A 42884-nucleotide genomic window follows, 5' to 3' on the forward strand; every position below is an offset into this window, starting at 1 on the left:
CATTTGATTTAGAACCTTTTATATGGGCGGATTTAGGGGAAGAGACATATAGGCGGTCTAATATTTCGAACTTTGAAACTATAATTGTGGACATTCGTAATAGAAAGAAGGGAGTGATGGACGTGAAAAAAACATTGTTAAGTGTTGTGATGTTGGTATTGTTGATAGTTTTTCCGATTCCGGCATTTGCAGAAGATTTTACAATCAAAGATTTTAAAATTGATGCACAACTCGAAACGGATGGAAATGTGCAGGTGAAGGAACGGTTAACGTATGAATTCGACGGTTCTTTCAATGGAATCACCCGTGACCTTTATCCGAAAGAAGGTAGCAAAATCAGTGATCTTCATGCTGAAGAGAATGGGAAATCTCTGAAAATCGAAGGGAATGATGGCAGCTATAAAATACACAGGAAAGCAAAAGATGAGACTGTCGCTATTGAATTAACCTACACGATTGTAGAAGGTGTAGAAAAATACTCTGACATGGCACAATTTTACTGGCCGTTTTTTGACGACCGAAACGAAACTGACTTTGGAAATGTAATGATTACTATTCGCCCGCCTGAAGTGACGAATGATGTAATTGCGATGGGCTATGATGCTGCACGTGGATTAGAAAAGACGGATGAAGAGGGAACGGTTGTATTTAACCTTGGAGAAATATCAGCTGGGACGAATGCAGATGTCCGCATTGGTGTTGACGAGGCGCTATTCCCCGGGTCTCTACAAACAAGTGACCAAAAAATACGTCCCGAATTGGAAAAAGAGCAAGCATCATTAGCAGCTGCTCAAGCGCGTTATGACAAGATGCATAAGTTGTCAGGGCAGGTGGCACCATTCATATTTGGAAGTGCAGTACTGCTGTTGCTTCTTATAGGCGTATATGTCATGCGAACAGAAAACAAATGCCGCGAGAAAGCAGCTTTGGATTATCCAGAAGCCTACTTTGTTCCAGAAGAGATTATGAGCTTGCCTTCAACACTTAGATACACGGTATTGCATGTGGAAAGTACACAAATTCAAACAACCGCATTATTAGATCTGCTTAGAAAAGGATACATTGAAAGAGATGGAGAAGATGCATTTCGTGTAATCAGTCGTGATACGGAGTATGAGCACGAACGATTGCTCATTGAATGGTTATTCGATGGTTTTGGTAATGGAGAAACATTTTCCTATAGTGATTTGGATGTATTGGAAGGAGACAAAATATCAGTTCAACAGGAAGTCAATAAATACAATACATTGCAAAGTGCCTGGGAGAAGTCTATTAAAGAGGAAATAGATGAAAATCATTTGAAGGGCGGCGGTAAAGGAGTCCGTGTCTTATCCGTAATAGCAGGATTTTTACTGATCGCACCTATGATTGCATTTGGAATCTATGATCAACCGATGTGGTTATTGTTTTTGATATTCCCAAGTCTCATTCTTGTACTATTTGGATTTTTGTACGCTCCGCAAACAGTCAAAGGGCATGGAATCCAATATCAGTGGGAGGCTTTTAGAAAGCGATTGCCTGAGGTGACAGAAGCAGATTTGAATGATCAACTCGATGACGAGCAAAAGCGTGCAGTGATTTTTGGAATAGGTACGAAAACACTTAATGAAAATAAATTGTTTGAATCACATTCAGTATACGATCGAGGGTTTGTTCCGCCAATTATGTACTACTTCCCAATCGGTACGCTTGCATATACGCAATTGAACCGGGCGGATAGTGCAGTTGCTGCATCGAGCTCGTCTTCGTCATCAGTCTCTGGTGGCGGGGGAGGAGTTGGAGGCGGAGGTGGCGGTGCTGGAGCCTTTTAATCCTTGATGACAAAAGTTAGTCACAACCAGTGCAATCCTTAATACAATTAGCTAGGTAACCTACCAGAACCGTGATAAGATGAGGAAATATATTATTTTGGTTCGATACTGGCTGTAGGAGCGTATAATATGAAAAAAACATCCCTAACTTTATGGTTGTTGCTAACCAATTTGCTCATTGCCTTTTTAGGCATAGGTCTCGTGATTCCCGTCATGCCGACGTTAATGAATGAATTACATCTATCCGGAAAAGTAGTCGGCTACTTAGTCGCTTTCTTTGCGGTTGCACAGCTTATTGCCTCTCCGTTATCGGGGCGTTGGGTAGATTCAATTGGGCGGAAGAAAATGATTGTCATTGGATTGCTCATGTTTAGTGCATCAGAACTGCTATTTGCTGTCGGTCAAACGCTATCTGTTTTGTTTGCATCCCGAATTGTCGGTGGAGTTAGTGCAGCTTTCATCATGCCAGCGGTCACAGCATTCATCGCGGATATCACCACAAACGATACTCGGGCGAAAGCGCTTGGGTATATGTCCGCAGCAATTTCCACTGGATTTATCCTTGGACCAGGAGTGGGTGGGTTCCTTGCGACACTTGGTACCCGAGTTCCGTTTTTCTTCGCAGCAGGTCTAGCGCTATTTGCAGCTATCTTCTCGCTGATTATGTTACGCGAACCTGAGCGTCAATATGAGGAAACGATGAATACGAAAAAACCAGGATTTACACGGGTTTTTGCACCCATATACTTCATCGTTTTCCTCCTGATTTTTGTCTTGTCATTCGGACTGGCATCGTTCGAATCCATATTTAGCTTGTTTGTCGATCACAAATTTGGATTCACACCTGCAGACATTGCCATCGTTATTACAGGAAGTGGAATTGTCGGGGCAATCGCACAAGTCGTACTGTTCGATCGACTCGCAAAACGGATGGGCGAAAAGAAGCTGATTTACCTGTGTTTAGTTTTATCCGCTGTTTTAGTTGCAATGATGACAGTAGTGAATTCTTACTTTGCGGTTTTAGCAGTTACGATTGTCGTGTTTGTCGGATTTGACTTAATCCGTCCAGCGGCGACTTCCTACTTATCTAAAATTGCAGGGAACGAGCAAGGATTTGTCGGGGGCATGAACTCCATGTTTACGAGCATTGGAAATATGATTGGCCCAATCGTTGGGGGCATGTTGTTTGATATTGACCTCGACTATCCGTTTTACTTCGCGACGATTGTACTCATCGGAGGAGCTATACTCGCATTTGTTTGGATGCGTAGACCCGACGTAACAAAAGACCCTATACACCAGCCGTTGTAATCGGCTGATGTACAGGGTCTTTTTCTATAAGAAGAACACAATCAATTGGGATGCTATCGCAACTAGGATTAGCGCAAATGGATAAGCAGCTGCGTACGCTATCGCTGGATCTTCTGAGTCGATTAGTTGGTTCAAGGCACCAAGTGCAGGTGTACTTGTCATGCCACCTGAAAGCCCGCCAAGTGAGTGGACGACACTTAGTTTTAACAGTTTGCGCGCAGCGAAATAGCCGGCGAAAATAGGAATCAGTGTTATCAGAACCCCACCAAAGATGAGCTTCACGCCTTCAGTCTGGATTACTTCTACAATACCGGCACCTGCTGTCGTTCCGGCTCCGGCTAGGAATAGCACCAGACCGAGTTCACGGATTACATGATTGGAAGGACCATAATAGCGAACGTGGATAGGTCCAAGCTTACCGAAATGCCCGATGATCAGAGCGACAAAAAGTGGACCTCCTGCGGTTCCTAGCTTAATGGTACCAAGACCTGGTATTGGTATGGGAACCATACCAAGCAATACGCCAAGCAACAACGTCACACTGATTGAAAAGATATCCAAATTCGTGATGGCGAGTTTTTTGCGGTTGAAAAGTTCCTCGACTTCATCAAGTCGTAGCTCCGTACTGACAATCGTTAAGACATCCCCGCGGATCAGCGGCAAATTTGGATTTTGCGTAAGTTCAATTCCCTCACGTGTAATGCGGGTGACAGTCGTCCCGTGATCTTTTCGTAATCTAAGGTCTTTCAGTGTTTTCCCCATTACTTCATCTGAATAGACGGTCACTTTTCGGAGGTGGACATTATCGGGATTCTCTAAATCTGTGTCGACAGGCTTCCCAACATATGCGATCAGCCCATCGAGCTTCGTCTCATTGCCTACGACAACTAGATTATCACCGTTCAGCAATATCGTATCACCTAGAGCAATCATCGTATGACCATCACGGATGACCCGGCTGACGACGGCGTCATAGGGAGCGAAATTCAACTCGCTTAAACTACTTTTGTGAAGCATCGGGTTCGTCACTTCAAGTGTTGTGAGTACGGGAGAACCTACTGTCCGGATCGGGTTCGCGGTCTCTTCCAAGTCTTTTTGTAAGTCCACTTTGCCGATACGGGGCAACAACTGGACAAACAAGACAACGGCTAGAACACCGAATGGATAGGCAATACCATAACCAACCGACGCTAGTGGATCATGAGTTGCCTGCAAGGCAGCGGCTAAACCAGGTGTACTTGTAAGGGCACCAGTCATTAGTCCAACACTGAGTGCCGGGTCCAGGTTGAGCCCTTTTGCAACCAAAATCGTCGTTACAACAGCAAAAAGGATGATTAGTAACGACAAAATTCCGAAAATCAGGCCACTTGATCGCAGCATGCGGAAAAACTTCGGACCTGCCTGCAATCCGATACCGACTATGAAAAGACTCAATCCGAGGTTTTGGATCACTGGCGAAATGGCAAAGCCGAAATGTCCAAATACCATTGCAACTAGCAAAACTCCTGCTGCACCTAAGTTAAGACCCTTAATGGACAATGAGCCGAACCAGGAGCCCAGAAATAAGATAACGAATAATAAAATCAGTGGTTCGTCGAGTAACGAGCGCAGTAATTCCATCCAATTCACCTCTATGAAACAATCTACCCCAAGTATACTGTAATGAACCAGCTGAGTGCAGTGACAAGTCCTGAAATTCCCATTGCTCTGAAAGATAGTGAATCTGTGGATTGGGATGAAAAGGTTAGTCATCTTATACAATAGGGAAAGAACGAAATGAGGAAGTACACTAGCTACGTATGGAAAGGAGTTTTCACGTGGGAATATTATTAATCATTTTCATCGCTCTCGGTGCTGCGGGGGTGCTCCTTCAAGGGTTGATGTATACGAAGCAATTCAACTTGAATTTAGGAATTCGTGTCATGAATACTGTACTCGGACTACTCATTGCATACATAACATTCACATCGTTTCCAGAAGGGGAAACTATAAGAAAGTTAATCGCGGCAGCACTGGGAATTAGCGCTGTAGGTGGTTTGGCAATTAGTTTTGTAAAACGAGAGGCACTCGGAGGTAGAGTACTTCTCACCCTCTCCGTATCAGTCGGACTCGGCTTTTTGTATGCTGGAATATGAATCGGAACAGATAGGCTGCTTCTAAAATAAGCAGTCTATTTTTTCTTGTTGACTCTTACGTTACGTCAGCCTTTACACTGAAAGTATGAAAGGAGGATGGGTATGAAAGTGAAAGAAGTAGCAGCATTATCAGGCGTGAGTGTCCGAACGCTGCATCACTATGATGAACTAGGATTACTGAAACCCGCAGAAACGACTGAAGCGGGATATCGGGTTTACTCTGACGAAAATCTTGCTGAGCTCCAACAGATTCTGTTTTACAGAGCACTTGGTTTTTCGTTGAAACAAATCAAAGAAATACTGTCTAATCCATCATTTAATCGACTTGAAGCATTGGTTAGTCAGCAACAGATGCTTCATCAGAAGCGTGAGCAACTCGATGACATGATCCGGACGATTGAACAAACCATAAAAGAAGGAAAGGGTGAAGTGACGATGACACGCGAAGAACGATTTAAAGGATTCGACTTCAGTGAAAATCCTTATGAACAGGAAGCGAGAGACCGCTGGGGAGATGAAGCTGTGGACGAAACGAACAAGAAGTTGCAACAGTTCGGTGGGAAACAGCAGGAAAAAATGAATGCAATCTACCGGCGTCTTGCTGAAGTGCGACATCTCCAACCTGATTCTGAGGAAGCCCAAAAAGCAATCGGTGACTGGTATCAGTTTTTGAACACGATTGGTACGTATTCAATAGAAGCATTCTCAGGACTTGGGGAGATGTATGTTGCCGACGAACGGTTCACAACGAACATCGATAAGTTTGGGATAGGGCTCGCGAGCTTCATGCGCGATGCGATGAAAGAATATGCACAACATAATAACTAGTACTGAACAGGCATCCTTCAAAGGGTGCCTGTTTTAGTTTGACCTCGTTTAGTCATTGTTCTATGATTAATCAAAACAGTTTGACACTAGATGGAAAGGTTGTGAGCCAATGAACGTTCCTGTTAAATTACAAATCGGTGATGAGATTCGTATTGTCGCACCAAGTCGTAGTGGTTCGATATTATCAGAAGATGGTGTGAAAAGCGCAACAGAACGTTTGGAAGCACTTGGATTCAAAGTCACGTTCGGTACGTATGCATTTGAGTCGGATCTTCAACACTCCGCATCGATTGAACATCGAATCGAGGATGTCCATGAAGCGTTCAGAGATCCTGCGGTCAAAGGCATTCTGACGGTCATTGGCGGATTTAATAGTAATGAGTTGCTACCGTTTCTGGATTACGAATTGATTGGGAACAACCCTAAAGTATTTTGTGGATATAGTGACATTACCGCGATTGCGTCAGCGATCACGGCCAAAACAGGGATGATCACGTATTCAGGACCTCATTTCTCAAGCTTTTCGATGGATATTGGCCGAGAATGGCAGACGGAGTTCTTCAAAAAGTGTCTCATGCAAGAGGAACATTTTGCGCTCACACCCTCTGAACAATGGAGTGATGATTCATGGTACATGGATCAGGAAAATCGAACCTTTGAACCAACAGAATGGAAGGTTTATAACGAAGGAACGGCCGAGGGCCAAATCTTTGGTGCAAATTTATGTACGTTGAACCTACTGCAAGGAACGGAGTATATGCCTGATTTGGGCGATTCTATTTTATTCCTAGAAGACGATGAAATGACGATACCCGAAACGTTTGCACGGGATTTGGCTTCGCTGCTACAAGTAGCAGGTGAAATACGTGGACTGGTGATAGGTCGGTTTCAGCGCAGCTCCAAGGTCACTGATGAACAAATCCAATATATTCTAGACAAACACCCGATGCTTCAAAACATACCTGTTCTCTATGACGTCGATTTCGGTCATACCCAACCGATGTTCACGTTCCCAATTGGTGGAGAAGCAGTTGTGAATAGTGGTGATTGTTCAATCGAATTGACAAAGTTCTAACGTGACAAACAATCTCTCAAACTGGCACTGCTTCATGCAGTGTCTTTTTGCAATACGTTCTCTAAAGTGAAAGTTTCTTGTATTAAGCACTTTTATAAGATATGTATGCTAGTTTGTTTGATCAAATAATTCGTTCGTTAGGTCTCCGTTAATGCCAATTGCCGCGGCACTTCCACTGCCTGCTGCTACAATAAGCTGTGCAGGGACGATATTTGCCGCATCACCCGCGGCGTATACGTTCCATACATTTGTGCGTCCATATTCGTCCGTTTGGATTCCTCCGTATCCGTTCAATTTGCAGCCGAGGATTTCGGCAAAATGGTTAGGGTGCGACCACAGGGGAGTAACGAAACCATATGATCGGTCAATCAGCGTGCCGTCTTCTAGACGTACGCGTTCAAGTTGACCGTTTGCGCCTTCAAGCCCGGAAAGAATATCTTCCGCAACTTTTATACCACGTGTTTCCAGACGCTCCCTTTCATGTAGTTCGAGTCGTCCTTCTCCGTTAGTGAACACAATGAGATCCCGACTCCATGTGAAAACCTCTTTTGCAAGCTTATAGACATTTTTGTCCGCAATGACGGCGAGAGGCTGATCGCGAACTTCCCAGCCGTCACAGTATGGACAGCTAAACAAGCTTGTCCCATAAAATCGTTCAATGCCAGGTACATTTGGCTGCTCATCTTTTAATCCTGTCGCCAGCAAGATTTTAGTGCTTTTATACACGTTGCTAGATTCTGTGGTTACTTCGTAATTTGTTTCTGAAATACGTTCAATAGAGAGTGCCTTTTCAGGTTTGACTTGAATGGAAGGGTAAGCTCCCAATTCTTCCAATGCAAGCTGCCGAAATTTTGCCGGTTGGATTCCATCACGTGTTAAAAACCCGTGCGATTCCCGTACGACATGATTACGGGGTTCATTACTATCAATTAAAATGACATTTCTACGTGCTCTCCCGAGAACGAGTGCGGCGTTTAATCCTGCCGGTCCCCCACCGATGATAATGCAATCATAGTTCATCTTTTTTGCTCATCCTTTCTTCATACATTCACTTTACCCATGTCTACTGTGATTAAGCTTAAAGAACGAATTAATGTTAGGTGTTTTCCGAACAATCCTGGATGTTTCTTGCACTTATCAATTTACGAGAATACTAACAGAACACTTAAGGGAGTATAGAAACTGACTGTCCGCAAGTGCTATGTTTATTTTTTGTGTAAAGTTCTATACTTTTGGGCAAAGATAGGACGAAAAATGGGTTCATAATATAATCGAAATAGGTGAGAAAATTATAAGTGATTTTGAACTTCTACCTAAAGGTTCCGGTAAAAGGTTTGGATTATTTGAAACTGAAAGTAATAATATCTATGAAGCTGAATATATTGCTTACAATAGTAAAAGTGAAGTAGTGTATACACTTAAACCTGGCGAGCAATCCCACTAAGTAAATAGCAACTATCTTCAACTTTAGGGGGAGTTGAATTAATAAGGACTTGGCTGCAAAAGTGCAAGATGGTTTAACTGGAGTATTACAATAACAGATTTATTACTAAGGATATAGTTTGATAAAAATAACCTCATTGGATTCTTATCCGTAAGAGGTTATTTTTAGTTATGCTTTTTATTGAGTTTTGGTTTCAGCTAATAACTTTAAATTTCAATTGTGTATAAGAAATAATGCCGGACAATAAGAAGAAACTAATAAGCGTTCCTTCTCGAATATTGATTGGTAAATTGTATAGTAGTGATAATGATATTGATAGAATAATGGAGAATAGATCGACACAATATCTGTATTGAGAAAAAGAGTGTTTAGTTAAGTCAGCCATTCGTAAACATAAAATTTCAATAGGGAAAGGAATGATGTTTAATGATAAAATAATGCCAGTTGCGCCACCGGCTAGTATCGTACCGAAAATAAAAAGTCCGATTCTTATTAAATAATTTTCTACGTGGAACGTACCGAAAATAGTATAGAGGAAAAAATTAATAACCATTCCAAAGGACAAGATGGAAATGAACATCAAAGCGAATTTTCTAAGATCCTTTTTTTTACATAGGCAGATATAACCGATTAGAAAAATTAGATTTGCTATGAATGTCATTGATCCAACTTTGATGGAGGTCCATTCAGAGATTGATAAATTCATCGCATTAAAACTACTTACTCCAACATCAGCTTTTAATGTAAGACTTATGCCAATAGCACTTATTATATAGAGTAGAATCGATTGAATTACTTTTTTCATGATTATTCCTGTAATAAGTCCATAATTTGCATTAAATTTGATATCGTATATGTGCTCTTAGGTGAACCTGATTTAGGCATGCTTCTCTTAGGGTTAAACCATACACAGTCAATTCCGGCATTGATTGCTCCTTTAATATCCGATGTTACTCGATCACCTATCATTAAAAATTCTTCTTTACGGCTTGAATTCAGGGCATCAAAAATATAGTGAAAGAAATCGGGATTCGGTTTTTCATAGCCAATTTCTTCGGAGATAAAAAGTTGCTCAAAATATCCTTGTAGCTTAGCATCTTCTAATCTTTTTCTTTGGGTCGTACCTACACCGTTTGTTCCAATATATAAGTTATAATCTCGCTTACTTAAAGCATTTAATAATTCATGTGCATGGGTAACGGTCTTGTGTCCTTGGTTTAAATGCTCACGGTATATAGCTTCAACATTTGCTCCGTTCTCATCTATTCGAAATTCCTTCAAAAAAAGTAAAAAACGCGTTGTTAACACTTCTTCACGGGAAATCAAGCCGTCCTCTAATTGATGCCATAATCCATCATTTATACGCTTATAACATGCAATGGTATGTTTGTTATAGGGCAACTTGTATAGCGAAATAATTTGTTTTAAAGCCTTTTCTTCTGAGTCTTGAAAATCAAGTATCGTATCATCTAGGTCAAAAATAATATGTTTGTATTTGTTCATTCTTATCCACCTCTTGATAGTAATATATCGATAGTAAGAATATAATAATAGGAGATATCTCATATTGAGGTGATAAAATGGAGAAAATTAATTTGAAGGATTACGCCGAAAACTTCGAAGATACATATAATGATATTCAAGAAACTTTTCCGAAAGAAGTTTTACCTCAAGCTATTATTTGTAAGTTTTCATCTAATGAATATATAGTGCGCTTTGATGAAGATATTCAGTACTTATTTTTTTTATTGGATGGGCGAGCAAAGATATATATAGTACACGAAAATGGAAAACGTGCACTGATTCAGTTTCTTAAGAAAAATGATTTTATTGGTGACTTATCCTTGATTGAGGTGGAAAAAAACTTAAAAGATGTTGTTGCTATAAATGAGTGCACTTGCTTAGCTATTCCATTGGCTTCATCGAGAGAGCACCTGTTAAATGACAAACTTTTTCTATATAATTTATCAAGATATTTAGGTGACAAATTACTAAAGAGAACGGATCATTACACAGCTATGCAGGATTATGAATTCAAAAATCGATTGGCGAGATATATTCTTCAAATAGAAAACGATGGATTCTTTCAAGAGAAGCATACTGAAACAGCAGAATACGTAGGGGTAAGCTACCGACATTTATTATATACACTTAACCAATTCCATGAAGAAGGTCTATTGGAAAAAAGGGGAAGAAAATATTTTATCATTAATAAAGAAAAGTTAGAGAGATTGAGTTCGAAAAGGGATTAATATCCCATGAAGTTTGCCAATAAAGGGGCAATCCGTGGTGCTCTGTTTTCGTCGGAGCTAGACTAATCGATGGGCTCAGAGGTACTTAGGTGGAACAATTTTCTTCGCTAGCCTGAAATTATATCGACATAGAGACCGATTTTCATTCTCTGTGGAGAACCTCTGATTTTTGTGCTTCATGGATGACTAATGGGTGTTTTACAATAAAAGCGGTATTCCAAAAAGTGGAACTTGTGGAGTAAGCACATTTTGAGGATCGTGTCTATCCAAAACCTTGCTTTCTAAAAGCTATTTTAGTTATGGGACTAAGAAAGATATTCCAGAATCTGTAACTTTTTCAGGGAGCTATATTTCCTGGATTATCGAGTTGAATCGGGGTATTTATACAATCACAAAGTTCGAGGGAATATGAAAAACAGTTCCAAGAAACTGGAACTGTCTTTTTTTGTTTGGATATCATTATTAATACCGATGTTTCAAATTCTATAGTTATGAACAAATTCCCTGCACTCTGTTCAATAAGATATCCAGTTCATGACTGCATTCGACAACGCTTGGATGTGTGAATCCTAAGTGTTCTGCTTTTTTATACATTACTTTTCTTTTTACTTTAATTCTCAACAACAGTAAGTTCATTTTGCCCGCCTTAAACATTTCTACGCCCCCGTAATATAGATTACGCTTCAAATCAAGTAGCAATATTCTTGTAAGTATAGAAGCAACTTGTTCATCATATATAACGCAGAATGAAAAGTATGTCGTATTGTGGGTGGATTCTAAAATGCTTCTAAAATGTGACGGTATTGTGTACGGTGTTTAAATATTCGGTCAACTAAAATACTACTAACTGACATTTATTTCACTCCATCGCTATTTCACGCTTGCATCTTCATGAAATATCGAAGTTCAATAATGTAAACTCGTCTTTATAAGAGTATTAAAAACACAAAATTATCATGACCATTGAAAACAATGGAATCATAATTGAAAAGAAAACCGGTGACAGCTGGAAAATATTCGTTAACTCTAGCGAGGGATCAATAGGTCGGTGAAAACAGAAGTCTCAAACAAATGAAAAGAAATAATGGAGTTATTAATTTATCAGAAATCGGAGATGTATAGACAGTCTAAAGGTTTATCCTATCCTGTTTTTCGCATATGACCTCTGCTGCGTTCAAAGATTTGTGAGAATGAGTACTTAAACAGATGGGAGCGGTTGTAGATGCTGAGATTTTTGATAGAACATAATAAACCAAAGAAGGACACCGATGCTTTGTTGTAGAGGTGTCCTTCTTTGGGCGGTAGAAATTAAAATATAAGATTCTTTTCTGTTGCCGCATTGTATAATGAAATCAAAACTATTCAAATCTACAATACGATAATTAAAGGGGTTATTATGCAAATCATGACGGAACTACTTAAAAAACCATGGTTTCTGGGGAGTCTAGTTGTTATTTTTGTGGCTGTCGTTTTATGGAACATCCCGATAGAGAAAAGGAAATATGGACTCTCTCAAGGTAGTTTAGTAACAGATTATACTGGGCTTCTTCCTCAACACGTTGAACGAGTCGTTAAGGCTGAAAACCGTGATGATATGCAAAGGATTGTCAAAGAAGCAAACCGGAATGGACAGAAGATCTCGGTTGCCGGATTACAGCATTCGCAAGGTGGCCATACCTATTACAAAGATGGTGTCGTTCTGGATATGCGCACTTTTAACAAGGTATTAGAAATTGATGAACGGAAAAAGACCATTCGTGTAGAAGCAGGAGCCTCGTGGGAAGATGTCCAAGAGGCCATACAGCCTCATGGGTTAGCCTTGAAAGTAACTCAATCCCAATCTATTTTTACAATAGGCGGTTCCCTTTCAGTTAATGCGCACGGGCGGGATATCCGTTTTGGTTCGATGGCGGAAACCGTAAAAGAAATGACGTTATTAACCCCTTCAGGAGAGATCAAGAACATAACTCGGGATGACCCAGATGAATGGATGAAGTACGTATTTGGCGGGTATGGATTGTTCGGTGTGATTTTAGACGTGACATTGGAATTAACGGAAAATGACGTATACACCATTCATACAGGAAATCTTAAAACAGATCAGTATGAGTCCTATATTAACGAGTTATTGAACCATCGAAATACAGCGATGCACTATGCCAGAGTAAGTGTAGCGCCTAGTACCTTCTTAGACGATATGGTTGTCGTCAATTACGATTACACAGAAAAACAGGATCATAAAACGGTGCTCAAAAAAGAACAAGGTGTTCAACTAAGTAAGCTAGCACTTGATGTAGGGCGCCAAGGCGGGGATTTGGAAGATTTGTTTTGGGGAACACAAAAGCGATATATTGGTTCTCTCGATGGAAAAGAAATTACCCGGAACAATGTAATGCGCTCGGAATCCACATTTATGGAATATACGAAGCCAGGGCGGATAGAAGTGTTGCAAGAGTTTTTTGTTCCAGTTCATGCCTATAAGGACTACATAAATGATTTAAAGCAGGTGATCCCAGCAAACGACAGAAATGATGATTTTAAAGTCCATAATATTACAGTTCGCTATGCGGCTAAAGAAGACTTCACGACATTGAATTATGCCAAAGAGGATATGTTAGGTTTGGTTGTATTGATTCAGCATGGACTAAAGGAAGAGGAGATTGCCAACGCTACATCACTCATCCAGAGTTGGACCAACTTAACCCTCGAACACGGAGGAACCTATTACCTGCCTTACTATCGCTATCAAACGAAGGAACAATTTAGGAGTTCTTACCCTGGATGGGAAGAATTCGAGGAGGAAAAATTACGAAAAGATCCAAATAACGTTTTCCAAAATATGTTTTATGAGTATTACGTGAAGTGAAGGAGCACAGCATGAGTCATAAAAGTGCACGGTATCTACCGCTTGTTGTTACGGTGGGGCAGGTAGTTATTTTCCCATATTATATAATTTGGCTGAAGCAAGTATCGTTGACGTTTACATTATTTGCATGGTTTTTTGCGTCGTTTTCTTTTGCAGCCGCATGGGGTTACCGCATCTATCAGACAAAAAAGAATAAGGATCACTCTTATCTATTTATTATTTATGCTGGCATGGGAAGTGTGTACATACTTATTGGCTGTATCAAGAATTCGTATGAATTCCTTCCCTATGTTGTGCTTCCATTGCAAGTCGTCCTTGGCGTGTTGCAAGGGTACTTCCGTGCTTGGCATTCTGATCAGGACACATACCATTTACACGCGGTTCATCACTATTTGATTGTCGGCTTCATGATGATCGGGTTTAGCTTTCTTAAAATAATTTCCCCAGTTGTCTTTATTACTATTTTTGGTCTCTTGTTGTTGATTTGTGGCTTTTGGGAATTTATTAGAAGAGGAAAGTTGAACGTCCCTAAAAAAGTCTAGAAGCATGTTGCTCCTCCTGACACAAACAGTAATCACTCATAAATACACGGAAAAGACCGCTAATGAGTTGCTGATTAGCGGTCTTTTGATATGGAAAGATTGCACATGGATTTTCTAATTTGTCTCTTTTACCTGGTCGGTTTGCGTTTGTTTTTGTCCTAAGTTTTTATCCACAGGAATAACTAAGTTCAGAATCACTGTCGCAAGTGCACCTACTGAAATCCCTGAAGAGAGAAGGTAATTTGCCCAGTTTGGAACGGTCGCTAGCACTTCTTTAGGAAGCACTGTAACTGCAATCGTTAGTAAAATCGGAACACCGATGACAATCATATTGCGGTCGTCGATAATAATCGGTTGAATGATTTTCATACCATTCGTGACAATCGCCACACACACAATACCGAAAATCCCGTTAATGACGGATTCCGGGATGCAAATAATGATTGCAGACAATTTGGGGATGAACCCAAGTAAAACAAGGATGAAACCGCTCGCCATGATGACCATACGGCTTCCAACTCCCGTAATGGCAAGGAGTCCTGCGTTTGATGAATACCCAGTGAGTGGTGTACTTCCGAAAAGAGAACCGACGAAACAGCCTAGTCCTTCACCGAACGATGCACGGTTCAAACGCTTTTCATCCAGCTCTTCCTCAGTAATGGTCGATACAACAAACCACGTTCCAGTCGTTTCAAGTAGGATGATCAAGTACACAAGCATCATCGTGAGGATGGCTCCCATATCGAATACAGGCTTTCCGAATGGCAGTAATGTCGGAAGAGAGAACCAAGCAGCGTCTTTTACAGGTGAGAAGTCAATTGGATAAAAGAAACTTGCAGCGATCGAACCCGCAACAATTGCGAGGATGACTGAGACGAGTCGGAAGAATGATCCGAATCGTGGCAATCTTTTACCGAGAACCATACATGTTACAAGGACACCAGCTGAAATCGAAGCGATTGCTACGTTTTGACCGATGGTACCTTCTGCAAAGTAAATATTGTTCAAACCAACAGGCATTAACGCGATACCGACGATGATGATGACTGTTCCTCCAACGATTGGTGGGACAATTTTACGGACGGTTTTTGCGAAAACTTTCAAAGGATAGCCAAGGAGTGCAATCATGATGGCTCCAGGAATGAGACTTCCTGCAATTGCACCAAGTCCGAGCTTACCGCCAATTGCGGCAATTGCACCAATTGGTACATAGGAAGGCCCTTGAACAACTGGAAGTTTTAATCCAAATCCAGTTTGAATGAGTGTAGCAAGTCCAGTTGCAAGGAAACACATTTGAACGAAGAACGAAGTATTTTCAGTACTTAACGATAGTAAGCCCGCTACGATGATGGGCGCTATGTACAAATCCATTGCGAGTACGTGCTGTAATCCGAGTGCAATTGCTTTCGGATAACTAACTTTCTCATCAACACCGATGAGTAGACCGTCTGGGCGTTTCTTGGACAACATGAACACTCCTTAGTTCGTTTTGTTGAGGTATAGATTGGAGTATAAAGAATGAAATTCGATTTGTACAGTCAAAATACGAACATTTTTATATTTTTTTACCTGTTGGTTCGCATTTTAGGTTGACCAAACTGAATTCCTTTCGTACACTTGGGGTAACCAAGAGAATGGAAGGGGATCTATCCATGTTGAAAGATATAGCGTTACAAGAAGAGTGGCTCGTTGCTTGTCGATCTCAAGATGTCCAAGAAGCACCTATTCAAATTGTTCTAATGGGAGAACGACTTGCGATTTTTCGAAATAGTAAAGGGGTTCATGCATTTAAGGATTTATGTATACATAGAGGGGCTGCGCTTTCACTCGGTGAAGTGAAAAATGATTGTCTTGTATGCCCGTATCATGGCTGGGAGTACGAAGACGAAGGGGATTGTGTGAAAATCCCGCAGTTACCAGAAGGAAAATCGATTCCGAAGAAAGCTAAGGCGGTTACCTATTCTTGCGTCGAAAAATATGGATTCATTTGGGTGAACCTTGCAGGAAATGAACCTGAGTTCTTTAAGTATCCAGAGATGGAGTCAGATGAATGGAGAAGTGTCATCTGGGGTCCCCAGGAAGCAGAAGCCCTTCCACCGAGAATTGTTGAAAACTTCTTGGATGTAGGTCATCTAGCTGTCGTTCACCAAGGTTTTCTCGGTGAAGAGGCACATCGTGAAATTGAACCGTATAAAATGAATGAAGTAGATGGAAGAATGTATTCAGATGAAATTCGTATTTTCCAACCTGATGCGGATGGAACTGGCGTTGCAAAATACGTGTACTATACGTATGAAATTGTCCGTCCACTCACGGTACGATTTACAAAACGAGATGCAGAGAATGATACCCTGATGACCATTTTGCTAACGGTTCGTCCGATGTCTGAAACGCATTCAGTGGCGTATGGAATTTTGTCGTTCAACTACGATACAGGGCAAACAGATGAAGAAATCATAGAGTTTCAAGATATGATATTCGCTCAGGACAAGCCGATTGTTCAAAACCAAAAACCTGAAGAATTGCCACTCGATTTGCAAGTGGAATTGTCCCTGGTGTCGGACAGAGTCAGTATTGCTTATCGTCAGTATTTGAAAAAATGCGGTGTCGTTCTAGGTACAGCTTAATAGGTTTGCGAAAAGCTATCCGATTTGGATAGCTTTTTTGTGTTGTGTGATAAACTGATAGAAAGAATATTCGATTTGAATGCCAGAGAAAAAATGGAATAGGAGGGACATTATGGTGAAACGTGGAGTGATAGTGTTGTCTTTGATTTGTACGGGTTTCCTTCTAGCTTCTTGCGGTACCAATGCGGGTAGGCCGAGTGCGGAGCCAGAACCGGAAGAAGGATACGTGTTGAATGATGATGTGACCAATATTAATGAACACCTGAATTACGAAGATAGTGAGTTACACAAGATTTACTTTGCTGGAGGGTGTTTCTGGGGAGTGGAAGCGTATTTTGCAAGAATATATGGGGTACAAGATACGGTTTCAGGCTATGCAAACGGCACAGGAGAAAACCCAAGCTATGAAGACGTCATCAAAGGGGATCAAGACTTTGTAGAAACTGTAGAAGTCACATATGACCCTGACCGTATTTCGCTGGAAACACTCATTGACCACCTGTTTCAAGTGATTGATCCGACTTCCATTGACAAGCAAGGAAATGATGTAGGGGTTCAATATCGTTCGGGTATTTATTATTCAAATGAAGCCGATGCAGAAATTGTGAAAGAAGCTGTCAAAGACGAGGAACAATTTTACAAGAAAGACATTGTAACAGAAGCGGCACCACTCGATAATTTCTATAAAGCTGAAGAGTTCCATCAAGATTACTTAGTGAAGAATCCGAACGGCTATTGTCATATTAATTTACATGCTTTGGATGATGTCAAAATCCAGCCGATTATCCGTGATGAAGAAATCTTAAAGCGGTTGAGTAAACCGAAAGAGGACGATGAGAAGAACTAATGGAGGGAATGCTCGATGAAGACGTTGTTTATTAGAAATGCACGGATCCGGGATGATCAGGATCTGCAGGACATTTTGATTGAAGAGGGGTTCATCCGGAAAATTGGATCTAGGTTATCTGAAGCTGCAGACCGTGTAATAGACTGTGAAGGAAGGGTAGTTCTTCCGGGTTTGATAGAAGGGCATATCCATCCTGATAAAGCGTTTTTAGAGGAAAGGAAACCTAATATTTCTGGAACACTTGAAGAGGCGATTAAAAATACAGGTGAACTGAAAGCACAATATACGTATGAGGATGTGTATAAACGTTCTGAGAAAGTGCTGAAGTGGGCGATTGCTAAAGGCACAACTGTAATGCGTGCCCATCCCGATGTGGATCATATTGAGAAGTTACTTGGCGTGGAAGTGTTGCTTGCGTTAAAAGAGGTCTATAAGGACAAAATCGATTTGCAAATTGTTGTCTTTCCTCAAGAAGGGATCTTGAAATCTGAGGGGACGCTTGAGCGGATGGAAAAGGGCATTCAGATGGGTGCTGATGTTGTAGGAGGGTGTCCTTACAATGAAAAGACACTGGAAGATTCCATTCGTCATTTGGAATTGGTCTTTGACTTAGCGGAAACGCATGATTTGCCGCTTGACTTGCACGTGGATTTCGCAGATCACACGGAAGATCCTCGGTACATGTTGACTGAACGAATTTGTGATATGACAATGGAGCGAGGGATGCAAGGTCGTGTAACGCTTGGTCATGTGACGAGTCTTGGATCGCTTGAGCCTGAAGAAGCATCTGCATTATTTACAAAGATTGCAGGTGCAGGAATCACGATTATGCCACTGCCTGCAACGGATGTGTATTTGAATGGACGCAATGATGGGAAAAATGTAAGGCGCGGAATGGCGCCTGTTCTTCAGATGCTAGAACATGGGGTGAATGTAGCATTCGCTTCGAATAATATTCGGAACGCCTTTACACCGTTCGGCAATGCGAATTTGTTATTGATCGGGTATTTGTTAGCGGAAACGCAATTCATGGGTTCTGCAGAACAGCAGCGAACGGTTCTCGATATGATTACGTACAATGCAGCAAAGTGTCTAGGTATCGAAGAGACGTATGGGATTGCTGAAGGGAAAAAGGCGGATTTGGTTGTGTTGGATTCGCAGAAATTGAGCGACGTGATTCAGGATCAGCCAATTGCGAACTTCGTAATTAAAGCGGGTAAGGTGATTGTAGAACAGTCAATGAATCACGCTGCCAAATAAATCACGATATTGTTAGATTGTTTTGGAAACTTCGGGGTATGTGATAAAGTAATACACAATATAACATTTGAACAGGAGGCGATTTGGATGACCACAGTTGGATTTGTACGCCATGGGGTGACTGCCTGGAACAAACAGGGACGAGCTCAAGGGAGTACGGATATTCCGTTGGATGAAGAAGGAATTATGATGGCGGAACGGGCTGCGGAGCGATTTTCTGCAGATAATTGGGATGCGATTTATACAAGCCCTTGGCAGCGTGCAAAACGAACTGCAGAGCTAATCGGTAAGCAGATGACGCATACCGAAGTGATTGAAGATAAACGTTTGCGTGAGCGGGCTGGCGGATTGATCGAAGGGACGACGGAAGCCGACCGTTTGGCAAAGTGGGGTCCTGATTGGAAGCAACTCGATCTGCAAGGAGAGACGCATGATAGCGTGATTTCCCGCGGGATGTCCTTCATCCAAGAGATGCAACAACGGTATCCGGATGGACGAGTGCTTGCAGTGAGTCATGGAGGTTTCATCAAACGATTGTTGTCCGAGTTGTTGCCAGGAACGACGTATGAAGAGTCACTTGGGAATACTTCGTTGACGATTATTAAGATCGGTGAGGATGAAAATTTGTGTGAGCTGTTTAATTGTACGGATCATTTACATGAGATGAAATTTTGAAGCCGGTTGCCTTCGGGGAGCCGGTTCTTTTGTGTTTTGCCTATTCCATAAGACTCTCTTTCCTGAGTCCAAGTAAATCAACATTTGAATTAAGAATATAAAGGACACCGACAAAACCATTTAGAACATAGGACTCATATGCTTTCACAATGCGTTCGAGTGCACTTGCTAGGACTATGCGATCGCATTGTTCAACAAGATGCTATGGCCTTCCAATACCCGACCGTACTGCTTGAAAATGATTTCCCCGACAATCAAAAAAATAGAATCGGCCTCCGTTGGAGAGATGGTAAAGAACATCCCGAAATCGATAAGTACAAGTGTACCGTCTTCTTGAACCATCAAGTTCTCGCTATGCGGATCCGCATGGAACTGCCCTCCTTCTAACACTTGTTCTAAGAATAACAGGAACTGCCGTACCGGTAATTCTTTTCGACCAAATCCTTGTTCCTCTTGAAACGCAGTATCCGTAATCCGTCAATCCATTCCATCACGAGTATGTGCCGTGTTGTGAATTCGTCGAAATAGACAGGGATCCGTACACAATCCATATTAGGAAAATGATCTGGGAAACTTCTACCGTTTTTCATCTTCTGAAGGAAATTCAACCCTGCGCCGATGACGTCTGCCAATTCATTGTATTGAGATCGAAATAGATTTGCTTAGTTAAAGTTGGTGAATCGTTTATCGAGTCAAATGACAATCTTGATGGCGTTGAAATCCTTATGTAAGATCCGCTTGATATGAGAACGTTGAATTTTTACAGCTACTTGGGAACCGTAGGACAAATGTGCTTAATAGACTTCTCTAATTGAAGTGGAAGCAATCGGGACGTCTCTGATTTCTTTAAGACGTTTTATATGAGGGATTTGCCTTTCTTCATTGAGCACTGCGAGTGCATCTGCTGTTGGAACAGGTGTTACTTGGTCCGTCAGTCCTTCTAATTCATTTAGGAAGTATGGGGACATGATGTCTGCGCGTGCGGAAAGAAATTGTCTGAGCTTAATCATCAGACCGACTAACTCCAGAGATGTTTGTGTGAATTATTTCCTGTTGCGTCACGAACTGCTCCATTTTTCAATGACGGGATGTGTGAACTGACCTCGAAATCAGCGTTGAAACGAAGTAACTTGCACAAAAAATATGATAGACATTCAGACAATACCGATGATTCGATATATGATTATATTTTTCATGATCTGACATCCTTCCTTTTTTAGTATAGTAAGTGATCTGAAAAAACTTAATTTTTGGACATGAAATAGTTGCTAATAAGTTCCATAATTGTGACGATATACATAGGGGGAAGTAAAAATATAAGGAGGAAAGTCATGAAATTAGTACAAGAATTAAGTGCACAATACATTGCGGGGATTTGGAGAGAAGGAAAAGGGGCTATTCGCTTATCCAACAAGAATCCATATACCCAAGAAGAACTGGCTTCAGTTCAGACCGCATCAAAAGAGGATATCGATGATGCTTATCAAGCATCATTTGAAGCTCAAAAAGAGTGGGCAGCAGTGAATCCATATAGGAAACGAGACATTCTTGAAAAAGCTGTATCGATTATCGTGGATAGAGAAGAAGCGATTACTGAACTGATTATTGAAGAACTTGGTGGGACACGGTTAAAAGCTGCATTTGAAATTGGTCTTGTTAAAAATATGATTAGAGAAGCAGCGACGTTCCCTTTACGAATGGAAGGGAAAATTCTTCCTTCAGTTGAAGATAATAAAGAGAATCGTCTTTATCGAATTCCGGCAGGTGTTGTAGGCGTTATTAGTCCTTTTAATTTCCCATTCTTTTTATCGATGAAATCGGTTGCACCTGCACTAGGAGCAGGTAATGGGGTTGTTTTGAAGCCTCATGAAGAGTCGCTTGTTAGTGGCGGAACCCTGATTGCGAAAATATTTGAAGAAGCTGGTATACCTAAAGGACTGCTTAATGTAATTGTCGCGGATATTAACGAAATTGGAGATGCATTCATTGAAAATCCCATCCCTCGCATTATCTCATTTACAGGTTCTACAAAGGTAGGGAGTCATATAGGACAAGTGGCTATCAAGCATTTCAAAAAACCCCTTCTTGAATTGGGTGGCAACAGCGCTTTTATAGTTATGGAAGATGCGGATCTTGACTACGCAGTTCAAGCAGCGACGTTTAGCAGATTCACCCATTCAGGACAAATTTGCATGTCTGCAAATCGAATTTTAGTACAACGTGGCATATATGATGCGTTTATGAAGAAGTTCACCAATAAAGTCTTAAGTTTAAAAGTTGGAGATCCTAAAGATCCAGATACTGTAATCGGGCCGGTCATCAACGAACGCCAAGTTGCTGGTCTAGAAAAGATTATCGTAGACAGTGTTCATCAAGGCGCAGAAGTGGCTCTTCGAGGAGAGATATTAGGAACGGTGATTGGGCCAACTATTATAGGAAATGTGACACCAACTATGCCGGCAGCAACTGAAGAATTGTTTGGCCCAGTTGTCTCTGTAATACCGTTCGAAACAAAAGAAGAGGCAATTGCTTTAGCGAACGATACTCGATTCGGATTAAGTGGTGCAATTCATACAGCATCTGTGGAGATAGGTGTGGAGATGGCTAAACAGATTCACACTGGCATGATACACGTGAATGACGTGACGATAAATGATGAGCCAATCGTTGCATTCGGTGGTGAAAACCAATCCGGCATTGGACGCCTGAATGGGCAGTGGAGTTTGGATGAATTCACGACAATGAAATGGATATCTGTAAATTATGGCCAGAGAAGTTTTCCATACTAAGGAGCGAGACCAATGACAGTAGTGGATGAAAAGAAGACAGCAGAACTTTTAGAAGCTTTCGTGAAGGTAGCACCCTATTTGAATCGATTAATCCAAGATGATATTACAGTTGGTGTGTATGATACTGAGAAGTTGCTCATCAATATTCCGGGTGATACATTTTCGTTGAATGTTAAAACCGGAGATCCACTAGCTCCAGGAGATATTATTACAGCTGCACAAAAAGAAGATAAAGATAAATTGGAAATGGTACCAAAAGAAATTTTTGGCTTTCCGTTAATAGCACGCGCTATTCCTGTTCACGACAGCCAAGGGAAAGTTGTTGGCGGAATTGGGATTGGTACCAGTCTTGAAAAGTCAAATAGCTTATTTGAAGTGGCAGATAGCTTATCAGCAATTGTAGAAGAAACTGCTGCTTCCCTGGAGGAAATCGCAAATTCAGTCACGAAGCTGGCTGACCAGGTAGGAGCGGCCTCTTTGATTGTAGACGAGGTGATCTCTGGAGCGAACGAAATTGGTAAGATTTCTACTGTAGTTCGTGGTATTTCAGATCAAAGTAACCTTCTTGGTCTCAATGCAGCGATTGAATCAGCGCGAGCCGGGGAACATGGAAAAGGATTTTCTGTCGTTGCTGATGAAATTCGAAAGCTTGCCACAAATTCAAAAGAAAATGTGGGGCAAATTGACAGCGTAACAAAATCCATTACAACCTCGATTCACAATCTGAATAAATCGTTTGAATTCATTGATGAGTTTACATCAAATCAGGCTGCATCGATTCAAGAAATTTCTGCTACAGTTCAAGAAATCAGTAAAAATGCTTTACACCTTTCTGATATGGCGAAGTCATCGATAAAATAATAACAGCGTTAAAGCATTGTGGAGTCAGTTTCCCCCCACAATGCTTTTTTGAGATTAATGCAAGAATATAAAGGGTAGATGATAATAGCGTGTATGAATATGATGATAAAATGTTATCCAACGTTAATGCATTTAAAATGATGTTCAGTTTACTGATAATTAAAATCCAATAGAGGTGAAAGAAATGGCAGAACATGAATTTCATTTGAAAGCGGTTTGGCCAGGTGGCCGTAATAGTGAAGGGTACATTGAAGCGGGAAATCTTCAAACTAAAATATCAATTCCTTCAGCGATGGAAGGTCCGAATGTCGGGACGAATCCCGATGAAATGTTACTAGGTGCAGCGGCTACATGCTATATTATTACACTCGCAGCAATGATTGAGCGTGCCCGCTTGCCACTCGAAAAAATGTCGCTCGAATCTATTGGATTTGTCGATGTGACAATGGGTGTCTTCACGTATAAAAAAATTATTCATAAGCCGACAGTGTCATTAAAGCAAGAAGCGAGTGCCACAGATTTTGAAAAGCTGAATGTACTAATAGTAGAGGCAGAAAGAAACTGCATGATTTCCAAAGCTATTAAAGGCAATGTAGATGTGGAAGTTGAACCTATTGTATCTAAATCACAAGTATAACTGGCAAGATAGGGTAGTCTCCTATCTTGTTTTTTATAAAAGTACATCTGATATTATTCGCAATCTTTGAAAAGTCTTGCTAGAATGGATGAAACTTAACGGAAGGATGATGAATAGTGACCGAAACGTTGTCGTGCCAGGATGTCATCTATGCATTCAGTAAAACACATCCACCAGTAAAGAAAATCGATTCAGGAACAACAATTGAAATTGAAACGTATGATTGCTTTAAAAACCAAGTTCAGTCAGCGGATACGAAAATAAGTGGGATTGACTGGGATGCCATTAATCCGGCAACGGGTCCCATTTTCGTGAATGGGGCTGCGCCTGGAGATGTGCTGAAAGTGACGATTCAAAAGCTGAACATTGGCGACCAAGGTGTTATGGCGACAGGGCCAGATCTCGGTGTTATGGGGCACCGGCTGACGGAACTAGAATCGAAAATCATTCCGATTGAAAACGGAGTTGCTAAATTCAACGAGCGACTGTCAATTCCGTTAAACCCGATGATTGGCGTTATTGGTGTTGCTCCTGAAGGAGAACCGGTTTCGTGCGGAACACCCGGTACTCATGGCGGGAATATGGACACGAAGTTGGTCAGGGAAGGGGCCGTATTGTACTTCCCGGTTTCCGCAGAAGGTGCGCTGTTTGCGCTAGGAGATTTCCATGCAGCAATGGGAGATGGCGAAGTTGGCGTTTCTGGAATTGAAGTGCCAGGAAGTGCTGTCGTTACGCTGGATGTTATTAAAAACACACCACTCAATCACCCCTTACTTGAAAATGAAAAAGGATTTACATTCCTTGTCTCGGCTAACACATTGGACGAAGCGGTAAAAATCGCAGTGGAAGAAACTGCTGACCTATTGGTGGCAAGGACAAAACTCGATTTGGCAGAAGTCACGATGTTGTTGAGTGCAGTTGGGCAAGTTCAGGTGAGTCAAGTCGTCGACCCGCTTGTGACGGTTCGTTTCTTCGTTCCGCGTTATGTCCTAGAAACATATGGTGCTACACTTCTAATCGGATAGGTAGACGTTGAGACCAGCTTCTATTGAAGGGAGCTGGTTTTCCTTATGCGATAGACGGTTTATTACTGAAACTTTTCGTAGCGAGATTTCGTATAGCAGCTATAGAAAGTTTGATGAGTGGAGGAGGTATAGCATTGACTGTATTTAACAAAGACATCGTGTTTTGCCACCCCTGGCGATCCTATCAGGCGCGAATTCTTGCGGAGTTGGATTACCATTTGAAAAACAGACATCTCCACTTAGTGGCACCGCCAGGATCAGGAAAGACGGTTCTTGGCCTGGAAGTGATGCTTAGGTTAGATGAACCAACACTCATTATTGCACCAACACTTGCGATCCGGAATCAGTGGATTGAACGATTTGTAGAGTCATTTCTGCAGGTTTCTCAACAACCTGACTGGATTTCGACAGATTTACGAAACCCGTCTACCGTAACGGTGACGACATATCAAACTTTACATAGTGTGTTAAAAGGAGAAGACCTTGAAGCCTTCTTTGCAGCATTCGATGCGGTGAACTTCAAAACGATTATTTTAGATGAAGCCCATCACTTGCGCACATCCTGGTGGCAAAGCGCGATTACGTTCAGAGATCGGCTGGAAGAACCAAACATCGTCGCTCTCACAGCAACCCCACCATACGATGTCGGGCAAAGAGAATGGAACAACTACATACAGCTTTGCGGTCCGATTGATGAAGAAATCTACGTACCGGAACTCATTCGTGAGGGGGATCTATGTCCGCATCAGGATTATGTTTATGCATCTGTCCCTTCACCGGAAGAAGCAGGAATGATTGCACAGTTCCATCGATCGGTGGATGCGTTAGTCGGACATCTTTTATCCAATCAAGAGTTCCTTGAGTTGTTGGAAGGACACCCATGGATTCAGACGCCAGAAGAATGCATGGATGAATTGCTTGGCAGTCCTGCATATTACTCGAGCTTGCTGTTGTTTTTAAGAAATGCAGGAAGTGAAGGGTGGCAGATGGGACTCGAGATTATCGGAGGGGATGAAAAGAATATCCCCGAGTTTTCACTCGTATGGCTTGAAGAATTATTGAATGGTCTTCTGTATAAGGATTCATATTATGATGGTGATCATCCTGTTTTGAAGCCGGTCCGACTGGAATTATCCAGAATTGGTGCGATTGAACGGCGAACGGTTTCTCTTCGTTCGAGCCATAACATCCAGCAAACTCTTGTAAAGAGCGTGACAAAACTAAAAAGTATCGAAGAGATTGTTTCGTTTGAAACAGGGCAGTTAGGATCATCTCTACGACAAGTGATCTTGACAGATTACATCCATAAAGAGGACCTACCGACAACAGTAGATGATGAAAAACCGCTCGTACGTCTAGGGGTTGCACCTATTTTTGAAAGACTGCGGAGGACATTTGGTTCAGACACGCGTCTAGGTGTCTTGACGGGATCGCTCATCATTATTCCAGCCACAGCATGGCCGACACTTGCTGATCTTGCTCTGAACAGTGGGGTTGAACTTTCTTCAGTACCATTAGTGCAGGATGAAGAATACTTACAGATTGACGTAGGTTCTAATCGACAAAAAGTAACATCCCTAATGACAGAAGTGTTTACTAGAGGTGAAATTCAAGTGCTAATCGGTACAGCAGCGCTTCTTGGTGAAGGGTGGGATGCACCTGCCATTAATTCACTTGTCATTGCATCGACGGTAGGAAGTTATATGCTAAGCAATCAAATGAGGGGGCGTGCCATACGGACTCAAACAGGAAATCTAGATAAAACTGCTGCTATCTGGCATTTAGTTTGTATTCAACCAGTCATGGAGGCAGGGGGGCCAGACCAGATTGCCCTTGAGAGACGTTTCCATTCGTTAATAGGATTAGATGCTGAACTTCCCCGCATTTCATCTGGTATCGAGAGACTCCATTTGGCGAAGAACCCTGATTCCGGGAGTATTGTAGAGTTACAAAATCATACGACGCTTCAGCGAGCCATGAATCGGACATCATTACGACGAAGATGGCAGCAGGCGGTAGGAAATGCGGAACGTGGAGAACGGAAAGAAGAACTAGTTACAAAACGTAAGAGAGTTCCGAAACCTTTCGTCTACGCAGCGACTGTCAAATCGCTAGTTATTGTTGGAGCGGCGGTATTTTTTGAGACTGCTCGAGAAATAATGGGGCCATTCCCTTTTAATATATCGAAAGAACGGTTGCTGATCGCGTTTCTAGTTGGAATTGTATTAGCGTCTCCGTATTTGTGGAAGTCAGGAAAAGCGATGATCCGACATCGTTCGCTTGAACGAAGTATGATTCAAGCTGCGACTGCCGTCTATACGACACTGTTTCATGCTGGATTACTTTCTATTCCGTTGACAGAAAATCGTATTCGTACAGAGGGAGGAGAATCTGTGTCTTGCAGTTTGGATCAGGGGACGATTCACGAACAGACGATTTTCCTAAAGGCGATGCAAGAGCTACTTGACCCAATTGAGAATCCGAGGTATTTGTTAGTACGCAAGTCAAAACTTCTTTTCATCCAACGACGTGATTTCCATTCAGTTCCTGAAGAAATTGGTCGTAAAAAAGAATATGCAGAGTTTTTCTTGAAAGAATGGAATTATCATGTTGATCACGCAAGCTTGACCTACACACGAACTCCTGAAGGTCGGAAAGAATTGCTGGTTGCGAGACTTGCTGCAATGTCAGCCATTTTCCTAGACAAATCAGAGCGGATGAGTGTGTGGAGGTAGAGGAACCCTACAAAAAATTGAATGAAGAAAGCAGGGTCTTGTAAGTTAGGAAGGAGAAAATATGATTGAGTACATACTAGTATTTTTAGGGGCAGCAGTACCCGCGCTTGAAATTGCAATCGTCATTCCGGTCGGGATTGTCCGAGGATTGTCCCCGTTCTGGGTGATTCTTTTAGCGTTTGCAGGGAATATGTTGACTGTGCTCCTACTTATCATCCTATACCAGCGAATCGAACAGTGGTATAGAAGTCGAAAAGGAGAATCTACAGAAGGGGAGTCCAAACGACAACTCAGAGGAAGAAAGATTATGGATAAATACGGAGTTGCCGGACTCGCATTGGCCGGGCCAATTCTCATTGGCACACACATCGCTGCCTTTTTTGCTCTTCTTTTTGGGGCTTCCAAACGGAAGACAATCATTTGGATGGCAGTCAGTATTGCGTTATGGTCACTAATTTTTGGTATCGTAACTGCAATGGGGTTTACTTTTTTCATTAAAGATTAAACAATTTAGAAACGAATGTAAGAACAGGAGCGATAATGACACCGTATACAAGAAAAATGGCCGCAAATGTCCCTAAGAGATAGAGGATCTTGTGCTTTTGATAGGCACTCACTTCGGGTGATTCAATCAGATGGAAGGAGCGCTTTTTGTGGCAGGATTCGCAGAAGAGTCGGTAAGTAACGTTTTTACGTATTTCTGATTTGTTCAGAACAACTTTCTTCACTCTCGTTTCTTTCCTTTTGAACGAAATACCGAATGTATCTGCGTAAGGAATTGTTTTTCTATGTGGACAGTTCACAGATTCGAATTCCAACTTAAGACCATCGAACCAACTTTTTTGGCGAAGGGTCTTCTTATACAGTATAATCCCTGCAATTCCTACAATGAGTATGGTTAGTGGGAATGCGGAAATCATAAAAATCAATTTCACTAGATCTTGACCACCTTTCAGAATGATTTGAATTCCTTGATTTATAGTCTATCAATAATAGAATCATGATTCCAGAACTAGCCTAATTGGTCATATTTCATATATAAATTTATAACACTATTTAACCATTTTAATTTTCATTCAATTAAATTTTGAAAATATATTGACATGAAAAACACAATCCTTTACTATTGTTTTCAGCATGAATAAAGTCATTCTTATTAGTAGCCGCGGAGACGAGGGGTCGACGATGCGGTGGCAAACCCATTCAGTGTATTGTTCTGGATAGGGCGCCCAACCTGAGCGCAGTTTCGTGATGGAACTGTGAACAATAAGAGGATAAGCAGCTGATGCAGATCGAAGCTTTCCTTAGGTTGTAGGAGAGCTTTTTTTGTGCTCCAAAACACATTTTTTGTAAGGAGCGGATTTAATTGGTTGAAAAGATTTTATTTACTTCAGAGTCAGTTTCAGAAGGGCATCCCGACAAAATTGCTGACCAAATTTCGGATGCAGTTTTGGATGCAGCGCTTGCACAGGACCCATTTTCTCGGGTTGCGTGTGAAGTGTTTACGACAACAAACACTGTAATTGTTGGTGGAGAGATCACAACAGGAGCGGCGTTGGATATAGAAAAAATCGCTCGTCAAACGCTAATTGACATTGGGTATACGAACGACGAATTAGGGATCGATGGCAACACTTGCAACGTTCAAGTACTTGTACACACGCAATCACCGGATATCGCAATGGGCGTGGATACGTCGAGTGATACGAAAGAAATCGGTGCCGGTGACCAGGGCTTGATGTTCGGATTTGCAACAGATGAAACAGCAGGATTCATGCCATTACCGGTGGAACTCGCACATGCGCTTGTGAAAAAAGCATCTATCCTCCGTAAAAATGGACAATTCCGATGGGCTCGTCCGGATATGAAATCACAAGTAACAATTGACTATACATCGAAAGAAACTCCGAAAATCGATACGATTTTAATGTCAATCCAGCATGATGGAGATTTTGACAAAGAAGCATTCGAAGCATTCGTGAAAGAAGAAATTATCTTCAGTACGGTGAAAGAATTCAAATTACCTGAACCGATTCGTGTACTGATCAATCCAACTGGCCGATTTGTAACAGGTGGTCCTCATGGAGATGCAGGACTAACAGGACGAAAAATTATCGTCGATACGTATGGTGGCGCAGCTCGTCATGGCGGCGGTGCGTTTTCTGGTAAAGACTGCACAAAAGTCGATCGTTCTGCAGCTTATGCTGCTCGATACGTAGCTAAAAACATTGTCGCAGCAGGGCTTGCGAAGAAGTGTGAAATTCAGCTGTCTTATGCAATTGGTGTAAGTGAACCAATCAGTATTGCTATCGATACGTTCGGGACAGGGAATGCCGCAGACGAACAATTGCTTCGTGCTGTACGTGAAGTATTCAATCTGACGCCTGCAGGAATTATAGACATGCTCGATTTACGGACTCCTCGTTATCAAGCAACGGCTGCATATGGACATTTTGGGCGTACGGAACTAGATTTGCCGTGGGAGCGGACAGACAAAGTCGATGCATTAACGCAATCTGTATATGACACAGTCGGAGCCGGGTGCTGATGAACATCGTCAAAGAGACGACAGTTCCAACAAGAACACTTCTCCAAACGGATGCGCCGCTATTTGATGCGCTTGTCCGATATGCGAATTCTGAAACAGTGTCGTTTGATGTACCAGGTCACAAAATGGGTGCATTGAACACTCCGTTTCGAGATGCAATTGGAGCACAGGCGCTTAAAATGGATGTCAATTCAATGGCAGAGCTGGACTTGTTAAGCCATCCGAAATCGGTCATTAAAGATGCACAAGAGTTAGCAGCACAAAGTTTTGGTGCGGATCATGCATTTTTTCTAATCAACGGCACAACTGTTGGCATCCACGCGATGATTCTAGCAACATGTAAACCAGGGGAGACACTTCTTGTGCCAAGAAACTGCCATAAGTCGGTCATTGACGGAATGATCTTAAGTGGTGTCATTCCTGCCTTCATGCAACCGGAAGTGGATGATCATTTTGGGATTTCACATGGCGTTTCAGTCGAAAACGTCGCACAAGCATTACGTGAACATCCAGCTGCCAAAGCATTGCTAGTTACGTATCCGACGTATTTTGGAACGATGACTGATCTGAAGTCAATTTGTGAATTGGCTCATGAAGCAGGCGTTACTGTATTAGTCGATGCTGCACATGGTGCACATTTAAAAGTTTTAAATAAAATGATTGATCCAATACAAGCAGGTGCAGATCTGGTTACAACGAGTATGCATAAAACGGGCGGCTCGCTAACGCAAAGCTCACTTTTATTACTTCAAGGCAATCGCATTTCTGCAGATAAAGTGCGGAAAGTAACCGGCATGCTGCAAACGACAAGCGCTAACTACTTACTTATGAGCTCACTAGATGCAGCCCGTAGAGAACTTGTCCTACACGGAGCCGAGGCGTTTCAACGACTGAAGCCAATTGTAAACGAGGCAATTGAAGCAATCGAATTAGGTACGCATTATGAAGTACTGAAAAATGAAAATGTCAGCACTCGTTTTCTGCAGTCACAGGACTGGACGAAATTAGTGATTCGGGTGAATGGTCTCGGGCTGACTGGTTTTGAAGTTTATTCACTATTAAAACAACGATATGGTATTCAGATGGAGCTTGCGGAAGGGTACGTCGTCATGGCGGTAATCACACCCGCGGATACAGAAATCTCAATCGGACATCTTACAGCAGCTTTGCTGGATATAGAACGAACCTACACAAAATCGCACGTTCTCCACTCTGCATGGACGGTTGTGGATTCTGTCAATGAACTCGTGATGACACCAAGAGAAGCGTATTATGCAGAACAAGAGACGATTGCGATTGATGATGCGATTGGTCGTATTAGTGCAGATACATTGATGATTTATCCACCAGGAATACCATTAGTCATTCCCGGTGAACGGATTACATGTGAAGTAATCCAGCACTATACCTACTATGAACAAGCATTCGGAAGTGTGTTATCAGGGTCAAAACAAACAGGCAGCGTGACTGTCGTAAAAGGGGGATATTAACGATGAGTTTAGAATTATCGGCGCTAGGACGCCACGTGTTGATTGAATATTATGGGTGCCCGAGTGAAATTATAGAGAACAACAAAGTGATTGAGCAGTTCATGAAAGAGGCAGCAGATTATTCAGGAGCTACCATCGTTGAATCGGTGTTCCATCATTTTAATCCATACGGAGTATCGGGTGCCGTGATCATCGCGGAATCTCACCTTACGATTCACACGTGGCCGGAATACGGTTTTGCTTCTGTAGATGTCTATACATGTGGTGATTCTGTTAGCCCATGGAAAGCGGCAGATTATTTGGCAGAAAAGCTGCAAGCGAAGAAGGTGGAGTCATTTGAAGTGCCACGTGGCATGGTCGAAAAGATTCGTCAGTTTGCAGAAAAAGAGATTGAAGAAGTAACTGTGAAACCTGTATTGGCAGGTGTAAACGCATGAGTTGGTATACAGAACAATGGAGCGAGGACTGCAAGTTTTCTATCGGGTATGAAAAACACCTGCACAGTGAAAAGTCACCGTTCCAGCAGATTGAATTTTATGAAGGTAAGGAATTCGGTACGTTTTTCACACTAGATGGGTTGATGATGGTCAATGAAAAAGACGAATTCATCTATCATGACATGATTGTTCACCCGGCATTCGCAACGAACCCAGATATTAAGAAAGTGCTCGTGATCGGTGGAGGAGACGGGGGGACTGCGCGTGAAGTATTGCGCTACCCTGGAGTGGAAAAAGTCGTACTTGCTGAAATCGATGAGAAAGTATTCCGTTTGTGCCAACAGTACCTACCAATTACAGCAGCAGGTGTGGAAGAAGACCCGCGCATGGAACTCGCTTTTGGCGACGGGCTTGCCTATGTCCAAAACGCGCCGGACGCTTCGTTTGACTTGATACTCGTTGACTCAACGGACCCGATTTCAGTAGGAGAAGGGTTATTCACGACAGCATTTTATAAAGAATGTTATCGTGTGTTGAATGACAAAGGAATTTTGATCAACCAGCATGAGTCCCCTTATTTCTCCGAATATGCGGAGAACATGAAGAAGGCACGTACGAAGATAAAAGAAATTTTCCCTGTCGCACGGGTCTATCAATACCATATGCCTACGTATCCATCGGGTCATTGGCTATTCGGATTCGCTTCGAAGTCGCTCGATCCATTAAAGGATGCAGATGCAGACGTGTGGAACTCAATCGGTTTGAAGACGAAGTATTACAATACAGATCTTCATCACGGAGCATTTGCATTACCGAGTTATGTAGTGGAGGCGCTTGATAGTGAAGAATAATGCATTGAGTACGAACGCATTCATCGGTTGTGAAACAGTGTACGAAGATGCGAAAATCGTATTATTCGGTTCTCCATTTGACGGGACGACAAGTTTCAGACCTGGTACTCGTTTTGCCGGCCAAGCGATTCGTCCGGATTCATATGGCTTAGAGACTTATTCCCCTTATTTGGATAAAGACCTAGAAGATGCTTGCGTTTTCGACGGCGGTGATTTGGAATTACCTTTCGGGAATACGGAGCGTGTCCTTCAAGAAATCGGAGCATACAGCGGTAAAGTATTAGGAGATGGTAAGAAGTTTCTCATGATCGGTGGCGAGCATTTAGTGAGCTTGCCATCTATCCGAGCGGCTTATGACACATTCTCAAATCTTCACGTAATCCATATTGATGCACATACTGATTTACGTGAAGACTATATGGGAGAACCGCTCTCGCATGCATCCGTTATTCGTCGCTGCCATGACTTCCTTGGCGACGGACGGATTTTCCAGTTCGGAATCCGCTCTGGCTTGAAGAGTGAATTCGACTGGGCAAAGACGCATACACACTTGGAAAAGTTCACACTCGAGACGTTGCCTGAAGTAGTAAACTCATTGAAAGACGTTCCTGTATATGTAACGATCGACTTGGATGTGTTAGATCCTGGGACATTTCCTGGAACCGGTACACCTGAGCCTGGTGGCATTACGTATCGAGAATTACTTACGGCGATTGGACACCTTCAAACACTTGAAAACATCGTTGCGGCGGACGTCGTTGAGCTGTCTCCACAATACGATCCGTCAGGTGCTTCGACTGCTGTTGCTTGTAAGACCATTCGTGAGATGCTACTGACGCTCGCAAAGTAATCTCTATATAATAGAAGAAAGCCGCCCCGATTGAGGGGCGGCTTTTACTTTTGAATTAATTCAAGTCAACAGCAGGTGTGCTTACACTAGATGGATTTTCTTTCTGTGTATGTGACAGTGTCAACATGAAGATGAACGAGACACAGAACAGGATTGCAAGATAAATCATCGCAGCCGTCATATCATAGTGTTGTAAGATGTACCCGACTAGTATTGGTGAGAATCCACCGACAGCACGCCCGAAGTTGAAAATTGTATTCGTCGCGGTACTGCGGATTTCAACCGGGTAGAAACTGCTAATCAAGGCACCGTATCCTGCGAACATTCCGTTAGAGAAGAACCCAACGATTGCTCCGCCGATCAATACACCAGCGCTACCTGTTGCATAGCTGTAAAGGAACACAGCTATTGCCGATGCGATTAAGAAAAGACCGTATGCTTTTTTCGCACCAAGTCTGTCCATAATTTGCCCGAAGACGAGCATTCCTGCAATCATCCCGACCGCTGTACTAATCGTCCAGAGAGCAGAGCTTGAAACGGATAGTCCTTGTGATTGTTGCAACATTGATGGCAGCCAAATCATCAAGCCGTTGTAACCTGCGATTTGGACAGTCGCCATCACTGCGAGTGTAACGGTGGTGAAAGCAATCCGAGGAGAAGCAACGAGCAAACGAAGTTTCCCTGCATTCTCTTTTTTCTTTTCGGCTTTTTTCAATTTCTGAGATTCGAGCCATTCAGGAGATTCGTCTAAATTACGACGCACGATGAATGCGAAGATGACTGGGATGATTCCGACGAAGAACAATGCTCTCCAACCGAACGCTGGTAAAATAAGCGCACTTAGCAGAGCAGCTAAGATTACACCGTATTGAGCCCCAACACTAACATATGAAGATGCGCGGCCTTGTTTGTTTTTCGGCCATGCTTCAGCAACGAGCGCCATACCGATTCCGTACTCTCCGCCAGCACCAAGTCCAGCGATGAAGCGATAGATGTAAATTTGTTCAATGTTCGTAGCAAGTCCAGTGAGGGCTGTGCCAATTGCGAACAATAGAATACTGTAGGTGAACACTTTAACGCGTCCAAATTTATCTGCTAAAATCCCGAAGAGCACGCCTCCGACAAGCATACCGATATTCGTGACAGACGAGATCATACCGCCTGTTGCAAAGTCGATGCCAAAGTCCGCAATGATCATCGTCATTGCGAAGGAAATGAACATAATATCCATGCCTTCCAGGGTAAGACCAGCGACCGAAGCCACCACCGTTTTCTTTTGATAATTCATCGTAAGTTCCGCCTTCCTATTGTAGGGTGTTGCTCAACGTAAGAAGAATGGAACCGTTATTCACAGCGATTGCCATCCTCTTTTTGCGTCTCACAGAACGCTAATTAAAAGAGTGCGCAGTAGTTAAATGTGCACAAAAAATGCCCTCACCGTCTAAGAGGACAGTAAGGGCAAAGTACGACAAATCACATGAGACGCAGCAGAGCCAGTCTCACAATCCGGTACCCTTTCCGGCCTCTCTGGACCGTGTTAAAGGAGCAATTTAATTGTTTTTATCCTACCAGAAGAAATTTAGTTGTACAAGATATTTTTTCTGGAAACAGTAATGTTGGAGTTTTCGATTAATAATTTTAAAAGCATGAGGTTGCGATTAGTGATATAATTATTCAGTTGTTCATTTTTTACTGGAGGTTATATTATGAATAAGACAGAAGCACATCACCAAGGTCACTCTAAAAGAGTTCTTCTATATAGTTTAACCTTTTTAGCAATTGCTATCATTGGTCTTACTTACGTCAAATGGATGCCATATTTGGACAAAAGCATCACTGCTTTTTCTACACATTCCATAGGGGATTCAATCTTAGGATCGGATCCTGGTAAAGCAGAATCCGCTTCTTTTGCAGGGGCATGGGATTATGCAGTAACGTACTTTGCTGCTGTATGGAAAGCTGCAGTACTCGGAATTCTCTTAGGCTCATTATTGCAAGTACTTCTTCCAGCGAATTGGCTCATCCGTGTACTTGGTAAAACTTCGTTTGCAAGTACAGCTGCTGGCGGACTTGCTGCAGTGCCGGGGATGATGTGCACGTGTTGTGCAGCCCCTGTAGCCGTAGGACTTCGCAAAAAGAATGTTTCTGTTGGTGCAGCGCTTGCATTTTGGATAGGAAATCCAACTTTAAATCCAGCGGCACTTGTGTTCATGACATTTGTGTTGTCGTGGAAATTCACAGCGCTTCGGTTAGTGTTTGGACTTATTTTGACGTTTGGCGTGAGTTATCTAGCGAATCGTTTCGCACCTGCTGTAAACCCGGTAGATACGGAAAAACTATTGCAACAAGCGGCTGAAGAAGAACAAGGTTCGTTCCTTATGCGCTGGCTTAAGAGCCTAGGGAAAATGACGCTGTTCATATTACCGGCGTACTTCCTATCTGTTTTGTTGATGGGGGCAGTGAAAGGCTGGTTGTTCCCTCAATTGGGTGAAGCGACTGGAAGTTCAATTCTTTTACTAGTGCTTGTTGCAATTGGCGGTATGTTGTTCGTCATTCCGACAGCTGCAGAAATTCCTATCATCCAGACATTCATGGCATATGGAATGGGTGGTGGACCAGCAGCGGCGTTGTTGTTAACATTGCCAGCAGTCAGTTTGCCATCATTACTACTCGTTTCAAAGTCATTCCCGAAACGCGTACTTGTCTTCGTCAGTGTATCTGTCGTTGTGCTAGGCGTTGTTGCAGGAATTGTAGGGAATTATATACTGTGAAGCAAAAAGGACCGTCTCCAATAGGAAACGGTTCTTTTTTTGATGAACAGCACCAAAAATCCTCAATCAAGCTCGTGTCTGTAGGGTATGATACACTCGCTTCAAAGACTAGTAGGAGGGATTTTGGATGAAACAATTGATAGGGAAAACGGCAATTGTTACAGGGGCAAGTAGTGGGATTGGCTCAGGTATTGCGAAGGAACTTGCGGAACAGGGAGCAAACGTTGTTCTTGCCGCACGCAACGAAGAAAAATTAAATGAATTAGCAAAACAACTACAAAATGACGGCGGCTCAGTGCTTGTTGTGAAGACAGACGTATCTAGCCAATCAGACGTAGAAGCACTCGCTACTAAAGCGAAGGATGCATTTGGCGGCGTCGATATTTACGTCAACAATGCGGGGCAAGTACTTACTGCGGAAGTACGTTCCGGTAAAACGGAAGAATGGGAGCAAATGATTGACGTGAACATAAAAGGCGTTTTGTTCGGCATCAATGCTGTTCTGCCATCTATGCTTGAAAAAGGTGCCGGCCATCTTATTAATATCGCCTCTGTTTCTGCAACAGAAGTGACGAAAACAAGTACAGTCTATAGCGCTACTAAATTTGCAGTACGTGCAATCTCTATGGGACTTGAAAAAGAACTCGCAAAAACAGGTGTCCGCGTCACCAACATCTCACCTGGAATGGTCGATACTCGATTAGGTGAACAATACGATTGGGGCGACCGCAAGAAACTTCAAACAGCAGACATCGCGAAAGCAGTTGTCTATGCTGTGACTCAGCCGGACTATGTCAATGTCAACGAGATTACAATACGTCCTGTTTAACAGAAAAAGCCGACTCCGCAACACGCGAAGTCGGCTTTTTTCAGTTTAAGACGTAACTGGTTTCTTCAAAAGTCCCAGTAAAATTGCGGACACGATTGAACCGATAATCACTGCAAGCAAGTAGAGCATCCAACTGCCTTCCACGAGTGGGAAAACAAAGAGTCCACCGTGTGGAGCCCGCAATCCAATATTGAATGCCATCGACAGACCACCAGCAATACCAGCACCGGCCATCACAGATGGAATGACACGGAGTGGATCCGCTGCAGCAAATGGGATGGCTCCTTCTGTAATGAACGACAAGCCCATAATGTAATTCACTTTACCTGCTTCTCGCTGTTGAAGAGAATACTTGTTTCTGAATACAGTTGTTGAAATCGCAATGGCGAGAGGGGGAACCATGCCGGCCGCCATGATCGCTGCCATCGGTTCATACACGCCACTTGCGAGTAATCCTGTACCAAACAAGTAAGCCGCTTTGTTAATAGGTCCGCCCATGTCGATTGCCATCATCAGACCAAGGACAATTCCAAGAAAGACCGCGTTACCCGTTCCAAGACCAGTCAGTAAGTTGGAAATACCAGTATTGAGTGCACTAAATGGCGTATTCACTACATAATGCATAATGAGCCCTGTACCCGCGATTCCAAGTAATGGATACAGTAAAATCGTCTTGATTCCATCGAGAGAAGGGGGGAGCGATGAGAGCCATTTTTTCAAACCGACAACTAAATAGCCTCCAAGGAATCCAGCAATAATTCCGCCCAGGAACCCTGCTCCACTTGTAGCAGCCATTAATCCACCGACCATACCTGGGGCAAATCCTGGTCGATCTGCAATACTGAGAGCGATGAAACCAGCTAGAACAGGAACCATTAACGCAAATGCATTCCCGCCACCAATGAGATTCAAGGCAGCTGCAAACGAATTATAAGTTGGATCATCTGGATTAGATGAATTCGGTCCGAACAAGAATCCGAGTGCAATGAGAATTCCGCCACCTATTACAAAAGGAAGCATGTTCGACACACCACTCATCAAATGTTTGTAAATCGCAGACCCAATTCCTTTAGACGATGGTGATTCATCGCCAGCTTCTGAAGTACCATCTGAACCACCTTTATAAACAGGTGCATCTTGTTTCACTGCACGGTCTAGCAATTCCTTCGGTTTTCGGATTCCTTCCGCAACAGGAACTTCAATGACATGTTTTCCAGCAAAACGTCCCATCGAGACATTCGTATCTGCCGCAACAATGACAGCCGTCGCACGTTCAATATCCTCAGCAGTTAACACGTTTTGAGCGCCACCCGATCCGTTCGTTTCAACTTTGAATGGGATTCCAAGTTCCGCAGCTTTGTTTTTCAGTGAATCCGCAGACATATACGTATGCGCGATCCCTGTCGGACATGCAGTTACAGCGACTACATACGGTTTAGATGAATCGACCGAGGGTGGTGGTGTAGCAGGAGAGGATTCTTCATCTGGCTGGTCGTGTGCGTCAATCAGGGACAAAATCTCTTCCTTCGATGAAGCCGCGAGCAGCTGTTTACGCACATCTTCATTCATAAGAACCGTCGATAACCGTGCTAGCGCTTTCAAATGCATTCGGTTGGCGCCATCTTCAGCGGCAATCATGAAGAATAAATGTGCAGGTTGACCATCCAGAGATTCGTACTCAGCGCCGACCTCAGATCGTCCAAATGCGATGGCGGGCACTTTTACAGCACTTGTTTTAGCATGGGGAATAGCGACCCCATCACCAATACCAGTAGTGCTTTGAGACTCTCGGTTTAATATGGCTTCTTTGAAAGCACGTGGATCATTCAGTTTGCCTGCCCGATCGAGCACATTGACCAGTTCATCGATGACTGAGGGCTTATCAGTTCCTTGCAGTCCAAGTAAAATTGTATCAGCTGTCAACAATTCGGTAATTCTCATTGTTCGTTCCCTCCTTCTAATGGTGTCACTACGACTTGAGGTAGCAACAAGTCAACTTGTTGTTGTGTACACAAACGATCGGAAAACGCCGTGGCACTACCGGAAGCAATACTCAGTTTAAATGCTTGTTCAATAGGTTCATCTTTTTCAAGTGCCGCGAGAAATCCTGCAACCATCGAATCTCCAGCTCCAACAGATCCTTGAACTGTGCCCTTAGGTGCATTTGCGATGAGTGAAATAGACTCGCTTACGTACACCGCACCATCGCCAGCAAGAGACACAATTACTTGTTCGGCACCAAGGCGGACAAGCGTTTTTGCATGTTTTACTGCATCTTGTAAGGAGTTTACTTCAGCACCAACCATCTCACCCAGTTCATGATGATTCGGTTTAATGAGAAACGGACGGTAGGGTAAGGTCTTCAACAAAGAAGCCCCTTCAGCGTCGACGACAAAACGAATACCTGACTTGCTGCATAACCGTGCAAATTGTTCATAGGTGTCTTCAGGAAGCGAAGAAGGGATACTTCCAGATAGTACGAGTACATCATGGATTCCTAAGTTTTTGACTTGGGCTTTCAATTTTTCAAAGCGGAGAGAGTCAATAGTAGGTCCAGCAGCATTCACTTCTGTTTCTTCAGCAGCCCGTAATTTCACGTTCACCCGTGTCTCTCCCTCGACAACTATGAAATTTGTAGAAACGCCAGCTTTTTGGAGTAACCGCTCAATTTCCTGTCCAGTAAACCCTCCAGTGAAACCAAGAGCGCTACTAGGAACACCTAACGTCGTCAATACTTGTGAGACATTAATGCCTTTACCACCAGCTAAAAAGTGATCTGAAGCTGAACGATTTAACGCACCAAGTGAAAGGGAATCGAGAGTGAGTAAGTAATCCAGTGAAGGATTCAATGTCACTGTATAGATCATACGTCCATCACCTTCAATTTCGTATTAGTTGGAAATGCTTGTAAAGATTCGGAACTCTCACTTGTTGTTACAACGATTGCTTGTGTTAAGTCTGCGAACTGCGCAAAGGCAACTTCTTGAAATTTGGAATGGTCCGCCAAAATATAGGCTTCTCTTGATAATTGAATCGCCAGTTCTTTTATTTGTGCTTCTTCTTCATCAGGTGTGGTAAATCCGTAATCCGGATGAATGCCGTTGACACCTAAAAAACACTTATCAAACCGGTAGTGTTGCAGACTATGAACAGCGCCTCTACCAATTAAAGCTTTGGTGGAAGGTTTTGCAATGCCGCCCGTGAGAATCGTTTTGCATCCACGTGCAAGTAGGGCATCTGTATGAGAGATTCCATTTGTCACCACAATGATTGATGGCGGAAGAAAGGGAATCATTTCAAACACGGTAGAACCGGCATCTAAATAGACGGTATCGCCTTCTTCAATTAGTGCAGCGGCCGCTTGACCGATTTGTTGTTTTGTTTGAAGGTTTTTAGATGTTTTTTCAGACATCGAAGACTCCTGCAATTTTCCTTGTAGCTTTGCTGCGCCACCGTGAATTCGTTTCAGTTTCTTTTGACGCTCCAATTCTATTAAATCCCGTCGGATAGTTGACTCTGAAGAACCTGTCTCAGTCGCTATGTCTTGTAAACGTACAGTTTGATTGTGTTGTAACATCTTCAAGATAAGATGATGACGTTCGGTTTCTAACATCGGAATCCCTCCTTAACCAATCTTGTTATCTTCATCATATACCTAGAGTATTCTGATATCAATCAAAACATTCCAAAACCATTCAAAAACATTCAATAATAACAGAGTGGGTATTTCAAAGTAATTATTTCCTAATCCGAAGTAATTATTGACCGCTCTATTGTGCTTTGTTAAAATAAAGTGTCTTATCGACAATGTTCGACATGGAATTTTTAGTTTTCTATAGTGTTTTCGCAAACAGCTAACAGGATATACTATAGATATTGCTGACTAGCAGTTAGCTGTATGATCAAGTTCACAGTAAAAAAATTTTGCCTTCGATTATTTGTTATGGGATTGGGATATAACTGAGGATGTGAAATAACCTGCATCCATCGCTATGACAAACTCCTTGCATACGTGCAAAGAGCCTAGAAAATTCTTTTCAAATCAAGGTACCTATTCCTTAACAAGGGACAATTAGGAAGCAACTATCTCTTTTGCCTTGGAGTAGGGCACGTTACTAACAATGGTGGTTAGAAATCAGCAGCAATGGTCGACCACTTGAACTGCGGTTTGCTGTAACTAGTCATTTGCACCGTCAACTAGGCGGTAGTCTTTCAAATTGGAAAGGGGATAAAAGACATGAATTTAGCAGCTATCGGAGTACCAGGGCTAATTATCATTCTTGTGATTGTACTTATTTTATTCGGACCTCGTAAATTGCCTGAAGTTGGTTCAGCAGTCGGAAAGACACTCGCGGAATTCAAAAAATCTGCAAAAGACATCATGGACGATGATGAAAAAGCTGAAGCTAAAAAACCTTCTGATATAGAGAAGTAGGTGAAAAGATGGATCCTAATAGCGATCGCAATGATGAAAATTTAAGTTCATTGGATGAAAACAATAAAAAAGCAGCAGAAAACTCCGTAGAAGCTAAGTCTGATGCTGCTGACGAAGAAGTTCTGAAGACACCAGAACTGACGCCTTATACGGATGAGAACGGTTATCCAACGAATATTCCACCAAAAAAGTCAAAAGAAAAAGTAGTAGTTGAAGAGGACGATGAAGGAGAAGAATCCAATCTCGTTGAACACTTAAGTGAATTACGGAAACAGCTGATCAAAAGTATTGCTGTTTTCTTACTGTTCTTCATTGCCGCCTTCAGCACCATTAATTTATGGTTCCCTTATATTACACGGGGTTACACGTTAATTGTTTTGAGTCCGATGGAAGTTATTTCGTTTTATACAACCATTTCAGCTGCACTCGCATTTGGACTTTCAGTTCCATTTCTATGTCACTTTTTGTGGCAGTTTGTGAAACCGGGGTTAAATGAAAGAGAAAGTCGTTTCTTAAGTCTTTACTCACCAGCGATTCTAATATTGTTCGTAGCGGGATTAGCATTTGGTTACTACATCGTGAACCCGCTAAGTTACACTTTCTTAGTCTCACTTGGTGAGAAGAACTTTGACGTGATGGTTTCAGCACAAGAGTATGCACGTTTTCTCTTACTGACAACGATGCCGATCGGCTTACTGTTTGAATTACCTGTTGTGGCGTTATTTCTTTCCGCGATTGGAATTCTTACATCAGGTTCTATGAAAAAAGTTAGAAAGTGGTCATATGTAGTCCTCGGAGTTGTATCCGCACTCATTACTCCACCTGATTTCTTCAGTCAGCTCATTATTCTAATACCAATGATTGGTTTATATGAAGCAAGTATATTCCTTGTTACGAGAACCGAAAAACGTGTAGCAGCTGCTGAAGCAGCCTAAAAAAAATCCCGCTTTGCA

General features: G+C 42.4%; 39 protein-coding genes and 1 pseudogene. 27 read left to right on the forward strand and 13 right to left on the reverse strand.

Annotation, left to right across the window (positions count from 1 at the left end; translation table 11 throughout):
- Both RL70_RS03310 and RL70_RS03315 read left to right on the forward strand, forming a co-directional pair.
- On the forward strand, positions 1–1811 hold a 1811-nt coding region (locus RL70_RS03310), incomplete at its 5' end, for a DUF2207 domain-containing protein (RefSeq protein ID WP_039042004.1).
- Positions 1812–1940: 129 nt separating this feature from the next.
- Complete coding sequence (locus RL70_RS03315; protein ID WP_039042005.1) at positions 1941–3122, forward strand: tetracycline resistance MFS efflux pump; 1182 nt, start codon at positions 1941–1943, stop codon at positions 3120–3122.
- 24 nt (positions 3123–3146) lie between these two features.
- Here the strand turns inward: RL70_RS03315 and RL70_RS03320 are convergent, their stop codons facing one another.
- Positions 3147–4742, reverse strand: a complete 1596-nt coding sequence (locus RL70_RS03320; protein ID WP_052245741.1) for an aspartate:alanine exchanger family transporter — start codon at positions 4740–4742, stop codon at positions 3147–3149.
- A 197-nt stretch (positions 4743–4939) separates the two neighbouring features.
- Between RL70_RS03320 and RL70_RS03325 the strand changes: the two genes are divergently transcribed.
- The 3 genes from RL70_RS03325 (at position 4940) to RL70_RS03335 (ending at position 7160) form a co-directional block, all read left to right on the forward strand.
- Positions 4940–5257 (forward strand): hypothetical protein, encoded by a 318-nt coding sequence (locus RL70_RS03325; RefSeq protein WP_039042006.1) that lies wholly within the window; start codon positions 4940–4942, stop codon positions 5255–5257.
- A gap of 96 nt (positions 5258–5353) precedes the next feature.
- Positions 5354–6085: a MerR family transcriptional regulator gene (locus RL70_RS03330; protein WP_039042007.1), complete on the forward strand. Its 732-nt coding sequence runs from the start codon at positions 5354–5356 to the stop codon at positions 6083–6085.
- Between the two features lie 109 nt (positions 6086–6194).
- Positions 6195–7160, forward strand: coding sequence for a S66 peptidase family protein (locus tag RL70_RS03335; RefSeq protein ID WP_039042008.1), 966 nt, complete (start codon positions 6195–6197; stop codon positions 7158–7160).
- Positions 7161–7268: 108 nt separating this feature from the next.
- Here the strand turns inward: RL70_RS03335 and RL70_RS03340 are convergent, their stop codons facing one another.
- From RL70_RS03340 to RL70_RS03350, 3 genes are all read right to left on the reverse strand, one after another.
- Complete coding sequence (locus tag RL70_RS03340) at positions 7269–8180, reverse strand: NAD(P)/FAD-dependent oxidoreductase (RefSeq protein ID WP_039042009.1); 912 nt, start codon at positions 8178–8180, stop codon at positions 7269–7271.
- 617 nt (positions 8181–8797) lie between these two features.
- On the reverse strand, positions 8798–9409 hold the full coding sequence (locus RL70_RS03345; RefSeq protein WP_039042010.1) for a YitT family protein: 612 nt from the start codon (positions 9407–9409) through the stop codon (positions 8798–8800).
- A 2-nt stretch (positions 9410–9411) separates the two neighbouring features.
- Positions 9412–10107 carry a YjjG family noncanonical pyrimidine nucleotidase gene (locus RL70_RS03350; protein WP_039042011.1) on the reverse strand — a complete coding sequence of 232 codons (696 nt, stop codon included), beginning with the start codon at positions 10105–10107 and terminating at the stop codon, positions 9412–9414.
- A 77-nt stretch (positions 10108–10184) separates the two neighbouring features.
- On the opposite strand from RL70_RS03350, the gene yeiL reads away from it, so the two are divergent.
- Positions 10185–10856, forward strand: coding sequence for a transcriptional regulator YeiL (yeiL, locus tag RL70_RS03355; protein ID WP_039042012.1), 672 nt, complete (start codon positions 10185–10187; stop codon positions 10854–10856).
- Between the two features lie 489 nt (positions 10857–11345).
- On the opposite strand, the gene RL70_RS17450 is transcribed toward yeiL, so the two are convergent.
- Complete coding sequence (locus tag RL70_RS17450) at positions 11346–11510, reverse strand: aspartyl-phosphate phosphatase Spo0E family protein (RefSeq protein ID WP_125101295.1); 165 nt, start codon at positions 11508–11510, stop codon at positions 11346–11348.
- A gap of 742 nt (positions 11511–12252) precedes the next feature.
- Here RL70_RS17450 and RL70_RS03360 point away from each other — a divergent pair.
- The gene (locus RL70_RS03360; protein WP_231567221.1) at positions 12253–13722 is read left to right on the forward strand and encodes an FAD-binding oxidoreductase; all 1470 of its coding nucleotides are present in this window, start codon (positions 12253–12255) and stop codon (positions 13720–13722) included.
- Positions 13723–13733: 11 nt separating this feature from the next.
- Entirely contained in the window at positions 13734–14264 is a 531-nt protein-coding gene (locus tag RL70_RS03365; protein ID WP_039042013.1) for a hypothetical protein, read from the forward strand.
- A gap of 114 nt (positions 14265–14378) precedes the next feature.
- Here RL70_RS03365 and RL70_RS03370 read toward each other — a convergent pair whose 3' ends face one another.
- Positions 14379–15734: a nucleobase:cation symporter-2 family protein gene (locus RL70_RS03370; protein ID WP_039042014.1), complete on the reverse strand. Its 1356-nt coding sequence runs from the start codon at positions 15732–15734 to the stop codon at positions 14379–14381.
- Between the two features lie 182 nt (positions 15735–15916).
- Between RL70_RS03370 and RL70_RS03375 the strand changes: the two genes are divergently transcribed.
- The 4 genes from RL70_RS03375 to RL70_RS03390 all read left to right on the forward strand — a co-directional run bounded on the left by RL70_RS03375 (position 15917) and on the right by RL70_RS03390 (position 19673).
- A complete protein-coding gene (locus tag RL70_RS03375) occupies positions 15917–16891 on the forward strand; it encodes an aromatic ring-hydroxylating dioxygenase subunit alpha (RefSeq protein WP_039042015.1) in 975 nt (324 codons plus the stop codon).
- Positions 16892–17003: 112 nt separating this feature from the next.
- Positions 17004–17738, forward strand: coding sequence for a peptide-methionine (S)-S-oxide reductase MsrA (gene msrA, locus RL70_RS03380; RefSeq protein ID WP_052245742.1), 735 nt, complete (start codon positions 17004–17006; stop codon positions 17736–17738).
- Between the two features lie 15 nt (positions 17739–17753).
- The gene (locus tag RL70_RS03385; protein WP_039042016.1) at positions 17754–18998 is read left to right on the forward strand and encodes an amidohydrolase family protein; all 1245 of its coding nucleotides are present in this window, start codon (positions 17754–17756) and stop codon (positions 18996–18998) included.
- A gap of 87 nt (positions 18999–19085) precedes the next feature.
- Entirely contained in the window at positions 19086–19673 is a 588-nt protein-coding gene (locus RL70_RS03390; protein ID WP_039042017.1) for a histidine phosphatase family protein, read from the forward strand.
- A gap of 174 nt (positions 19674–19847) precedes the next feature.
- On the opposite strand, the pseudogene RL70_RS18350 reads toward RL70_RS03390, so the two are convergent.
- A pseudogene (locus RL70_RS18350) lies at positions 19848–20461 on the reverse strand (AarF/UbiB family protein).
- Between the two features lie 6 nt (positions 20462–20467).
- Positions 20468–20683 carry a hypothetical protein gene (locus RL70_RS17190; protein WP_052245743.1) on the reverse strand — a complete coding sequence of 72 codons (216 nt, stop codon included), beginning with the start codon at positions 20681–20683 and terminating at the stop codon, positions 20468–20470.
- A 321-nt stretch (positions 20684–21004) separates the two neighbouring features.
- Here RL70_RS17190 and RL70_RS03400 point away from each other — a divergent pair, with 321 nt between their 5' ends.
- The 6 genes from RL70_RS03400 to RL70_RS03425 all read left to right on the forward strand — a co-directional run bounded on the left by RL70_RS03400 (position 21005) and on the right by RL70_RS03425 (position 28225).
- Positions 21005–22462 carry an aldehyde dehydrogenase family protein gene (locus RL70_RS03400; protein WP_039042018.1) on the forward strand — a complete coding sequence of 486 codons (1458 nt, stop codon included), beginning with the start codon at positions 21005–21007 and terminating at the stop codon, positions 22460–22462.
- 12 nt (positions 22463–22474) lie between these two features.
- The gene (locus RL70_RS03405; RefSeq protein WP_039042019.1) at positions 22475–23323 is read left to right on the forward strand and encodes a methyl-accepting chemotaxis protein; all 849 of its coding nucleotides are present in this window, start codon (positions 22475–22477) and stop codon (positions 23321–23323) included.
- Between the two features lie 184 nt (positions 23324–23507).
- The gene (locus RL70_RS03410; RefSeq protein WP_039042020.1) at positions 23508–23960 is read left to right on the forward strand and encodes an OsmC family protein; all 453 of its coding nucleotides are present in this window, start codon (positions 23508–23510) and stop codon (positions 23958–23960) included.
- A gap of 116 nt (positions 23961–24076) precedes the next feature.
- Positions 24077–24985 (forward strand): acetamidase/formamidase family protein, encoded by a 909-nt coding sequence (locus tag RL70_RS03415; RefSeq protein WP_039042021.1) that lies wholly within the window; start codon positions 24077–24079, stop codon positions 24983–24985.
- Between the two features lie 134 nt (positions 24986–25119).
- Positions 25120–27720, forward strand: a complete 2601-nt coding sequence (locus RL70_RS03420) for a DEAD/DEAH box helicase family protein (protein WP_039042022.1) — start codon at positions 25120–25122, stop codon at positions 27718–27720.
- 61 nt (positions 27721–27781) lie between these two features.
- On the forward strand, positions 27782–28225 hold the full coding sequence (locus RL70_RS03425; RefSeq protein ID WP_039042023.1) for a small multi-drug export protein: 444 nt from the start codon (positions 27782–27784) through the stop codon (positions 28223–28225).
- Here RL70_RS03425 and RL70_RS03430 read toward each other — a convergent pair.
- A complete protein-coding gene (locus RL70_RS03430) occupies positions 28215–28655 on the reverse strand; it encodes a hypothetical protein (protein ID WP_039042024.1) in 441 nt (146 codons plus the stop codon). The two genes, RL70_RS03425 and RL70_RS03430, sit on opposite strands and share 11 nt — an antisense overlap.
- A gap of 431 nt (positions 28656–29086) precedes the next feature.
- On the opposite strand from RL70_RS03430, the gene metK reads away from it, so the two are divergent.
- From metK to speB, 5 genes are read left to right on the forward strand one after another with little or no spacing between them, the layout of a single operon-like run.
- Positions 29087–30268, forward strand: coding sequence for a methionine adenosyltransferase (gene metK / locus RL70_RS03435; protein WP_039042025.1), 1182 nt, complete (start codon positions 29087–29089; stop codon positions 30266–30268).
- Complete coding sequence (locus RL70_RS03440) at positions 30268–31758, forward strand: aminotransferase class I/II-fold pyridoxal phosphate-dependent enzyme (protein ID WP_039042026.1); 1491 nt, start codon at positions 30268–30270, stop codon at positions 31756–31758. Before metK ends, RL70_RS03440 begins: the two co-directional genes overlap by 1 nt.
- Before the next feature lie 2 nt (positions 31759–31760).
- Positions 31761–32195 (forward strand): adenosylmethionine decarboxylase, encoded by a 435-nt coding sequence (speD, locus tag RL70_RS03445; RefSeq protein ID WP_039042027.1) that lies wholly within the window; start codon positions 31761–31763, stop codon positions 32193–32195.
- Positions 32192–33046 carry a polyamine aminopropyltransferase gene (gene speE / locus RL70_RS03450; RefSeq protein ID WP_039042028.1) on the forward strand — a complete coding sequence of 285 codons (855 nt, stop codon included), beginning with the start codon at positions 32192–32194 and terminating at the stop codon, positions 33044–33046. The genes speD and speE overlap by 4 nt, the downstream gene beginning before the upstream one ends.
- Positions 33030–33896, forward strand: a complete 867-nt coding sequence (speB, locus tag RL70_RS03455; protein WP_369795183.1) for an agmatinase — start codon at positions 33030–33032, stop codon at positions 33894–33896. The genes speE and speB overlap by 17 nt, the downstream gene beginning before the upstream one ends.
- Before the next feature lie 55 nt (positions 33897–33951).
- Here speB and RL70_RS03460 read toward each other — a convergent pair whose 3' ends face one another.
- Entirely contained in the window at positions 33952–35184 is a 1233-nt protein-coding gene (locus tag RL70_RS03460; protein ID WP_039042030.1) for an MFS transporter, read from the reverse strand.
- Between the two features lie 418 nt (positions 35185–35602).
- Here RL70_RS03460 and RL70_RS03465 point away from each other — a divergent pair, with 418 nt between their 5' ends.
- A complete protein-coding gene (locus RL70_RS03465; protein ID WP_039042031.1) occupies positions 35603–36667 on the forward strand; it encodes a permease in 1065 nt (354 codons plus the stop codon).
- Between the two features lie 127 nt (positions 36668–36794).
- Positions 36795–37496: an SDR family oxidoreductase gene (locus RL70_RS03470; protein WP_039042032.1), complete on the forward strand. Its 702-nt coding sequence runs from the start codon at positions 36795–36797 to the stop codon at positions 37494–37496.
- 45 nt (positions 37497–37541) lie between these two features.
- On the opposite strand, the gene RL70_RS03475 is transcribed toward RL70_RS03470, so the two are convergent.
- Genes RL70_RS03475 through RL70_RS03485 form a run of 3 tightly spaced genes read right to left on the reverse strand, consistent with a single transcriptional unit; the run spans position 37542 to position 41109 of the window.
- Positions 37542–39437, reverse strand: coding sequence for a PTS fructose transporter subunit IIABC (locus RL70_RS03475; RefSeq protein ID WP_039042033.1), 1896 nt, complete (start codon positions 39435–39437; stop codon positions 37542–37544).
- Positions 39434–40363: a 1-phosphofructokinase gene (gene pfkB, locus RL70_RS03480; RefSeq protein ID WP_039042034.1), complete on the reverse strand. Its 930-nt coding sequence runs from the start codon at positions 40361–40363 to the stop codon at positions 39434–39436. The genes RL70_RS03475 and pfkB overlap by 4 nt, the downstream gene beginning before the upstream one ends.
- Positions 40360–41109, reverse strand: a complete 750-nt coding sequence (locus RL70_RS03485; protein ID WP_039042035.1) for a DeoR/GlpR family DNA-binding transcription regulator — start codon at positions 41107–41109, stop codon at positions 40360–40362. The genes pfkB and RL70_RS03485 overlap by 4 nt, the downstream gene beginning before the upstream one ends.
- 624 nt (positions 41110–41733) lie before the next feature.
- On the opposite strand from RL70_RS03485, the gene tatA reads away from it, so the two are divergent.
- Positions 41734–41931 carry a twin-arginine translocase TatA/TatE family subunit gene (tatA, locus tag RL70_RS03490; protein WP_039042036.1) on the forward strand — a complete coding sequence of 66 codons (198 nt, stop codon included), beginning with the start codon at positions 41734–41736 and terminating at the stop codon, positions 41929–41931.
- Positions 41932–41939: 8 nt separating this feature from the next.
- The gene (gene tatC / locus RL70_RS03495; RefSeq protein WP_039042037.1) at positions 41940–42866 is read left to right on the forward strand and encodes a twin-arginine translocase subunit TatC; all 927 of its coding nucleotides are present in this window, start codon (positions 41940–41942) and stop codon (positions 42864–42866) included.
- Positions 42867–42884 lie beyond the last annotated feature (18 nt).

It is taken from the genome of Sporosarcina sp. ZBG7A (genome assembly GCF_000813425.1).
Lineage (GTDB): Bacteria > Bacillota > Bacilli > Bacillales_A > Planococcaceae > Sporosarcina.

What these genes read in the sequence shown, in the direction of transcription:
- RL70_RS03315 (WP_039042005.1), top strand. Translation starts at nt 1,941, where the DNA reads ATGAAAAAAACATCCCTAACTTTATGGTTGTTGCTAACCAATTTGCTC.
- RL70_RS03320 (WP_052245741.1), bottom strand. Translation starts at nt 4,742, where the DNA reads ATGGAATTACTGCGCTCGTTACTCGACGAACCACTGATTTTATTATTC.
- RL70_RS03330 (WP_039042007.1), top strand. Translation starts at nt 5,354, where the DNA reads ATGGGTATGAAAGTGAAAGAAGTAGCAGCATTATCAGGCGTGAGTGTC.
- RL70_RS03335 (WP_039042008.1), top strand. Translation starts at nt 6,195, where the DNA reads ATGAACGTTCCTGTTAAATTACAAATCGGTGATGAGATTCGTATTGTC.
- RL70_RS03340 (WP_039042009.1), bottom strand. Translation starts at nt 8,180, where the DNA reads ATGAACTATGATTGCATTATCATCGGTGGGGGACCGGCAGGATTAAAC.
- RL70_RS03345 (WP_039042010.1), bottom strand. Translation starts at nt 9,409, where the DNA reads ATGAAAAAAGTAATTCAATCGATTCTACTCTATATAATAAGTGCTATT.
- RL70_RS03350 (WP_039042011.1), bottom strand. Translation starts at nt 10,107, where the DNA reads ATGAACAAATACAAACATATTATTTTTGACCTAGATGATACGATACTT.
- yeiL (WP_039042012.1), top strand. Translation starts at nt 10,185, where the DNA reads ATGGAGAAAATTAATTTGAAGGATTACGCCGAAAACTTCGAAGATACA.
- RL70_RS17450 (WP_125101295.1), bottom strand. Translation starts at nt 11,510, where the DNA reads ATGTTTAAGGCGGGCAAAATGAACTTACTGTTGTTGAGAATTAAAGTA.
- RL70_RS03360 (WP_231567221.1), top strand. Translation starts at nt 12,253, where the DNA reads ATGCAAATCATGACGGAACTACTTAAAAAACCATGGTTTCTGGGGAGT.
- RL70_RS03365 (WP_039042013.1), top strand. Translation starts at nt 13,734, where the DNA reads ATGAGTCATAAAAGTGCACGGTATCTACCGCTTGTTGTTACGGTGGGG.
- RL70_RS03370 (WP_039042014.1), bottom strand. Translation starts at nt 15,734, where the DNA reads ATGTTGTCCAAGAAACGCCCAGACGGTCTACTCATCGGTGTTGATGAG.
- RL70_RS03375 (WP_039042015.1), top strand. Translation starts at nt 15,917, where the DNA reads ATGTTGAAAGATATAGCGTTACAAGAAGAGTGGCTCGTTGCTTGTCGA.
- msrA (WP_052245742.1), top strand. Translation starts at nt 17,004, where the DNA reads ATGGTGAAACGTGGAGTGATAGTGTTGTCTTTGATTTGTACGGGTTTC.
- RL70_RS03385 (WP_039042016.1), top strand. Translation starts at nt 17,754, where the DNA reads ATGAAGACGTTGTTTATTAGAAATGCACGGATCCGGGATGATCAGGAT.
- RL70_RS03390 (WP_039042017.1), top strand. Translation starts at nt 19,086, where the DNA reads ATGACCACAGTTGGATTTGTACGCCATGGGGTGACTGCCTGGAACAAA.
- RL70_RS17190 (WP_052245743.1), bottom strand. Translation starts at nt 20,683, where the DNA reads ATGATTAAGCTCAGACAATTTCTTTCCGCACGCGCAGACATCATGTCC.
- RL70_RS03400 (WP_039042018.1), top strand. Translation starts at nt 21,005, where the DNA reads ATGAAATTAGTACAAGAATTAAGTGCACAATACATTGCGGGGATTTGG.
- RL70_RS03405 (WP_039042019.1), top strand. Translation starts at nt 22,475, where the DNA reads ATGACAGTAGTGGATGAAAAGAAGACAGCAGAACTTTTAGAAGCTTTC.
- RL70_RS03410 (WP_039042020.1), top strand. Translation starts at nt 23,508, where the DNA reads ATGGCAGAACATGAATTTCATTTGAAAGCGGTTTGGCCAGGTGGCCGT.
- RL70_RS03425 (WP_039042023.1), top strand. Translation starts at nt 27,782, where the DNA reads ATGATTGAGTACATACTAGTATTTTTAGGGGCAGCAGTACCCGCGCTT.
- RL70_RS03440 (WP_039042026.1), top strand. Translation starts at nt 30,268, where the DNA reads ATGAACATCGTCAAAGAGACGACAGTTCCAACAAGAACACTTCTCCAA.
- speD (WP_039042027.1), top strand. Translation starts at nt 31,761, where the DNA reads ATGAGTTTAGAATTATCGGCGCTAGGACGCCACGTGTTGATTGAATAT.
- speE (WP_039042028.1), top strand. Translation starts at nt 32,192, where the DNA reads ATGAGTTGGTATACAGAACAATGGAGCGAGGACTGCAAGTTTTCTATC.
- RL70_RS03460 (WP_039042030.1), bottom strand. Translation starts at nt 35,184, where the DNA reads ATGAATTATCAAAAGAAAACGGTGGTGGCTTCGGTCGCTGGTCTTACC.
- RL70_RS03465 (WP_039042031.1), top strand. Translation starts at nt 35,603, where the DNA reads ATGAATAAGACAGAAGCACATCACCAAGGTCACTCTAAAAGAGTTCTT.
- RL70_RS03470 (WP_039042032.1), top strand. Translation starts at nt 36,795, where the DNA reads ATGAAACAATTGATAGGGAAAACGGCAATTGTTACAGGGGCAAGTAGT.
- RL70_RS03475 (WP_039042033.1), bottom strand. Translation starts at nt 39,437, where the DNA reads ATGAGAATTACCGAATTGTTGACAGCTGATACAATTTTACTTGGACTG.
- pfkB (WP_039042034.1), bottom strand. Translation starts at nt 40,363, where the DNA reads ATGATCTATACAGTGACATTGAATCCTTCACTGGATTACTTACTCACT.
- RL70_RS03485 (WP_039042035.1), bottom strand. Translation starts at nt 41,109, where the DNA reads ATGTTAGAAACCGAACGTCATCATCTTATCTTGAAGATGTTACAACAC.
- tatA (WP_039042036.1), top strand. Translation starts at nt 41,734, where the DNA reads ATGAATTTAGCAGCTATCGGAGTACCAGGGCTAATTATCATTCTTGTG.
- tatC (WP_039042037.1), top strand. Translation starts at nt 41,940, where the DNA reads ATGGATCCTAATAGCGATCGCAATGATGAAAATTTAAGTTCATTGGAT.